This window comes from Coprobacillus cateniformis (assembly GCF_009767585.1).
GTDB lineage: Bacteria > Bacillota_I > Bacilli_A > Erysipelotrichales > Coprobacillaceae > Coprobacillus > Coprobacillus cateniformis.
This window is the reverse complement of the sequence record NZ_WSNW01000001.1, coordinates 2162531-2220201: the sequence shown is the minus strand read 5'-3', so window position 1 is coordinate 2220201 and position 57671 is coordinate 2162531. Positions and strand designations below refer to the sequence as shown.

Annotated in this window: 44 protein-coding genes (2 of these 44 running past the window's edge); 9 read left to right on the top strand and 35 right to left on the bottom strand. The window is 30.0% G+C overall.

The annotated features are described in order from the left end of the window. From GQF29_RS10995 to GQF29_RS10980, 4 genes are all read right to left on the bottom strand, one after another. Nucleotides 1–1460 carry the beginning of a beta-N-acetylglucosaminidase domain-containing protein gene (locus GQF29_RS10995; protein WP_008787372.1) on the bottom strand. The gene continues 4585 nt to the left of window position 1, outside the view, so the window shows 1460 of its 6045 coding nt (coding positions 1–1460); it begins with the start codon at nt 1458–1460; its stop codon lies off the left edge, out of view. 187 nt (nt 1461–1647) lie between these two features. Continuing rightward, nucleotides 1648–2472, bottom strand: a complete 825-nt coding sequence (locus tag GQF29_RS10990; protein WP_008787371.1) for a PRD domain-containing protein — start codon at nt 2470–2472, stop codon at nt 1648–1650. A gap of 10 nt (nt 2473–2482) precedes the next feature. Further along, nucleotides 2483–2614: a PTS sugar transporter subunit IIB gene (locus GQF29_RS18860; RefSeq protein WP_017143926.1), complete on the bottom strand. Its 132-nt coding sequence runs from the start codon at nt 2612–2614 to the stop codon at nt 2483–2485. Between the two features lie 64 nt (nt 2615–2678). Further along, nucleotides 2679–3944, bottom strand: coding sequence for a PTS transporter subunit EIIC (locus tag GQF29_RS10980; protein ID WP_008787370.1), 1266 nt, complete (start codon nt 3942–3944; stop codon nt 2679–2681). Between the two features lie 307 nt (nt 3945–4251). On the opposite strand from GQF29_RS10980, the gene GQF29_RS10975 reads away from it, so the two are divergent. Continuing rightward, nucleotides 4252–4734: a PTS sugar transporter subunit IIA gene (locus tag GQF29_RS10975; protein WP_008787369.1), complete on the top strand. Its 483-nt coding sequence runs from the start codon at nt 4252–4254 to the stop codon at nt 4732–4734. Between the two features lie 99 nt (nt 4735–4833). Here GQF29_RS10975 and GQF29_RS10970 read toward each other — a convergent pair whose 3' ends face one another. From GQF29_RS10970 to GQF29_RS10915, 12 genes are all read right to left on the bottom strand, one after another. Next, the gene (locus GQF29_RS10970) at nt 4834–7452 is read right to left on the bottom strand and encodes a family 16 glycosylhydrolase (RefSeq protein WP_008787368.1); all 2619 of its coding nucleotides are present in this window, start codon (nt 7450–7452) and stop codon (nt 4834–4836) included. A gap of 66 nt (nt 7453–7518) precedes the next feature. Beyond that, the gene (locus tag GQF29_RS10965; protein WP_117598751.1) at nt 7519–13224 is read right to left on the bottom strand and encodes a glycoside hydrolase family 84 protein; all 5706 of its coding nucleotides are present in this window, start codon (nt 13222–13224) and stop codon (nt 7519–7521) included. Nucleotides 13225–13550: 326 nt separating this feature from the next. Then, entirely contained in the window at nt 13551–15530 is a 1980-nt protein-coding gene (locus GQF29_RS10960) for an ABC transporter permease (protein WP_008787366.1), read from the bottom strand. Between the two features lies 1 nt (nt 15531). Beyond that, the gene (locus GQF29_RS10955) at nt 15532–16290 is read right to left on the bottom strand and encodes an ABC transporter ATP-binding protein (protein ID WP_008787365.1); all 759 of its coding nucleotides are present in this window, start codon (nt 16288–16290) and stop codon (nt 15532–15534) included. 103 nt (nt 16291–16393) lie between these two features. Continuing rightward, nucleotides 16394–17377 (bottom strand): sensor histidine kinase, encoded by a 984-nt coding sequence (locus tag GQF29_RS10950; RefSeq protein ID WP_008787364.1) that lies wholly within the window; start codon nt 17375–17377, stop codon nt 16394–16396. Then, nucleotides 17370–18047 (bottom strand): response regulator transcription factor, encoded by a 678-nt coding sequence (locus tag GQF29_RS10945; protein ID WP_008787363.1) that lies wholly within the window; start codon nt 18045–18047, stop codon nt 17370–17372. Before GQF29_RS10945 ends, GQF29_RS10950 begins: the two co-directional genes overlap by 8 nt. Before the next feature lie 265 nt (nt 18048–18312). After that, on the bottom strand, nt 18313–24489 hold the full coding sequence (locus GQF29_RS10940) for a discoidin domain-containing protein (protein WP_017143928.1): 6177 nt from the start codon (nt 24487–24489) through the stop codon (nt 18313–18315). A 790-nt stretch (nt 24490–25279) separates the two neighbouring features. Further along, nucleotides 25280–26752, bottom strand: a complete 1473-nt coding sequence (locus GQF29_RS10935) for a glycoside hydrolase family 1 protein (protein ID WP_008787361.1) — start codon at nt 26750–26752, stop codon at nt 25280–25282. Next, on the bottom strand, nt 26753–28183 hold the full coding sequence (locus GQF29_RS10930) for a glycoside hydrolase family 1 protein (RefSeq protein WP_054325412.1): 1431 nt from the start codon (nt 28181–28183) through the stop codon (nt 26753–26755). An 18-nt stretch (nt 28184–28201) separates the two neighbouring features. Next, nucleotides 28202–29488 carry a PTS sugar transporter subunit IIC gene (locus GQF29_RS10925; RefSeq protein WP_008787359.1) on the bottom strand — a complete coding sequence of 429 codons (1287 nt, stop codon included), beginning with the start codon at nt 29486–29488 and terminating at the stop codon, nt 28202–28204. 13 nt (nt 29489–29501) lie between these two features. Beyond that, complete coding sequence (locus GQF29_RS10920; RefSeq protein WP_008787358.1) at nt 29502–29801, bottom strand: PTS sugar transporter subunit IIB; 300 nt, start codon at nt 29799–29801, stop codon at nt 29502–29504. An 11-nt stretch (nt 29802–29812) separates the two neighbouring features. Further along, nucleotides 29813–30127 carry a PTS sugar transporter subunit IIA gene (locus GQF29_RS10915; protein ID WP_008787357.1) on the bottom strand — a complete coding sequence of 105 codons (315 nt, stop codon included), beginning with the start codon at nt 30125–30127 and terminating at the stop codon, nt 29813–29815. Nucleotides 30128–30429: 302 nt separating this feature from the next. On the opposite strand from GQF29_RS10915, the gene GQF29_RS10910 reads away from it, so the two are divergent. After that, a complete protein-coding gene (locus GQF29_RS10910; RefSeq protein WP_008787356.1) occupies nt 30430–30852 on the top strand; it encodes a DUF3284 domain-containing protein in 423 nt (140 codons plus the stop codon). Nucleotides 30853–30875: 23 nt separating this feature from the next. Here GQF29_RS10910 and GQF29_RS10905 read toward each other — a convergent pair whose 3' ends face one another. The 3 genes from GQF29_RS10905 to GQF29_RS10895 form a co-directional block, all read right to left on the bottom strand. Next, on the bottom strand, nt 30876–33494 hold the full coding sequence (locus GQF29_RS10905) for a PRD domain-containing protein (RefSeq protein WP_008787355.1): 2619 nt from the start codon (nt 33492–33494) through the stop codon (nt 30876–30878). 214 nt (nt 33495–33708) lie between these two features. Next, nucleotides 33709–34701 (bottom strand): helix-turn-helix transcriptional regulator, encoded by a 993-nt coding sequence (locus tag GQF29_RS10900; RefSeq protein ID WP_008787354.1) that lies wholly within the window; start codon nt 34699–34701, stop codon nt 33709–33711. 13 nt (nt 34702–34714) lie between these two features. Continuing rightward, entirely contained in the window at nt 34715–35320 is a 606-nt protein-coding gene (locus GQF29_RS10895) for a hypothetical protein (protein ID WP_008787353.1), read from the bottom strand. Nucleotides 35321–35753: 433 nt separating this feature from the next. Between GQF29_RS10895 and GQF29_RS10890 the strand changes: the two genes are divergently transcribed. The 3 genes from GQF29_RS10890 (at nt 35754) to GQF29_RS10880 (ending at nt 38188) form a co-directional block, all read left to right on the top strand. After that, nucleotides 35754–36659 (top strand): AraC family transcriptional regulator, encoded by a 906-nt coding sequence (locus GQF29_RS10890; RefSeq protein WP_008787352.1) that lies wholly within the window; start codon nt 35754–35756, stop codon nt 36657–36659. A gap of 90 nt (nt 36660–36749) precedes the next feature. Beyond that, nucleotides 36750–37565 (top strand): Cof-type HAD-IIB family hydrolase, encoded by an 816-nt coding sequence (locus tag GQF29_RS10885; protein WP_017143930.1) that lies wholly within the window; start codon nt 36750–36752, stop codon nt 37563–37565. 17 nt (nt 37566–37582) lie between these two features. Then, nucleotides 37583–38188 (top strand): HD domain-containing protein, encoded by a 606-nt coding sequence (locus GQF29_RS10880; protein ID WP_008787350.1) that lies wholly within the window; start codon nt 37583–37585, stop codon nt 38186–38188. Between the two features lie 155 nt (nt 38189–38343). On the opposite strand, the gene GQF29_RS10875 is transcribed toward GQF29_RS10880, so the two are convergent. Together GQF29_RS10875 and GQF29_RS10870 are read right to left on the bottom strand one after the other, a co-directional pair. Beyond that, entirely contained in the window at nt 38344–38619 is a 276-nt protein-coding gene (locus GQF29_RS10875) for a hypothetical protein (protein WP_008787349.1), read from the bottom strand. A 15-nt stretch (nt 38620–38634) separates the two neighbouring features. After that, nucleotides 38635–39498, bottom strand: a complete 864-nt coding sequence (locus tag GQF29_RS10870) for a DegV family protein (protein ID WP_017143931.1) — start codon at nt 39496–39498, stop codon at nt 38635–38637. A gap of 108 nt (nt 39499–39606) precedes the next feature. On the opposite strand from GQF29_RS10870, the gene GQF29_RS10865 reads away from it, so the two are divergent. The 4 genes from GQF29_RS10865 to GQF29_RS10850 all read left to right on the top strand — a co-directional run bounded on the left by GQF29_RS10865 (nt 39607) and on the right by GQF29_RS10850 (nt 43376). Continuing rightward, on the top strand, nt 39607–40203 hold the full coding sequence (locus tag GQF29_RS10865; protein ID WP_008787347.1) for a YigZ family protein: 597 nt from the start codon (nt 39607–39609) through the stop codon (nt 40201–40203). Nucleotides 40204–40377: 174 nt separating this feature from the next. Then, complete coding sequence (locus tag GQF29_RS10860; protein WP_008787346.1) at nt 40378–40944, top strand: manganese efflux pump MntP; 567 nt, start codon at nt 40378–40380, stop codon at nt 40942–40944. 51 nt (nt 40945–40995) lie between these two features. Continuing rightward, entirely contained in the window at nt 40996–41448 is a 453-nt protein-coding gene (locus GQF29_RS10855; RefSeq protein WP_008787345.1) for a dUTP diphosphatase, read from the top strand. A 563-nt stretch (nt 41449–42011) separates the two neighbouring features. Further along, nucleotides 42012–43376 carry a beta propeller repeat protein gene (locus GQF29_RS10850; RefSeq protein ID WP_017143932.1) on the top strand — a complete coding sequence of 455 codons (1365 nt, stop codon included), beginning with the start codon at nt 42012–42014 and terminating at the stop codon, nt 43374–43376. A 301-nt stretch (nt 43377–43677) separates the two neighbouring features. Here GQF29_RS10850 and GQF29_RS10845 read toward each other — a convergent pair whose 3' ends face one another. The 14 genes from GQF29_RS10845 to GQF29_RS10780 all read right to left on the bottom strand — a co-directional run. Then, nucleotides 43678–44508 (bottom strand): PD-(D/E)XK nuclease family transposase, encoded by an 831-nt coding sequence (locus tag GQF29_RS10845; protein ID WP_008787343.1) that lies wholly within the window; start codon nt 44506–44508, stop codon nt 43678–43680. A gap of 259 nt (nt 44509–44767) precedes the next feature. Beyond that, nucleotides 44768–45958: an alginate O-acetyltransferase AlgX-related protein gene (locus GQF29_RS10840; protein ID WP_008787342.1), complete on the bottom strand. Its 1191-nt coding sequence runs from the start codon at nt 45956–45958 to the stop codon at nt 44768–44770. Nucleotides 45959–45967: 9 nt separating this feature from the next. Beyond that, nucleotides 45968–47395, bottom strand: coding sequence for an MBOAT family O-acyltransferase (locus GQF29_RS10835; RefSeq protein ID WP_008787341.1), 1428 nt, complete (start codon nt 47393–47395; stop codon nt 45968–45970). Beyond that, nucleotides 47395–47871 carry a hypothetical protein gene (locus GQF29_RS10830; RefSeq protein WP_008787340.1) on the bottom strand — a complete coding sequence of 159 codons (477 nt, stop codon included), beginning with the start codon at nt 47869–47871 and terminating at the stop codon, nt 47395–47397. The genes GQF29_RS10835 and GQF29_RS10830 overlap by 1 nt, the downstream gene beginning before the upstream one ends. Before the next feature lie 8 nt (nt 47872–47879). Beyond that, nucleotides 47880–50048 (bottom strand): glycosyltransferase family 2 protein, encoded by a 2169-nt coding sequence (locus GQF29_RS10825; protein ID WP_236916421.1) that lies wholly within the window; start codon nt 50046–50048, stop codon nt 47880–47882. A 286-nt stretch (nt 50049–50334) separates the two neighbouring features. Further along, nucleotides 50335–51153: an HAD family hydrolase gene (locus tag GQF29_RS10820; protein WP_008787338.1), complete on the bottom strand. Its 819-nt coding sequence runs from the start codon at nt 51151–51153 to the stop codon at nt 50335–50337. 76 nt (nt 51154–51229) lie between these two features. Then, the gene (locus GQF29_RS10815) at nt 51230–51892 is read right to left on the bottom strand and encodes a hypothetical protein (RefSeq protein WP_008787337.1); all 663 of its coding nucleotides are present in this window, start codon (nt 51890–51892) and stop codon (nt 51230–51232) included. Next, on the bottom strand, nt 51893–52312 hold the full coding sequence (locus GQF29_RS10810; protein ID WP_008787336.1) for a hypothetical protein: 420 nt from the start codon (nt 52310–52312) through the stop codon (nt 51893–51895). Nucleotides 52313–52372: 60 nt separating this feature from the next. Then, entirely contained in the window at nt 52373–52930 is a 558-nt protein-coding gene (locus GQF29_RS10805) for a TetR/AcrR family transcriptional regulator (RefSeq protein WP_017143933.1), read from the bottom strand. Nucleotides 52931–53038: 108 nt separating this feature from the next. Beyond that, the gene (locus GQF29_RS10800) at nt 53039–53902 is read right to left on the bottom strand and encodes a MurR/RpiR family transcriptional regulator (protein WP_008787334.1); all 864 of its coding nucleotides are present in this window, start codon (nt 53900–53902) and stop codon (nt 53039–53041) included. A gap of 100 nt (nt 53903–54002) precedes the next feature. Continuing rightward, a complete protein-coding gene (locus tag GQF29_RS10795) occupies nt 54003–54899 on the bottom strand; it encodes an ROK family protein (protein WP_008787333.1) in 897 nt (298 codons plus the stop codon). Between the two features lie 36 nt (nt 54900–54935). After that, nucleotides 54936–56258, bottom strand: a complete 1323-nt coding sequence (locus GQF29_RS10790; protein WP_054325311.1) for an FAD-dependent oxidoreductase — start codon at nt 56256–56258, stop codon at nt 54936–54938. Between the two features lie 3 nt (nt 56259–56261). After that, the gene (locus GQF29_RS10785; protein WP_008787331.1) at nt 56262–56909 is read right to left on the bottom strand and encodes a hypothetical protein; all 648 of its coding nucleotides are present in this window, start codon (nt 56907–56909) and stop codon (nt 56262–56264) included. Between the two features lie 16 nt (nt 56910–56925). Next, nucleotides 56926–57671 carry the final stretch of a hydantoinase/oxoprolinase family protein gene (locus GQF29_RS10780; RefSeq protein ID WP_008787330.1) on the bottom strand. The gene runs 1399 nt beyond the window's last position, so only the last 746 of its 2145 coding nucleotides appear in the window; its start codon lies off the right edge, out of view; its stop codon occupies nt 56926–56928.

The following is a 57671-nucleotide window of genomic DNA, read 5'->3' as shown; positions in this document are numbered from 1 at the left end:
GATTTTGTATCTAATGCCGTATTATGATCTACATATTTAAAACTATCTGTCCAAGCCTGATCTGCTTCATTGGCTGATTGCCAAATATTCCATGAATAACAAGCATTACCAAATATTCCAACTTTACTTGGTTCAGAATGTTCCATTGGATTTAACATAATACCTTGAATTTTATCAGGACTTACACCTGGATTTAAAAATTCTTTATAGCCACCCATTATTAAACGATTTGTTGCATTATCTGAACATGGCCAGTTAATCCATAAGAATGGACCACGTCCAACATTATTTGTAAATGTGTTTGTGAAATTTGTATTCACTGTACCCCAAACTCCACCACCTGTCATAACCAGTTGAACATTATTAGGTGCTTTTTTTAGTTCTGTAAATTCTGCTCCAGAACCATTTCCCATATAATCATAAGGAATATATGGTAAAGTTGTTTTCATATCAGGATATTCTTTTTGAACATCATTCTTTAGCCAATCTGATATATCATTAATTAATTTTAAGCCATTGGCACCTCCAGGATTATGGAAATCGTCTGCTAAGATTGCAATCTGCCTAACACCACAATCAATAACCTGTTTAAACTTTGCTTTCAATTTCGCTAATTCTTCATCATAATTATCAAAATTAAATGTTCTTGCCCATCCAAATGGATGAAGTGCATAGGCAAAACTACATTTTGATTCATTACCCGCTTTTGCAAGTGGTTTAATTAAATTATTAATTTCATCTTGAGTATATAAAATATCCCACTTATCTTTATGTTTTGGATCATCCTTTGGTGCATAAAAATATGTATTCATTTTATAATATCCACCAAATTTCATTAATTCCGCTCTATCCTCTACTGACCAAGGATTTCCATAGTATCCTTCAATAAATCCACGACTCACAACATCAGCATAATCTTCAACCGTAAAATGACGAATTGTACGACTTTCTAGTTGATTAAAGACATGATAAAGAGTTGTTAATCCATAGAATGCTGCATTTGTATCTTTACCAAGAATAATAATTGTTCCATCATTGACTTCTAAATAGTAAGAATCATTCTTATCAAATAAGTCATGAGAAACAGATTTATTATTTTGAACATATTGATCAACATATCCTCCTGAACCTTTTATTCCAACTAAAATATTTGTAACTTTTTCTGTTACTGATTCATCAGAATTATCAATTAGTGCAGATGATGTTGAAATAGATAATTTCTTAATATCAGTAACCTCTTTAAGTCTTGATTTTGTATATTTATCAATGCCATCTTCATAGACAACATTTACTTTATCTCTTAAAATAAAGTCACTATTTTGATACGTTATTGTGTGTGGTGTTGGATAAATTTCATATTCTGGCATTGCAGCATATACCGAACCAACATGAGAAAATAAACTAATCACCATAGCCATACTTGCTATAACAGCAAATACTTTTTTCTTGAATTGTCCCATTTTTTTCCTCCCTTTCAATTCGTAGGACTGCTATTTTAGACAAAAAAAGACCTCAAAGGTCTACACTTAATCGTGTTTTCCTTTGAGGTCTTGCCTAATCGTATTAGTAACAATCCTTACGCCATTATGATAACCTTTCTAGCACTTCATTGTCAACAGTTTTTTCCATCTTTTGTAAATTGGAAAGTTATGTATTTTTACGAAGATGGATGCAAAGATATGTTTGTTCATCAGGCGACAAATTATAATCATATCTGTTTTTTATGAGTTTCACAATTCTATTAATACATAATGCTAAACGTGGATCTTCTTTTAGCATATCTCGAATATTAGCTGTTGTATCTTCAAATTGATTGTTTCGATTTCTAAATATTCTTTCTCCAAGATATTTTAAATGAATAGATATTCTTGAATAAGCTAATGAATCTTCCTGTAATTCTATTTTCATTGTTTTCTGAATTAATTCCAAAACTTCTTTTGTAAGTGTTAAAATTTTAATAGCATTATTCGATTTATTTGATAAAGAAAAATTAACAAGATGTAAAGCAATATAACCAGCTTCATCTTCATCTAACATCACACCAGTTTTTTTAGCAATCAGTCTTAAAGCCCATTGTCCAACTTGATACTCATTATTATAAAGAGTACGTGTTTCTGAAAGGATAATATTAGGTAAATAAACACCTTCTTGTTTGCGTTTAACAGCAAATGCTAAGTGATCACCAATTGCAATAAAAATTTCTCCACTAAAACTTGTATCCAAAACAGTTTCAGCCTTTTGAACAATTTCTTCAGTTATTTCAAAATATATAATAGGGATACTTTTCAAAGAATCCTCAATTCTTTTCTTTTGTTCATCTTGAAAAACATATATTTTTTCAATTTTCTTTTCATCAACAATATCCCCTACTTTTCTTTGAAAACCAACTCCTGATCCTGTTAATATAACATCTTGTCGATTTTCATTCAAAGCCACTACACTGTTATTATTAAAGACTTTTAATATGATCATGCTTTTCTCCTTACCCTAAAATATCATTCATAGAATCCACAATGAAATCAACTTGTGTTCCCACAATAAGCTGCAAATGAGTATTACCAATCTTCACAATCCCACTTACACCTGTAGATAGAATTTTTTCTTCATCAACCAAAGATATATCATTAAGTTGGACTCTTAACCTTGTAATACAGCTCTCAATTAAAACAATATTTTCTCTACCCCCCCAATGCTTCTACATAGATAATAGCAATATCATCATAATCATCAGTTTTTAAAACATCTTTATACTCATCTTTAGCAACCTGAAGTATTACCTCATCAGTTTCCCTACCCGGAGTCATTAGATTATATCGGATAATAATAAATCTAAAGAGTGAATAATAGATAATTCCACAAACAATACCTAAAGGAATTAACATAAAAATATTTTGTGAAAATGGGGCTTTGATACTTAATAAATAATCAATAAGTCCTGCTGAAAATCCGAAACCTGCTATCCAATGCATAGAAGCAGCAATAAAAACAAAAATACCAGTTAAAATAGCATGAATAACATATAAAACAGGTGCTACAAACATAAATGCAAATTCTAACGGTTCTGTAACACCAGTTAAGAATGATGCAAATGCTGCTGAGAATAAAATAGTTCCTACTTGTTTCTTTCGATCAGGTCGCGCGCATCTATACATTGCTAGTGCTGCACCCGGTAAACCGAACATCATAATTGGAAAAAAGCCTGCTTGATACATTCCTGTTATTCCCAATACTCCTCCTGATATAGTTCCCCAAAACTTACCAATATCGTTGATTCCTGCCATATCAAACCAAAAAACAGAATTTAATGCATGATGTAAGCCAGTTGGAATAAGCAAACGATTATAAAAACCATATAATCCAGCTCCAAATGGACCTAATCCTGATATTGTCTCACCAAATTGAATAAACAAATTAAAGCATGTTGGCCAAACAATCAATAACAAAAGACCTAAACCTAACATTGTTAAACTACAAATAATAGGAACAAATCTTTTACCTCCAAAAAAAGAGAGGGCTGTGGGTAATTTTATTTTAGAGAATTTGTTATAATGAAATGCACATATAAGTCCAACAAGAATACCTATAAAAGCATTTGAAGAATTCTCAAAAGCTATTGGAACTTGTTCTTCTGGGATATTCATAAATAATGAAACAGATTCAACTGAAAGCAAATGATTTAATAACACATATGATACAACAACACTAATAACAATCATTGGATCTTTTTCCTTAACCATCCCAATTCCAATTCCTACGGCAAATAAAATAGGAAGATTGTCTATAATGGCACTCCCTGATTCAATAAGAAATGCAGCAATAACATTATTTGAACCCCAGCCTATTGGATCAATCCAATAACCAATACCTTTTAAAATAGCTGCAATGGGCATCACTGAAACTGGTAACATTAATGATTTTCCTAATCGCTGCATATATCCCATCATTACTTATATCCATCCTTTACTTCATTTTAAAAATTCATAAATGTGTACGTTTTAAAACTTGCTAATAACTACTAAAAAATGTAAAATATTGTAGAGGGAATATTCTTTTTAGTTTAAATATGGAAGTTTTTTAAACTACACTTTAACGAACTTTTCATGTTTTCTTATAATAATGCTCATGTTTTAATTATTGACATATTTTTAAATTACAAGTAAAATAGAAGTAGTAATGTGACTATTCAATTAGGCATTAGTTGTTTTTTTAAGCAACTAATGCTTTTTTATATAAAAGAAAGGACTTTAAGAAATGAATTTTTTAGATAAACTCATACATAAAGATAATCATTCTATTTTAGCTGTAACTCATGGAAAAGTTCTGCATATTGAAAAAATACCTGATCATGCTTTCTCTAATCGTTTGATTGGAGATGGCTTAGCAATTGAAATTAACTCTCCCCATATTTATGCTCCTTGTACAGGAACCATTAATTCTATTGCTTCAACACGACATGCATTTACTATACTATTAGAAAATGGAGTTGAAATACTTGTTCATATTGGTCTCAACACATCAAAACCAAATGAACATGACTTTAATTATCATGTCAATGTAGGAGACCATATCACTCCTGACACACACATTCTGACACTGAGCCAACAATTTTTACATTCCCACCAATTTAAAGTTATCACACCTATTATCATATTAAATTCTCATGAGCATCCTATTAAAATAATGACAACATCTTCTTATACAAAGAAAGGAAAAACTCTTTTCACATATAAATAATTGAGAGTAAAAAGTTTCACTTTTTACTTTTTATTTTAAATATTATTGGAAAAAGGTTAGCGAAACTTGCCAACCTTAATCATATATAGTTATTACATATTATATTTTTTTATGTTTTTTACTCATAAAATAACCTAAAGCACCACTTATTATGAATAATCCAAACAAAGCTGTCACTTGTACTGAATCACCTGTTTGAGGTTGATTTGTTGATGGCTTATTTTGATTGTTTGATGTATCATTGATATTTGGTTTTGATGGATCGACTGGATTTGATGTTGATGCTTCAACTCCAAATTTGGCTGTTGCTTGTCCATCTGTAGATACAATTATTAATGTATGTTGTCCTTCTGATAATGTTTTTGTAAATTCAGGATGAAGAGTAATAATTGTACTTCCTTCTTTAACTGTATAATATTGACTGTCTAAAACCTTACCATCCAACAAGACTTCTTTAAACTTTTCGATAGATGCATTTGATCTAAAACTCACAGCTTCACCTGGTTGAACAGTTACTTCTTTACCGTCATTAATGATATATTTATCATCATTAGATTCTGGTGGTGTTACTGGTGGTTCAACATTTGGTTTCTTTTCTAATTGAGCAATAGCAGTATTTAAATTTTGAATAGCTGTTGCAACATCTTCTTTTGTAGCATCAGTTTTATTCATAATAGCTTGTGCTTTTTGAACTTCATTTTTTAGTAATGAAATACTGTCATCTGTATAAGTCTCTGATTGAATATAAGTTTCTGCTTTTTTCATAAGTTCTGATAAATTTGTTTTATCAGCTGAAACTAATTTTACACTTACAGTTGTAGAAGTGGTAAACCCATTTTGACTATAGTTAACTTTGAACTGATTTTGATATTGATTTAAAATTGTGTTTGGTTGTTCCCATGTCCAATTTTCTGGTAAACCAATTGTAGAAAGCGTTTCGCCATAAACACCAGTTAAAGTAAAGTCAGTTGGGAAGGTTCTTTCTTGAACAGTTAATTTCACTGTCTCTCTTGTATATTTACGAGGTGATACTGTTAAATCATCTGGTATAGCAGTATAGTATAATGTATATTCACCTGGATCAAGAATTGCTAATTTATCTTTATTAGCATCACTATTGATTACAAGATGAACACTTGAATTTCCTGCATCGTTATCAAAAAATGAATCATCATCAATAGAATAATCTACATGATATCCTTCAGATGCACTGACATTCGCTAATAAATCTGGAATATCACCCTGTTGCATTGTTATATTTTGAGTTCCATTTAATTTAGGAGCATTTGCATAATATTCTGCAGCATCTGCCTTTTGCTGATCAGTTTGTCCATAATAAACATAATCAACATCATAAGTTGTTCCTGCCAAATTTGTTCCTACTTCACCTGGCCAAGCACCACCCATTGCAAGGTTAAATTGAATATATTGTGGTTTGTCTAACGCATCAACAGCAGCTTGATCATCGCTATAATCTACAGTTCTGACGATTTGATCATCGACATACCATTCCATTTTGCCTTTTGTCCAATTCAATCCAAAAATGTGATAATCATCATTAAAGTTTCCAGAAGGAATAGTATATGCAGTTCCATTTCCAGCATATTTTCCATTATCGGCACTTCCACCTTCTACACTACTATAATGTAATGTTTGATAAACTGTTCTATTTCTAGCACTTCCATCTGATCCATCACCAATTAATTCCATAATATCAACTTCTCCACAACTAGGCCACCCATGTCCTTGTGCGTCATTAATGACACCATCCAATGTAAAATCAGATCCTAATGTCCAAAATGCTGGGAAAACACCTTTTCCTTTCGGTAATTTCGCTTTTGTTTCAAAACGTCCATACAAGTATTGTTTATTATCATGAGTACGAATACTTCCTGAATTGTAAATAACTTGTCTTCCACCAACATTATATTGAGACTCAACAGGTCTATCAGTTGCTTTAATTGTTAATTTTCCATCTTTGACATAAACATTTTCATCACTACGAACATAATGTTGCTGTTCTAAGCCACGGATATGACCTAATTCATAATCCCATTTTATTGTATCTAGAGATGTTCCATTGAAATCATCCCACCAAGTGATATCATAAGTTTCATCTGGTTCTTCTGCACCAACTTTTGTTAATGTAACATCATCTAGATATGCAGAAGAATTTTTCAAGGCTTCATTAGCATTTTCAGCCCATCTATCCATACCAACAATAAAGTTAGTCATATCACCACTATTAAACTCGATAATCGCTTCTTGCCATTCTGCAGTTGTTGAAACAATAGTATCTTGATCAACATTACTAGGATTATCTAATGTTCCACTTTTAATGACTAATGCTGCCGTTGAATCTTGGGCTGTACTGATAATTTTAATTTTTCCTTTAAGAATATAATCAGTATTTTTTTCAAGCGTTACAGCTTGCCAAATATGACCATTGGCATGACTATCAGTGTTTGGTTTGATTTTTCCAGAATAGTTTCCTTTAACATGACTATCACTACTAACCTCTGCACTGACCAAAGATGTCCAATTCGCTGTGCCCTTTTCAAAGTCTCCATTTTGAATTAAGCGATTACGCTGTAACTCAATAAGGTCATACTCTGGTCCCGTTAAAGCATGTACATCAGAGAGACTTGGAGTAGCTGTAACAACAGTTCCTGCAATTAATAATGATGTTAATATTAGTTTTGTTACTTTCCCTTTCATAATTTTCCTCCTCTTTAATTATGAATGGTATTGGCATTTTGTTTTTAAAATGCCAATACACAAACTTTATCCATTCTTTTCTTTTTTCTTTCTTAATAAATAAATCCCACATCCTGCAATAGTCATTGTCAACATCATAGGTAAAATATATGTTGAATCACCAGTTAAAGCAGATTGACTTGACTTTGTTAATCCTTGAATAGCTTGATATAAGTCTTTCGCATATTGATCAACAACACTCTGCTCAAGAATTGTTTTATTATAAACAATTCTTCCTAATACTTTATTTAAATTTGCAACTGAATCACTATTATATGAAGATAAATCTGATGGAATTTTAGAAATTAAATCTTTAATTTGACTATAGTCAGCATCTTTATATTTGAGTGAATCTGTATATTTCTCTAAATTTTGTTTTGCTTTCATAAAATCTTCTAAAGAGACATCTTTAGGTAATTTCATAAATTGGTCATATGCATTCTTATATGCTTGATAACTATTAACAGTATAGTCATGAGAATCTTTTAATTTTAAATCTTGAAGATATGCTACATATTCTTTTGAACCACTTACTTTTAAGGATTGAATAGCATTTGTTAAAGCATCATATGCATTTTTAACTGTTCTTGCATCTCCATCCTTCATTGCTTTCTTTGCATTTTCAATAGCCTTTTCTACTTCGACATAAGTTAAAGATGTATATTTATCTTTATCTAATCCCTCTGCTTCTTGAATACGTTCTTTTAAAGCAACAATAGACACTAAACTATTTTTAGCTTTTGTAATTTTTTCAATATATTCTTTTTGCTGTTGTAGAGTCGGATTAACAAGAGCCTGTGCTTCATCAACAACTGCTTTAAAATCATTGTATGATTTTTCAGTATAATTTTCTTGTTTGATTTTTAAAGCTTCTTTAATAACATCATTTAACTGATCAGATACAAGTACCAATTGATTCTTCTTTTCAATAATGAGATTGAGTTGTGTTGCTACAGTTTCTTTTGTCCCAGAAACCAATAATTGCTTCCCAACTTCAACTGCATCTTTATAAGCTCTATAAGAATCTTCTGTATACAATTGACTATCATAATTATTAAATTCATTAATCACTGCTTTTAACTCTGTAATGTCTGCTAAAGCTGTTTTTGCAGTTTGAAATGCTGTATTTAATGTTTTCATATCTGCTGGTGTTATACGATCAGCTTGAGATGTTGCCACTTTATCTTTTGTAATTGCATTATTTAATGCTGTTTTTGCAGTTATATAATTTTGGTATGAATCTTTAGCATAATTAGATTCAACTAGAGTTGTGTCATCTAATATTGCTAATTCTGCCTTTTCTCTCTCTATTGATGAATATTCTAATGAATTTTTAGCATTTTTAATATCTTGTACAAATTGATGAGCCTGTTCAACAGAAATATTATCTTTATCATTAAAAGCAGATTTTGCATCATTTATACTATTTTGATATTCCATAAATGAATTAACTGTGTAATCATTTTGTTGAATAGATGTTGCTTCATTAACTAATGACTCTAATTCACTTAAATCAGCTTTTTGTAATGCAGTATCAATTGCATTTTGTAAGACTGCCACTGCACTATCAATAATATCCTGTGATGCATAATCGCTATTCTTTAATTCTTCAGCAATCTTTTTTGCATTATTGAAAGCAGTCATACTATCTGTTGTCCAACCGCTCTTAGCAGTTTCTTTTAAAATATTATTTAATGCTGTTTTATCAACTGAAATATTTGTTCCTTGTCTTGTTAAGATTTCAGCAATTTCAGGAATTTTATCTTGCCATGAAATTTCTATAGAGAGTAATTTTTTCCCTGTTGGAATAATAAATTCATTGATAGCTTGATTTAATTTACCAACTTCAACCGTTTCTGTTGTTCCTCTTATGATATCACTATAGAATGTGGCTTTTACTGATGCACCTGTTGTTTCACCATTTTGAATAATTCTAAATGAAGTTAAACCATCAGGTCTAGATACATAATATGTCATTGAAGAATTTGCTAATGAAGATTTATAAGTTGTTGTTAAGTCTTCATCTCCCATATAACTTGGCTGATGCCCACGTTCTTCTAATGCACCAACATATTGTGGATTATTTTCAACTGGTATATATTCACCTCGATTAACCATAATCTCATTAATAACAATTGAACGTTGAGGATAATCAACAGTCATAAGGATACGTAAATAACGCCCTTTTATATTCAAATGATCACTGCCTGCATATACATAATTAGGATAGTTAGAATCATTATTTGTAAATGTTTCTCTAGCAGTAGAGTTAGGATCAGTATCTTGAATTCCATCACCAATTGTAAATAAATCATTCCAGTTGACCAAATCAGTAGAGAGTTGGACTTTTGCATCTCTAATATAATCATTTTGAGAATCAAGTGTATAAATTCTTAAAGAATTCATATCAATCTCTTGTCCTAAATCATAGATAATATATTGACCATTCATTGGTCTTCCACCTATTTTATTTGTTGTTCCCATATTTCCATCAAAAGCTGCACCATTATTTCTTGTATCTCCCCAATTGGCAATAGCTGCAATATCTGAAGAATGGAATTGCATTGGCAAAATTTCATGGTATGTAACTTTAAATTCATTGATTGTTATATTGAGAGCAGATGACCCTGTATTGATGAAACGAACAAAACAAGCATCCTCATTTTGTACTCCAGTTGTCACATCAGTCCAAATGATTCCATTTTTTGAAACCTGAAGTTTTAATGCTGAATTATTGCCAGTATAATTCAATACTATCTGATCTAAATTTTTTATATTTTTGAATTGTACACCAATATATTCTTGTGCATTTAATGTCATATTTCCTGATGTTAAGGCAACACCATGTTCCAAAGTATTTGATAAGAGTGTTGTTTCAGTATTTGTATAAACATAATCTTTAACACCTGCTTCAACAGATATTTCTTTAACCTGCCACCATGTTGTTAAATTTTCTGTTGAAACAATTTTAATGCCTTTTGCTTTCACTTGAGTACCAGTAATCTTAATCTCTTCACCTGCACCAGTAAAAGTGTTCCAATCATGCCAATTTCCATCAGTGTCCTGATACATGACTTTTCCATTTGAAACACGGTCTCCACTTCCTTGATTTAAAGTCACTGACATGACTTCAACTTCTTTATTAAATGAAACAACAACTGCATCATCTGTTTGAATATTTCCATTTTCTGCTTGAGTATCACTAGCTAACCACGCCATTGTTCCTAAATCGCCATCAACCATATATTCTATTTTATTATTTTTCGCTGCTGCATTAATGCTATTATGAGTCGCAACTCTTAGCCCATGTTCTAATGAAGCAGTCAGTTTAAGTTCATTTGTATTTTCTGTTCCTGAATTAACCAAATTCACTTGGAATTCTCCCAATCTCCACCAAATTGCCTTATATTCCAAATTACGAATACGAACATATCTTGCTGATAAAGAAGCAGGTATTGTTTGTTCTGTCTGTTCTGCCAAATCATCTAATTTTGTCCAATTGACCTTATCTTGACTATATTCGACTACCGCTTTACTTAAGATATCCCCTTGCTTCGTCATTCCCTGTGCAATATATACTGATTCAATATCTTGAACAGAACCGATATCTAATGTGACAGTTGCTCCAACTGGCATTGCATTGGCATTTATTGCTTTAAAATGTGTTTCTGTTTCCTTATTACCATCAAGAGCATCTGCTAATGAACCTTGTGCAACAACAATATCATTAGAAATTTCAAGACTTAAGTTCACTTCTCCTTTTTTATCAGGATTTGCAATCATTTCTACTTGTTGTGAAGTATATTCATCTAAAGCTTTTATAAATGGAACAATACGTTGAACTCCTACTTCAGCATATTGATAATGATCTCTATACCATAATGCATGAGTTCTAGAATTTGCAAATAACTTTTGACCATTTGAATATTGATTTAAAAGTGTTGTACTATCACCTTCTATATTAGCTTTTACTGCTTTTAAATAAGCGATTGCAGATCCTGCTGTATCATCCCAACAATCTAACCAATATACAATTTGTTCTTTAATCCTTTGATTTCCACTATTTCTATAGATTTGAGAAGCTTTTGCAAGAGTCTCAAACTCTTGAATAAGTTCATTAACCTGCTCAACTGTAGCTGTATGAGAATTTAATGCACTTTTTAATGCATCTAGTTTTGGTTTCAGTTCAACAGATTCATCTAGCGGTGTAACTGGATTATCTCCCCCAATCATATTCTGATTAATCATATGTTTAGATAATTCACGTAATGCTTTTGATGATTGTGTTGTCAATGATGAATTGTGATCTACATATTGGAATGAATCATTCCAAATTTCATCAGCCTCTGCTTTTGATTGCCAAATATTCCATGAATAACAAGCATTCCCAAAAATTGCAACCTTACTAGGTTCAGACTGTTGCATTGGATTTAAGACAATACCTTCTACTTTACTAGGATTGACACCTGGATGTAAAAAAGTATCATATCCTCCCATAATTAAATGATTTTTAGAATTATCTGTACATGGCCAGTTAATCCATAAGTAAGGACCTCTTCCTACTGTATTCATGAAAGAATTTGTAAAATTTTCAGATGCTTCACCAAAAACTTGACCACCAGTCATGATAATTTGTACATTATCAGGAAAATCTGAAAAATATGATTGTCCCCAACCCATATACTCTTGAACACAGAATGGTAAAGTCAACTTAAGATCAGGATAAGTTTTCTGTTTTTCCTTCAACCAATCAGTCATATCATTTAACATCTTTATATAATTACTACCCCCTACATTAGGAGCATCATCTGCTAAAATAGCAATTTGTCTCACACCAGCATCAATAACTTGTGCAAATTTATCTTGCATGACTTTTAAATCCGCTTCATAATTTGCATCATGACGAAGAGGATTAGGATGCGTAGCATCTTTCATATAGGGATGTAAAGCATAAACAAAACGACACTTTGATTCATTTCCAGCTTGAGCAAGTGGTTTAATCATTGTTTCAATTTCTTGATCTGTATATAAATCACGCCAGTTTGCATTATGTTTAGGATCATCTTTAGGTGCATAGAAATATGAGTTTAATTTATAATAACCACTCCATCTCATTAATTCTGATCTATCTTCAACTGACCATGGATTTCCATAATAACCTTCTATAAATCCACGACTGACAACATCAGCATAGTCTTCAACTTCAAAATTACGAATTGTACGCCCTTCTAACTGATTAAACACATGATATAAAGTTGTTAATCCATAAAAAGCAGCATCTGTATCTTTTCCTAAGATAATCACTGTGCCATTATCAACCTTTAAAAAATAAGAATCTGTCTTATCAAATAAATTATTTCCAACAGAATAATTATTCTTTACATAATTATCAACATATCCATTAGAGTCTTTAATTCCAATAAGTATATTTGTTACTTTTTGTTCACTCTTTTCATTATCTATTAACTCATCAGATGTTAAAATTGATAAGCCTTTGATATCAGTCACTTCTTTTAAACGTGACTTTGTATATGAATCAATATCATTTTCATATACAACATTGACTTTTTCTCTTAAAATAAAATCACTATTTTCATAAGTTATCTTATGTGGTTTAGGATATATTTCGTATTCTGGCATCGCTGCATAAACAGATCCCACTTGTGAAAATAAACCTATGACCATTGCCATACTTGCTATGACTGCAAAAAATTTCTTTCCAAACTGTTTCATTTTTTCGCCTCCCATTTTTTACAAAAAGAAAAGACCCCAAAAGAATATACCAAAAAGTATTTCTTTTGAGGTCTTGCCTAATTGAATAGTAACAATCCTTGTTATGCCTTTATTATATCATTAAGCATTTCATTGTCAATAATATTTTACTAATTTTATATTGCAGTTAAGTAAATTTATAATTACTTTTTTACTAAAACTAAAGTCTATTAGCATTATTTTATATCAATACATATGTACAGTTTTTCTCTACAGAAATAATCCTTTTAATAAGAACAATCACGCATTAAAAAAGACATAATCAAAATGACTATGCCTCTATATCATTAATGTCTTACTATTTTATAATAAGTTCTTGCTGTTAAAATATAAACTATACTATAAAGAATAGCTAATATGACAATCGAAATGATTGTACAAGTAATAAACAATCCTTCACCAGAAGCTATTAAGTAACCAAACATTTTCATAATCATCTTGAATGCAAATGACATATGAATGACTGCGACAACAAGTGGCAGGAAGAAGAAAATTAAGACTTGTGAACGAATTGTCTGTTTCACTTCTTTTTTACTCATACCAACATTCTGCATAATCTCAAATCGCCTTTGATCCTCATAACCTTCAGATAATTGTTTATAATACATAATTAATATTGCTGCCATCAAGAATAATAGTCCTAAGAATAATCCTAAGAAGAATAAACTTCCATAAGAATCATTAAACATATTTTCCATTTCATATTGTGAAGAGGTAAAAATTGTATAATCTTCAGTAGTCTTTTCACTTTGAACAATATCTTGAATAACTTCTTCAGCAACTTTTGCATCTGCTTTATTTTGATAATCAATTGACATATACTCTATCGGTTGAACTTGATCTTCTAAAGCAAATAAGATGTCCTTTAAAGTTTTTTCATCTTTTAAGACAATCCCAGTTAATTGAGCACTTTTTGAAAATTCTGTTTCTAAGAAATATTTATCTTGAACTTCAGATTTCACATGAACAGTTTTTTCATTAATCTTCATTTGGTTTGGTAATTTCTCAAAATTAGAATGAACAAGAACCTCATTTTCCTTTAAAGTTTCATTCTTATGATAAGCACGATTATATTCCTCTAAAGTCATTGCTGAAAAGCTTTTGAAATCTCTAGCATCACTACCTTCACCAGTTATATATTCACCATCTTTTTGATTGTAAGAAATTTCATAAATCGAACGCGTGACAAATGCTGTAGTCTTAATATCTTTTGCTTTTAAGTTATCTTGAATTTTAGCATAGAGTGTACTTAATTCTTGTTTTGAAGGTAATTTTCCTTCTGAATAAGGGTTAATTTTCATTACAAAGTCTTCATCCTGAAGAATTTGAACAGTGTCTTTGACACCTAAGTATAATGTCACAGTTGAAGAAATCATAACGAGGATACATGTACATAAAATACAGATACTTGCTAAACCAACTGCATTTTGTTTCATACGATAGACCATTTGTGAAACAGATGTAAAATGTCTTGTTTTATAATAAAAACGTTTGTTTTTCTTTAACATCTTTAAAATCACAATTGAACCTGCAGTAAATAGGCAGTATGTTCCAATAATAACCAATACCACAGCAACAAAGAATAACGTTAATGCATCCATTGGATCTTCAATTGTTTGTGCAAGATAATATCCTCCACCCAATGTTAAGATTCCTACTAAAGTCAATAACCATTTTGTTTTTGGTTCTTTTTCACCATGTTCTCCACCACGTAATAACTCTATCGGATTTGCCAATTTAATCTGAATAACATTAAATAGATACGCTATGAAGAAAATTGCACCATAAACTATGACAGTTAAGAAAATAGTTGATTGTGGAATTTCAAAAGTGATAGCAGTTTGAATATGAGATAAATTGACTAACAATAAGAACATCAGTTTACTAAACAATGCTCCAAACAAAACACCAAAAATAAGTGATGTTAATGTAGTAAGAATTGTTTCACAAGCCATCATAATCATGACATGTTTCTTTTCCATACCAAGAATATTATATAGTGCAATTTCTTTTTTTCTTCTTTTAATTAAGAAACTATTCACATAAAAGAGAAAGATAACTGAGAAAATCATAACAACCCAAGAACCAAGCATTAAAACAACAGGGGCTGTAGAACTGGTATCTCTTAAACTTTGATTGACTGCTAAACTATGAATAACATAGAACATCATAACAGTAAAAGTACTTGTTAATAAATAAGGAAGATAAATCTTAGCATTTTTCTTAATATTTGATAATGCTAAGCGAGAATAAAAGAATTTCTTCATTTTATTTTCCTCCTGTCGCAAGTAATGTTAATGTATCTGAAATACTTTGATACATTTGTTCGTTGGTTTGATTTCCTCTATAGATTTGATGAAAAACTTGTCCATCTCTAATAAATAAAACTCTTTTTGCATAACTTGCTGCTTTGGTACTATGTGTAACCATAACAATTGTTTGACCTTCTTCATTAATTTGATCAAAAATATCTAATAATTGATCTGTGGATTTAGAATCTAATGCACCTGTTGGTTCATCTGCTAAAACTATCTGTGGATGAGTAATTAAGGCTCTTGCAACAGCAACTCTTTGTTTTTGTCCTCCAGAAATTTCATAAGGATATTTTTCAAGTAACTCCTGAATACCGAGTTTTGGTGCTAAAACTTTAAGTTTTTGTTTCATAACTGGATATGATTCTTTTGATAACACTAATGGTAAAAAGATATTATCTTTAATTGAAAATGTATCTAATAAATTAAAATCCTGAAATACAAAACCTAAATTCTTTCTTCTAAATTGAGAAATTTCTTTTTCTTTAATACGTGTAATATCTTTACCATTTAATAAAACTTCCCCACTGGTTGGTTTATCAAGAGAGGCTAATATATTTAATAATGTTGTTTTCCCACTTCCTGATTCACCCATAATTGCAACATATTCTCCTTCTTCAACACTAAAAGAGACATTGGATAAAGCTTGGACCTGTTGATTAGAAAAACGTGTCGTATAAACTTTCTTTAAATTTTTAACTTCTAAAATTGACATATAAATCGTCCTCCTTTGTACATCTTTAGTTTATGAAAAAAAGGAAATCCGTACCATAGATTATCCTTACAATTTCTTATTTCATCCTTACATTGATGTAAGTTTACTCAACCTGCAATTTATCAACATGAAAATTAATAGCAACGACTGTTCCTTTACCCAAAGTTGACTCAATAGATATTTGATAACCCAGATTATGAATAATCTGTTGACATAAGTATAACCCTAATCCACTTGCCTTTTTATCTACTCTTCCATTATGACCAGTAAATCCTTTTTCAAACACACGTGGTAAATCCTCAGGTTTTATCCCTATACCTGTATCTTCTATATAAAGCACTTCATCTTTTTCATAAATGTGAATCATTCCTTCTTTGGTATATTTTAATGCATTAGATAGAATCTGTTCAATTACAAATGAAATCCATTTTTCATCTGTAAGTATTGTTCTTTGAATAGGCTCTTTATTTAATTTAATTTTCTTTTGAATAAAAAATGTTGCTTGTTTCTTAATGACTTCATTTAAAATAGGATCTAATGCATATTCTTTTATACTTAAATCTGATGACATATGATCAATCTTGATATAATGTAAAACCATATCAACATACTGTTCAATTTTAAATATCTGTAACAATAGATCATTTTGGGGTTCTTCTTGTAATTGAACTAATAAACGTAAAGCTGATATAGGTGTTTTGATTTGATGAACCCACAATGTAAAATAATCTAACATATCATGATAATGATCATCATTTTGATTTTGTAATTCTTTATGTAAATGATCAACTTTCGTTAATAATTCATGATAGTATTCTTCAATTGCAGTTCGTGGTAATGGCAAATCAGACATATAAATATTATCTAACGATAAGATATATTCAAGCTGTGTCCTCTGTTTATAAAACCTATAGAAATCTATCACAGTATAAATAACTAAGAGTGATAAACTTAAGATTGCAGCATAATTAATAGCATCTAACAATGCATTATATAGAAACAATATGAAATAAAAAATACCAATAATTAAGAAAGAATAGATATAAAACTGTTTACGATAACACAAATAATCCCATAGCTTATTCATAATAGAGCTTATATCCTAAACCTTTTTTCGTTTGAATCAAAGAATCAAAGCCAAAATCATCTAATTTCTTTCTTAATCTATTCATATTGACACTTAAAGTATTATCATCAACAAATTGATCACTTTGCCATAAAGCAATCATTAAATCATCTCTAGAAACAAATGTTTCTGATTTTTCAAATAACATTTGCATAATCTTCAGTTCATTTTTTGTAAGTTCAATGATTTGAATTTGATAAGATATTGTTGCTTCTAAAATATTCAACACCAAATCCTTATAAGTTAATATATGAAATTGTTTTGAAAAAGAATAAGTTCTTCTTAATATTGCTTGAATCTTAGCAGTTAAAACATTTAAATCAAACGGTTTATTAATAAAATCATCTGCTCCCATATTCATTGCCATAACAATATTCATATTTTCATTTGTTGAAGAAATAAAAATGATTGGCACTTCTGAAACTTTGCGAATCTCTTGACACCAATGATAACCATTATAATAAGGTAAAGAAATATCTAAGAGAACTAAGGCAGGTTGTTCTTTCATAAAAATATCCATAATATTTTCAAAATCTTCAATAACATAAACATCGTAATTCCATTTTTCTAAATGTTTTTTTAATGTTGATGAAATGATTTCATCATCTTCAACTATCATAATTTTTTGCATGGTTCTCACCTCATTGCTTAGTATACCATAATTTATCCAAATACTTTGTAATTTTTTTATTCTTCAAATATGTTTATGTATATTTAAGTTTTGGTGAATTTAATATTGATTTTATAGATGAAATTATAAAAAATTATTGTGAAATTATCTCTACCACCATAATCAAAGAAAAAAGAATCATTTTCGTTTTGCTTAGCATGATTAACGAATTGATTCTTTTATTCAATCATTTATAACAATCTCATATTAATCATAGTCAATATCATTATTTTGATGATGAGATATGTTCTCTTTTTTTCTTTAAATTTACTAATATGATTCCTATCACTGATAGACTTATCAATCCCATCCATCCTATTGTCTGTGTTGAATCACTTGTTGCTGGATTTTTTATATCTTCAGATGTTGTACCCTTATCTATATTAAATTCAGCAGTTGCCTTTCCATCTGTTGATACAATTATCAATGTATGTTTCCCTGCACTTAATGTCTTTGTAAATTCAGGATTCAATGTCACAATTGTACTTCCTGATTTCACTGTATAATATTGTCGAGCTAAAACATTACCATCTAATAACACTTCTTTAAACTTTTCAATTGGTGCTTTGGAAACAAACTTAACATCCTCACCTGGCTTAAATGTAAAATGATTTCCTTCAGTCATAACATATTCGTCTTGTTTTGGAGGAATGACTGGCTTTGTTTTTAATCCCTTAATAGCATGATTAAGATTAGCTATTGCTGTATCAACTTCTGCTTGTGTTGCATCTTTTTTATCTACAACAGCTTGTGCTTTTTTAATTTCTTTCATTAAATAATTTAATGTATCTTCAGTATATTTATCATCTTTTACATAAGTATTTGCTTTTACAATCAATTGTGATAGTTCCAATTTATCTACCACTTCAGGTGGTAAATCTGGTTTTTCTTTCAAACCATCAATTGCTTTCTTTAAATGAATTGCATATTCATCAACAATAGCTTGCTCAGTTATATTTTTTCCACGAACAATATTGTTAATTGCAGTATTCAACGCATCAACTGTTTCTTTTTCATAGTTTGATAAATCTTTAGGAACTGTTAATAATAAGTCATCTACCTTACTATAATCAGCAGGTTTATATTCTAATAATCCTAAATATTTTTCATAATTATCTTTTGCAATATTAAAGTCTTCCAAAGAAACATTCGCCGCATCTTGTAATAATAATCCTAAATTTGTATAAGCACCTTTATATAATGCATAACTTTCTTCAGTATAATTATCTGGTTGCTTGAGTGTTATCGTTTGCATATATTCTCTTAGTGCTTTTTCACCACTCATAACTAATTTTGAATATGCTTCACTTAATCGACTTATCATATTCTTTACTTCATCATATGTTTTATCATCTGCTAAATAATCATTTGCTTCTGATAATACTGGTGCAAATTGCATCCATGAAGAGCTTATATAATCCATCTGATTTAAGTCTTTATACTCATCAATCATATCTTGTAGTTGTTTTTTGACATCAACATGTACCAATTGGAATTGATTGGCTTCAGTTATTTTTGCTAATGCATCTGTCTGTGCTAAAATATCAGGTGCTTTTAATAACTCTTTAATTTCATTAATTAATGCCATATAACCATTCCATGATTCTTGAGTATAATCTTCAGCATTTAAAGATGCTGAATTATCTACAAAAGTTTGTAATGCTGCTATATTCTCAGCAGTCGCTCTCAATGCCAATCCTTTTTGAGCTTCTAATAAAGCAAGACGAGCCTCTGTTAATTCTTGAATTGTTGTTGTAGATAATTTTTCTTTTGCAGTTGTTAAAACAGGTGCAAATGTAGTCCAACTTGAAGATGTATACACATTCTCATGATCTAATGAAGTAATTAATGTTTGCAATGCTGTATTATCTGCTTGTAAATCATCAATAGCAATTGATAGTCGATATGTAGCAATATCAATTTGATTTTGAGTAGCAGAAGCATTTTCTACTAATGATTTTGCAGCATTGAGACGTAATATTAATTCATCTCCTGTTAATTGAGTTACATCAGTGATATCAACTTTTTCAGCTAAAACTATAGATTTTTTAAGTTCTACTAATGAAATGAGATTATCTGAAGCATCATTAAGGGCTTGAATTGCTGCGTGTTTCTCTTTTTCACCAACATCACCTTCTCTATCTAATAATGCTTTTGCTGAATTCAAAACATCAGTCAATTGCTGATAACTGTCTTGTGTATAATCATCATTAGCAATATCTTTCTTCTCATTATATAATGTTTCTAAGTCAGATAAGTTGTTTGTTGCAACATCTAGAGCATCTAATCCGTTTTGTAACTCTATACTCGCAACAGTCATTTGTTCCTCTGTAGGAGAATCTTGACCTAATAATGTTTCTGCTTCTTGCAAAGCATTCTTAAATTGTTCAGTTGAAGATATCATATAACCTGATAAATCAATTTTCTTAGCATCATCAACAATTTTCTCTAAATCAGTTTTTAAAATGGCATCTGTTTGATAAATATTAATCTCACGAGCTGATGCAAAACCACCTTTACCTTCTATAGCAGTTAAACGAATATAACGGGCTGCTCGTGGAGCAAAATTAACTGTTTTGAGGTCTGCATTCAATTCCCATTTTCCAGCAGCTACCTGTTCATAATGAGTACCATCAAGACTTATTTCAAGTTTATACTGACTAATTGTACCATTACCAGCATCTGGTCTTGGTAAATAAGTATAATTTCCAATGAGTTTGATATCATGTAAATCAATTGTAATGCTTTGAGGTAATGGAACAACATTTGACCAGTTTGTATGCCACCATGTATTAAGATTATCATCAATAGCCATTGAAGCTAATCCTTCTGAGCCAACATTGGGATGCTCACTCGTTGCTGTGGCAGTCATTGTTGAATGGGGTATTAATGTTTGATTACGTTCAGTTGTATCTTCTGTAGGTACATCAGGATCAATCGTTTCAGCAGCTTTTGTTCCATATAACTCAACTTCAGCAATATTGACCAAATCATCTGCTCCAGCAGCCTTAGGAGTTAAGTATATCTTAATAGCTTTTCCTTTCACTACTTGAGATAATTCAAAGACTTCATCAACAGTGTCTCTCATAATTGTCGTTGATTCAGGATAAACTGTTTCATTGTAACAAACTGTCTCCTTATCAGCATCATCTATAATAGCTATTTTTATTTTAGAAATTCTGTTTGCACCCCATTCATATTGCGAGATAATGACTTTATTCACATCCTCATCACTATTTAAAGGTATTGTTATATAGTTTTCTGCTGGATTATTAATATCAAATTCCCAACGGCTTACTTTGCTTCCATCAACAGCATTTTTTCCACTACGATCAGCTTCTTGTGAAGCTGAATGATAGTTCCCAACAGTCACTTCTTTATTTAAAGCAACATTAGCACGTTCATAATCATCCTCACCAGCTACTTTATCACCATAGACTTCCATTTCATAGAATGAATAACCATACTCTGTAGCTCTTTGTACACCTTGGAATTTTACATACTGAATATCTGATTTCATTTCAAAATCAATATCAGATATTCCACCATTACCATTTTCTTCATTATAAACTTCTGTCCAATTTATATTGTCTGAACTGACTAATAATTTATATTTTACTGCATATGAAGCTTCCCAAAAGATTTTTATCTTATTGACATTTTGCTTTGAACCTAGATCCACCATAAAGCATGCATCATCATTATAATTAGATGCCCATCTGCTTGTACCAGATGTCACTCCATCTACTGCTTTAGTAGGGTTTAATGAATCTGTCTCATTAGCAGATGCTGTTGCTGTTTGATTTAATGCTAAATTTTCATAAATAATACTACCTGCTAATTTTTTAATAGCATTTTCATCTAATATTGTATTATAAACTTGAAAATCATCAACAATTGCTTTCACAGCATTTTCTTTACCACCTATTGTGTTTAATGGTAACATCAAAGTTTCATAATAACGTTGTGTTCTCTGTCCAAGATCATTCGTTGGATATGATCCATTCCATGAATTACATCCAGAGTTATTATTCCAATTTGGAAATGGTTTATTGATCAATGAATCAAATAAAGTTCCATTGATATATAATTTTACACCTTCATATGATCCTATCAATGTAATATGTGTCCATTCTCCTTCTTTAATATCACAATTAAATGTATGAGTATATCCCTCTACATCATATCTGATTTTACCATTATCTAAATAAAGTTTTCCTGTTTGTCCTTCCATTAAGGTTCCACTTGCTGTATCAACTGGTTGAATCCACATAGCTGTTGTCCAGCCAAAACCAGCTGATTCAATATCAGTTTTAAAATAACTTGACCCACCATTAAATTGAATCGCTTTTCCATCTTTTCCTTTGACATCTTCAGTTATGTTAGTAGCCTCTAAAATATTAACCCCTTCAACTAAATTATTCGTTTTATCATCAAGTTTAATTAACTCATTATCTTTAATGTTCTTATCAATTTCATATAAGAAATCCGTATTTGGTGCATCTCCTAATACACTCGCAAGTTTTTTCTCACTTGCATAATTATAACCCTCATTTTTCTTTTGATGACCAGCCCAGCATTTTTCTGCCACAGTATATAAATTATGTTGAATACGATAACTCACATCATTAACTGAGATACCGTTTCCACTAAAATCATTCCATACTGCAAATTGCCCACCAGAAACACCTGGATGTCCAACTGGTGCTGGGTGGTTTGCCCATCCATAATTATTATTAGGCAACCATGAATTATATAAATATTCTGCACGTCCAAATTGATTAGAATAATATCCGCCACCTGGAACAATATAAGTTTCTGAATCTTCCATAGAAATAATTTTATATCCTGCATCTAATGACTGCTTAGCATCAGCATATCCTTGGAACCATGCAAACATTGTTGCATCAGTCGTGACTGGTGTAGATCCTGAATTTTCTTTTAAAGAGCCCCAGAAAACAGCTTCTTTACCAGTCGAATTTATATACTCTAATAAATCATTACAATATTTTCTAAATGATTCTTTAGCAGAACCTGTCCCAGCTTTGTATTCATCAGTTCCTATGTTGACATAATCACCAACAAATGTAGCCTCTCCACCATTATATCCATTAATATATTCATCAAAAAGAGCCGTCACTCTTTTTAATGTCTCAGGATTTCCTGCATCTAAATACTTTACATTCCCAGGAAATTTCAATTCTGGCCAAAGATTCGTATACGCTAAAGCATGGCCTGGTGTATCTAATTCGGGAATCACATCAATGCCTAACTCCATACAGTCATATTGATAATCTCTAAATTGCTTTTTTGTATAGTGGTCAGTTGATGTTAATCCTGGATAAAGTTCACTCTCTAATCTGAACCATCCTTCAGGTTGTCCACCTAATCCATTTTCAGTTGATAATCCATTCCAGATATCATTATCACTTAAATGCAATGATAACATATTTAATTTATACCAACTCATTTGCTTTGATAAATCCTCTAAATATTCCATTGGAAACCATTTACGTGCAACATCAAGCATCATTCCTCTTTGTTCAAATAGAGGATAATCTTTTACAAGTCCACGTGGCAATTCATTTCTTCCATTATCCTGTTTTAAAATTTGTAGAAGAGAGATAGTTCCATACAAAGCTCCCGTATTATGAGTAGCCTTAACCGTTACATAATTCTGATCTGCTTCTTCTCCTCCGATATATAAATAATACCCTTCATCACCAAGCATTGTTTCACTTATATCTTCTTGTAAAAAAATATCACCTGCTTTTACATCCGATTCATTACCTGTTACTAGGGTAATGTTTCTACCAGTTAATTCTCGATAATCTTCTTGAAAAGTTCTCGCTGCTTTAGAAAATGCCTGACTTCCTAAAACAATTCTCGCATCTGTCAAATCAACTTTTCCATTACCTGCTACCCATTCACGTAATCCTGGTATAACTTGAGGTTTTTTATTTTTTCCAGAAATATTTGTTTCTTTTGCTGGAACCTTGATTGTTGCATTTGTTTCTGTTGTTGTAACCTCATTGTTTTCTTTATTGGTAAGTTTATATAATAACTTTACTGTTTGTGTTTCTAAAGGTCTTGTGACTTCACCTTTTAAAGAAATTGTTGCTTTATTATCACTCCCAAAAATTTCAACTTTATAACCTTCTAATCGTGGTAATAAAAGTTCATTGTTTTCAACATCATATAATGGTGATTCAGCAAATTCCTTTAAGTTACCCACATCTTTGATATCGATATTAAGTTTGTCAATGTTATTTTGCTCAGTTGTATCTGAATAATCATCGTTGTCTTTTTCTAAAGCATATGTTGATGTTGTTCCAAGAATTAATTGTCCAATCAACATTGTGAATACCAAACCTATCGATAAAAATCTTTTCCATCCTTTCATCACTTCATATTCTCCCTTCTCATCAATTGTTATTGAAAATAAGAAAAGACCAACCAGTATGAATATACTGATTGGTCTTGCCTACTTAAAGTAACAATCCTTTATTTTTACAAGAACATTCTATCACATATTATTTTATTTGCCAATATGATTTATAATCAAAATCTTACATTATTAATAAGAAATTCTTTTTTATCTTCCTACGTAGAGAAGTAGGAGAGTTAATTCTTAAAAAGAAAAGTTTTGATTTTATGATATTCCAATATGTGATTTTCTCAACATACTCGCTTTTACAGAATATCTCTATTTGTTAAACTGTAAAATAAATCCTTTCATTTTTAATACATTCTTTTTTAGGAATATAACATACCCTATAGATAACATACATTTTTATTTCATATTTATTCCTTGAAAGATTTCTAAAATTTGAGAAGTTTCACTAATAGAAAATTCATTATAAAAACGTAAAATACAAACACATACGAGTGGTGTATATAAATTATTAATAACATGTTTTCATATAAATTAAAATTATTATCAAGAATTTGTAAAGGACTCATTAACTGTTCAAGTACACTGTAGTCCTCTATTGTTATATCTTTATTATCACAATATGCCAGTAATTTCTTTCGACGAATTTGCTTAGGTTATTTTATGAATCCGCATAGAAAAGCATGATAGGTATTAATATATATTTATAAAAATAGCATATTTATCAAAAGATGTGATTGTTATTCCTATGAAAAAACACAAGTTTATACTCGTGTTTTTAAGGGAGAAAAATAATTTGTTATCTCAAATCTTCACCATCACTAGCAATAACTTTTTGATACCAATAGAATGAATCCTTACGACTACGTTTTCCAACACCTGTTCCATCATCCTGATAATCAACATAAATGAACCCATAGCGTTTTTCCATTTCACCTGTAGATGCACTCACTAAATCAATACATCCCCATGGTGTATAACCAATCAAATTAACATCATCTTCATTAATAGCTTTATCCATCTGTTCAATGTGAGCACGTAAATAATCAATACGATATGAATCATGAATAGATCCATCAGCTTCAACTTTATCTACTGCACCTAATCCATTTTCAACAATCATTAATGGTAATTGATATTTGCTATAAAAATCATTTAAAGCAATACGCAATCCTACAGGATCAATCTGCCAGCCCCAGTCACTTGCCTTTAAATATGGATTCTTAACACCAAACATCATGTTTCCACCTTGATTCTTTTCAACTTCAGGATCAGCACTCACACAAGATGACATATAATAAGAGAATGTAATAAAATCAATTGTTCCTTCTTTTAATGTTTGTTTATCCTGGTCTGTTAATTCTAGCACTATTCCTTCTCTTTCATACTTCTTTAACTGACTTGATGGGTAATACCCCCTTGCCTGAACATCAGTATAGAAATCAACACCTTGCTGCATTTTTCTTTGTTTCATAGAATCATCAGGGTGACATGTATAAGGATAAGCAGTCCCATATCCAATCATATTTCCTACCATCATATTTTCATCAATTGTATGAGCAGCCTTTACTGCCAAAGCACTTGCTAATAACTGATTACGTGTTGCATTAGCAATAATTTGAGGATCACAAGTTGGTAGCCCAGCTGCCATCCATCCACCAAAACCAATACAATTAATTTCATTAAATGTTAACCAATATTTTACCTTACCTTTATATCGTTTGAAACATGTTGTGGCATACTTGACAAAACAATCAATAGTTCGTCTATCTGCCCAACTCCCCCATTTATTTGTTAAACCAACAGGTGTTTCATAATGTGATAAAGTGACTAATGGTTCAATCCCATACTTATATAATTCATCAAAGACATGATCATAAAATTCTAATCCCTTTTCATTGGGTTCATCATCATATCCATTAGGAAAAATTCTTGTCCAGTTAATTGACATTCTAAACATCTTGAATCCCATTTCAGCAAATAAAGCAATATCCTCTGCATAATGATGATAAAAATCAGTTGCTGTATATGAAGGATAATCATAACCTTCAAAAGAACCAAAGATTGCACCTTTAGGAGCATTTAAATCAAACATCATCTGTGATTCAATTTTTCCCTCTTTTGTTTTATAAGTGACCTCTCTAGGTTTTGTTCGTGAACCTCTCGTACAACAATCTGAAGTACTGATACCTTTGCCATCTTCATTCCAGCCACCTTCATATTGATTGGCTGCGGTTGCTCCACCCCATAAAAAATCTTTAGGAAATGCCATTTAATCCAACTCCTTTCCATTACTTTCAATAACCTTTTTATACCAATAGAAACTATCTTTACGATATCTTTTCATTGATGCAGTTTTGGCTTTTTCATCATCTTCATCACGATCTACATAAATAAAGCCATAACGTTTTGTAATACCTTCTCTTGTTGAGACTAAATCTACTGCACTCCATGGACAATAACCGAAAATATTTGCGCCTTCTTCAATACCAATTTCCATTTGTCTGATTGTTTCTCTTAAATGCTCAATACGATAAGAGTCATGAATTGTTCCATCTTCTTCCAATATATCTGGTCTCCCATAACCATTCTCAGTAATAATTAATGGTAAGTGATAACGATCTGTTAAACGTCTCGCTGTTACACGAATACAATAAGGATCATATGCATGACCATCTTCACCTTTAGATAAATATTCATTCTGTGATGCTCTACCAACTCCAGGTTTATCCATCAATTTCATTAAATAACTCATTTCACGATTATCAGCATTCACCATATCACTCATATCTAAAGGATAGTATTCTAAGTATTCTGTAGTATCATTCCCATAACAATTAAAACCAATAAAATCAGGATGTCCCTCTTTTAATATTTCAAAATCACCATCATGAATATCCAAAATAATTTGATTATCCTTAAAATATTTCCATACACTCATTGGATAAGTTCCAAAAACTAAAGCATCTAAATAAAAATTATTTCTTAAGTCATCCATATTTAATGAAGCAATATAATCCATTGGTGAACATGTTTTTGGATAAGATGTTGTTATATTTGGTGCTGGACCAATTTTAGTATTCGGACACATTTCATGACACAATTTCATAGCCTTAGCTTGTGCAATCAACTGAATATGAGCTTGATTATATAAATCTGTTCCTGTTTGCAACTGATTTGTTCCACCAATCATATCTACTGCTCCAAAGAAAATGAGCATATTCTGTTCATTATAAGTTAACCAATAATGAACATCATCTTTATATTCTTTAAATAAGATTTGACAGTAATTCACATAGGTATCAATCATTTGTCTATTATTCCATCCACCATATTTCTGTTGTAAAGCTAATGGTAAATCAAAATGAAAGATTGTTACAATCGGTTCAATACCATACTTATGACATTCATGAAAAACATCTCTATAAAAATCAATTCCTCTTTGATTAATTTTACCTTCACCATCAGGCAAAATACGACTCCATGATATTGACATACGATAAGCTTTAAATCCCATTTCTGCCATTAAAGCAATATCTTCCTTAAAATGATGATAAAAATCACTAGCATAATGAAATGAACAAGTTCCTGGATTTAATTTCTTGACATCCCAAATAGATAAACCTCTGCCATCCCTATCATAACCACCTTCAATTTGGGCACTAGAAGAACTTGCACCCCATAAAAAATCATTAGGAAACATTTCGTTTTCTCCCTTCTATTATGCTTCATTTTGGGCTGCAGCAGCTTCTTTAGCAACCAATTGTTTTTCATAAATCTTAAAGAATGGATACCATACTAATCCTGTAGGAATTAACATAATATAATCCCAAATTGCATTTGTCCAATTTAACGTACCTAAGTATTGAGCAAAACCCATTGGCATTAATGACATAATTGGAATCCATGCTGGAATAATAAATCCTGTCTGATATCCAATGTAATAACATAACATGACAAGAGGTATATTTAAAACATAAGGAATACAAAGAATAGGATTGAACATAATAGGCATACCAAATGTCATTGGTTCATTAATTCCAAACCATCCTGGAACTGCTGAAACTTTAGCAACCGCCTGAATTTGTTTAGATTTAGAACGCAAACCAAATAAAGCTAATGGAAGTGTATTCCCTGTTCCACCGCAGCATTGAAGTGCTGTAAACAAAGCAACTGGATAGAAGACTAAAGGCTCTCCTGCTGCTGCATGTGCAGCATTTTCTGCTAATGCAGTCATCATCATTGGCATTAAAACAGGATAAACAATCATTGTTCCATGAATACCAAAACACCATAGCAAAGATGCAAAGATACCAATAATAAACATACCTGGAACAGAAACTAAGACACTTAATGGAGCAGCTAAAACTGCCATAATACCACTTGCTAAATTTAAAGCACCACCACTCACACTAGAAATACCAAAAGAGATAATCATAAAGATAACAACATTAAATAACAATGGTAAAATAGATGAGAAGCCATCTACTAAAAATGGTGGACAAACATCAGGCATTCTAATGCGGATATTCTTATCAGCACAGAATTTTTCTACATGTATAACAACAAAGACAACCAAGAACCCTGTAAACATACCAGATGCTCCTAAAAAAGACATATTCAATGCAGTTGTTCCATTTTCTAAAGCCATAAATGCACCAGTTGCTACTAAGAAACAGACTGTTGAGTCAACCGCAGTTATTAATGGAGACTTCATTTTTAAATTTTTAGCATATGTATATGCCATCACAACAACAATCCATACAGATAAACAATTCATTGTATAATTATATGGCATATATAAAAAGTTATAAATTGTATCTCCATTTTCAAAAACTCCTAACATTGGACCTATCGCGCAGATAATCTGAAATACAGCTCCAACCATCAATACACCCATCATAGACATCATTGCACCTTGCAAGGCACTAAGAAATTTGTTTGTTCCAAGTTTTTGCCCAAAATCCTGGAGCTTCACCATAAATCTACTATTAAATAATCCTTCCATAATTTTCTCCTCCCTATTTTTCACTATATAATTTCTTTGCTAACTTCATAATATTAGGACAATTAGCCACTGCATAATCAAATGACTCAATAGCAGCACAAGGCAATCCTGTGTTTTCTTTAATTTCATTTAAACGATACGATACCTGTGGACCAACCATCACAATATCATAACCTGAACAAATATCTTGATATTCTGCAAGTCCTACTGCTTTAATCTCAAGCTCCTCTCCATTTTCTTTCCAGTATGCTTCCATTTTCTTCATTAAAATACTTGTTGACATACCACCAGCACAAACTAATAAAATTTTCATCTTCCTTCCTCCTATCTGTTTTTATAAAGTAATATAATTTCTTTGATTAATTCATTAGCTAACATACTCGTCATTAAATGATCTTGAGAATGAATAAGTAATATATTAATATCTTGCTTTTCTCCACTCGCTTCTTTGACCAATAAATCAGTCTGAGCTTTATGAGCTAAATTAACTGCAACATCAGATTTTTTTAATAATTCCTCTGCCTCCTCTAACTTTCCTGCTTTAACTGATTCTAATGCCTGAAATGCAAATGAACGTGCGTCCCCAGAATTGGCAATAATTGTCATTGACATTAAATCAGTTGCATTATTCTCATCCATGTGATGACCTCCTTTTTGTTTTCTTACACCTATTCTAGGAGCATTCCTATTTTTTGTAAAGGCTACCAAAATCTATTCAATTTACTTTTATATACAGTTATTGAAAAGTGTATAAGCGACAAAAAAGTCTCAAAGAAATATCATTCCTGATTTCTTGAGACAATACATGTTTGTGTATAGTATTCTGTATATCAACAGAAATAGTGTATAATTACTATAGTGAAATGTATACAAAAAGAAGCATTTTTTATAACCATTCCCAAGCTATGTTTTCATTATTTCACTTATGCTATAATAAAAACATGAAAATAATACGAACAATAAAAATCACAAATGAACAATTTTATGACTATTTAGAACAACAGCTTATCGAAGACATTAAAAACTCTCAACACAAAAAAATTTCAGCAAGTGATATTCAAAAAGGACTCAAATACAAAAAGGAGGATGCCCAATCTAAACTTGTTACTGAAATTTATATTCAACAATATGTAAGAGATGAATGTTATCGTTTTAAAGTGATATATATGTCTGATAGTACATCAATTGAGTATCGCACAAAACCTGTCGATGAAGGTCTTCAAATAACAATGACTCAACACATTCAAAGTTTTGAAGAAAAAAGACATCATAAACTTTCACGTCATTTTCATGAAGCCATCTATTTAAGTCGTATGACTCAGGCTATTTATGATATTGAAAATACAATCTTAAATATTAAATAACACCCTGTAAAGGATGTTATTTTTTATATTCTTTTGATAATCATTAATATTGTTGTCATTTCATTATCATCTATAATAATATGAAAAGCTTTTTCTAATGGTTTGAAAATTTTACTGAGAGATTGATATTCATCATGAAATACAGATAATATTTTTTGTTTCTCTATATTAGGTACAGATTGTTTTCCATCTAATAATCGTTCAACTAGACAAGCCATATGCATAAATAATCCTACTCTTTGATCTTCATTAAAATGATAGATTGTATTTAACTCATCAATAATTCCTGGTAAGATACTTTTTAATTTAGAAATAGAAACATATTTAAATTGTTCACTTAAATATTGATAAACATCTTCATAATTAAATGTTGAGGATGATATAGGTTCGAACATTAAGATACGATCTATTTCTTCTTGAGAATTTTCAAATATTTTAGAAATAGGAATAAATGGAATACCAAATATCTTTGGATCATATGTTCCAACAAAACAATGAATATCATATGTTTTTCTTAATTCAGAAACTTCATGAATTAATTCATCTTTAGCTGAAATAGCAAGTGGTATAGTTTTCATATTAAGCTTTGAGTATTGATCAATATAACGTTTTAACTGAATAGCTCCACCTTCACCAGTATGACATAATGTCACAATTACTTGATTTAATTTTTCTTCATAATTACGCATTTTATTCATTTCTAAATGTGTCAAATGATAAATATAATCAATATCGGATTCCATCGAACATCTTCTTGCAATATCTATACCAATAAGAGTTATAGGCATATTAATAAGTCTTATTTTAATATTTGTTTCTTCTTCAATTGTTTCTAGCATTGTTTTAATAGACCCCATATCATAAATAACAATAACACCTTGACCTTTATCTATTTTCATAATTAAATCTTTGATTTCTTCCATTGCTTTATGTGTATCAATATTTAATGCCAAATCATAACTATATGCATTGTAACATTGTGTTAAGCTATTGGTTGTATCACGTAACGAAGAGGCAGTTGTTTCACCATGTAAAATATAAAGCAAAACAGGATTGTTCTTTGTTTGATCCTCAGTTTCAATTAAAAACATTGCTATTAATGCCACTTCATGTACTGGCAAATCTAAATCAAATTCATCTTTAATAATACTTGCCAATTGAACACTAGCAGCATATTCAGAAGGATGATCTTGAATAATCTGAACAACTTGGTCATTGGTAATTCTTTGTTGTGATTCTTTTAAAGATATAATTGAATTAATATGTAAGCATAATCCATAAAAGACATTTGTTCGATAATTTTTACCTAATTCTTTCTTTGATGTTTGAAAAAAATGACTGACTATTTCAATAACTCTACTATCAACAATCTTAGATAACTGTTTTAAATTTAATGAACTATCATAACTCTTTAAATAATTATACTTTTTAAACAGGTTTTGAATATGGGTTGTAATCACATCACTGATTCCATGATCATTAATTCCTAATTCTAATAATTCATTATATTGTTTACTAATCTCTAAGTACATATCATTCCCATGTTTTGTTGTATCTATTGTTTGATATCCATCATTTTGATCATATATTAGAACATTACGAGAATCTAATAGAGCTTCTATTTCGATATGATTATTTTTTAATTTGATTAAACTTTTACGTACCTGATTTTTAAAATCATTGACAACCACCTGAATATTCTGATGAATATCTCTAACAACCCTTACATAGGCATTTGCACAAGCTGCTTTAATTTCAAACTTTAATTCTTTAACATTATAATCAAAATCACTTAATAAAAGAGCTCTGATTGTTTCAGAGGTAACTTCAATAGACCGCATAGAATGAGATGCCTCATTAGAAAAGAAATGATTTATCAATCCAAAACGTTCTTTAATAGATCTATCTTTTAATTCAGGTAATTCTATAATTACTGGTATAATTCTTTCAAACTGCATATTACTTTGAGGTGATTGTGAAATAATTACAAAAATATCTTTGCATTCTTTAGATTTTGTTCCATCTTCAGAATAAATTATATTTGTTTCTAAAAAAGTATAGAGTTGACTTTGTTGTTTTGCATCTAATAAATCAACATTATCTAAAAATAAGACTCCTCCTTTGGCCTTCATAAAACAACTTTTATTTAAATCATGACCTATTCCAAATAATTCATTATCTAAAACCGAAATATTTTTAGAAAAATGGCGACAATTGATTTTAACATATGGAGCTTCTTTTTTTATAACTCCATTTTCTCTTGCAAAACAATACATTGCATAGGCAAAAGATGTTGTTCCACAACCAACCTTACATGATATTAAGACATTTAAACTTTGATTAGGATAAAGAATTGCTGCTTTTGCTAATTGGATAGCTTTTCTTAAACTGCCATCATAGCCAATCAATGTTTGAAAACTCATCTCTTCATTATCTCTTATATTATCCAATACTCGATAATACACTGGTCTTGTTGATGTCTTGATTAATTTTCCTTCTTTTACAAGTTCATTTAATAATGCACTTGCATTTGTTCGTAACATCCCTAATTCATTAGCTATTGCTAAAGTATCAATTCCCTTTTCATTCCGATATGCATTCTGCTGTACAAAATCATAAACAAGTTGTTTTGCTGTTTTCATTATACACTCGCCTCTTCCCATTATTTATACAGAATATACTCCTATTATATAGAAGTTGACAAAAAAGGTAAATTATTTTTATATCATACTTAATTTTTATGATACTTCCTATGGTATATTTAAAGAAAAATAAGTGAATTTCTTTCTATTTGAAAAAAACTTAATATTATTAAAATAATTATTCCAAATACTCTTTTTTGATTTTGATAGTTTATTATATATTTTGATAAATATTTACCATTTTCTCTATTCTATTTTTAATTTCTTTTTGTAATGATTCTGGCTTTAAGACTTTGAGCTGATCTTGCATCATCATAATCCAACCAATCAATCCATCTGAGATAGGAATATTTTCAACAGTAATTAAATAATGATCTTGATAAAGTTTTTTCGCTTTTAAATTTTCACCGAAACGTGATGTAACTTCTCTGAGTAGCTTTTTATTGCATTCTATCTGTAATGTATCACGAGGACTTGCTATGTACATATTTGTTGTTTTTTCAATTTCATCTCGCATATCAAATTGCTCTCTGATTTCTACAAATGGTTGGCGAATCGTTCTAATAGTACGCATACGGTCAATACGATATGTTGTTAATTGATCTTTATATTTTTCATTATAACCAATTAAATAATAATGATTATTTGTAGAAACAATCTGATATGGTGAAATAATATAGTCTGTTTTATGGTTTCCATTTTGGGATGGTATTTCTACTAAATGATTATATTTGACTTCATAGTTTATATATTGGAATGAGAGAATGGTTTTGTTTTCAATGGCTTTCATTATTGTTGAAAGATTTAAAAACAAAGAAAAAGAAAGTTCTTTTTGAATTGGTTTAAAGTCTATGAGACGGCTTTGCTGATGAACAGATGACAATAATAATAAACGATCTCTTAATATGTTTTTATCCTCAAATTGTAAGTCCTGATGAAAGGCAATACTATCTAATAGAAATTGTAATTCTCCATCAGTAAAGAATTCATGTTCAATCATGAAGCCACTTTTCCGTTGACTCGCTATCATATTATGTCCTAGCCAGTCTTGAAAGAAATCATTAATATTTCTAATACATGAATAAACCGTTTTAATATCCACATATATATCATATTTTTCTAAACACTTCAGTATTTCTTTACCTGTAATAGATTTTCCTTGAGCTTCTTGAATGATTTTGAAAACATAATACATTCTCTTTCCCATATACTATTCCCTCCTAATGCGTTGGTGCCAATTGATAACCTCTTTTGTTTTTTGCATAATGTCTCATAAGTGATGCGTAATCATAAAAACTAAAACTACATAACAAATCTAATAAGTATTCATCTTGACAATCTTCTAATTTCTTTAAATAAAGATATGCTAAATGATAATGATCTTCTAATAAGCAGATTCTTGCACATTCTTCATATTCTACTTCATAGTAGTTATGGAGCTTAGAAATTAAATCTTCAAATGATATTGCCTGATAATCTATCAATTGTCTTAAAACACAATATTCATTAATTGTTATAGCTTTTTTACATATTTTTTCAAGCAATTGTTTCTTTAAATCAATATAACTTTGATATTTAAACAATGAATTCATCATAATTAAATGATATTCTAATGAATCATAATCTGTTGCTTTATATAGTGCTTTTAATGCATCAATATAAAATAATTTATTTATTTTTTCATCACTCAATAATAATTCAAATTGTTTGTTTGTTAAACAATCAAAAATTAATTCTTTTAATTCTTTACGTCTACTTATCTTTAATAAATAATCTTTCTTTTCTCCCAATTGAATATCATTTACAGTTTTATAGTCTTTTCTCATAATCCCATCTCCTTCGCTTTCATTATACTAAGTATACGAACTTAATGAGTTATATATACCTATATTAACACCGTTTTTTAGGTTTTAAAATAAAAAAAGTTAAAACCATAAAAATTATAGTCTTAAACTTCTCTTTATTCTTTCTTATTTTGACACAATGATTTCTTAATATTATCAGTTTTTGAAATAGAAAATATTGCTGTTCATACAACTGATTTATTGTACTCTTCTCTATCACTATTTCTATATCTTTTGACAAAGTAACGAGTTATTCTCATAATATTGATATACTTTATCCCCCTATGCTCTTTTTTAGATCATCATTATTTACTCTTGAAACTACATCGCTTAAATATTATCTATAATTATGATTTAAGTTCATTACGTTTTGATTTATATATGATAGAATAGACATAAAGTTGGTGAAAATAATATGAAGAATATTCAAAAAATCGAATTTCATTGTGGTACTAAAGAAGAATTATTTTCAAGTATAACAGATTCTTTCCCTTATATGAGTTCATGTGCAGAATTAGATAAATTTCCAAATCGTTGTGTCCCTTGGCATTGGCATAAAGAAGTAGAAGTTTTTATAGTTGAGAGTGGTTCTCTTATATATTATACATCTGATGGTGAATATATATTTCCAAAGGGTTCAGGAGGATTTATCAATAGTAATGCACTTCATATGACCAAAGTCATTGATAATAAAAATGCTACTATTCAATTCTTGCATTTATTTGATAGTTCTGTTATTAGTGATAAAAAAGGTGGTAAAATTGAAACAGAATATGTCAACCCACTTATAAACTTTAAACAGATTAAAATAATACCTTTATATCCAGATAATGATAATCATAAAGATCTATTAAATCTGATTTCAAAATCTTTCGATATCCATGAAAGTGATTTTGCATATGAATTAAAATTACGAAATAGCCTTTCAGAAATATGGTATCATTTATTTGAAATATCCAAACCTATAAGAAATATACAGATAGATAATAACAGTGATAAAATGAGATTAATGATGATATATATTCATGAACATTATCATGAAAAAATAAAAACAATAAATATTGCTAGTTCTGCCTTTGTAAGCGAAAGGGTATGCTTTCGTGTGTTTAAAGAATGTATTCATATGAGTCCATTGGAGTATCTAAATAGCTATCGGTTACAAAGAGCATGTGCAATGCTCATGAATACTTCTAAACCAGTGACTATGATTGGCTATGAATGTGGCTTAGGGACTAGCAGCCACTTTTCAGATTTATTCAAAAAAGAATTTGGATGTACTCCCTTGCAGTATCGTTATAAATGGCAGAAATATAACTTTTAATGGCAGAAATATGATGTTATAGAAAGGAAATTTTTATTATAATAATGACAATCAATATTGTGAAGTTATCAAAAAAAGGAGAATTTGAGAATGAATAAAATCAAGTCAGAAAAATCACTTATAAACATGGATAATATAAAAATCATTTTTTTTGATATTGATGGTACTCTCATCGATATGAATAGAAAATGCATATCTGAAAACACACTTAAAACTTTAATACGCTTAAAACAAAAAAAGATTATTCTTTGTATTGCGACTGGAAGAAGTCCTTTGGGTTTACCACACTTTGATGAAATAGAATTTGATGCTTTTCTCACATTTAATGGTTCATATTGTTTTAATAAAAGAGAATCTATCTTTAGCAATCCAATTTTAACCACAGATGTAAAACAGATTATAAAAAATGCATCATCTATCAATAGACCAGTATCAATTGCTACAAAAGAAAGATTAATTTCAAACGGAAAAGATAATGATTTAGTGCAATATCACTCTTTTGCAAATCTTGAAGTCAATATTGCTGATGATTTTGAATATGTCCTCAATAATCAAGAAATTTATCAAGTATTAGTAGGATGCTGCAAAAAAGATTATTCAGAATTAATGAAGAATGTGTCCCATGCAAAAATAACTGCCTGGTGGGATAGAGCTGTCGATATTATTCCAGCAAATGGTGGCAAAGGGGTTGGAATCAACAAAATTCTTGAGTATTATCATTTAGATAAATCAGAAGCACTTGCATTCGGAGATGGGAATAATGATATTGAAATGCTTCAATCAGTTGGTTTAGGTGTTGCGATGGAAAATGCTTCAGACGACTTAAAAGCAATAGCAGATGATACATGTGGTCATGTTGCAGAAGAAGGTATCTATCATTATTGTATTCGACATAAATTAATATAAGGAGGTTCAAAAGACAGATGATTGATAATATTGATATAGCTGTAGCGAAGCGAGAAATTGAAATGGCAAGTATCCTCAATCCTGGTCCCTGGGTTGCTCATTCATATAATGTAGGCTTAGCAGCAAAATATATTGCTGAGGCATGTGGAATGCTAAATGCAGATAAAGCTTACATATATGGACTCTTGCATGATATAGGTCGTAGAAATGGTATATCTGCATTAAAACATACAATTGATGGATATGATTATGCTATGTCAAAAGGCTGGAAAGAAGTTGCAAAAGTATGTCTCACTCATTCATTTCCCATAAAAGATATTGAAGCTGATATCGCAAAAAAAGATATTACCGAAGAACAGTATCAATTTATGAAACATTATTTAGAAAACATAGATTATGATGATTATGATAAACTGATTATACTTTGTGATGCTTTAGCTGACAAACAGGGTTTTTGCATCCTTGAAAAAAGATTTATCGACACAACTCGTCGTTATGGTATTTATCCTTTTACAGTAGAGCGTTGGAATCAAACATATAATTATAAAGCATATTTTGAAGAAATGATAGGTACATCCATATATACCCTTCTCCCAAATATAGAATCATGTATTTTCAAGTAAGTAGCATTGACTTTGGAATCTGATGAAATAAGTATATTTTAGTTTTCACCTAAAATATACTTACTTCATTTTTTAATTACACTATATGTATTTAACAAATAATGATAAATAATAAACCAAATAAAAAGAGAACCGAGTTCTCTTAAAATTATATTCTATTCTTCATCAATTTCTTTTTTTAATTCATTGATTTCAGCATCAAAATTATATATCCGACTTCTCATTTCAGAAACTTCAGCATCAATAGAATTTTGATCTTCTAAAAGTTGAAAATAATATTTACCAAGTTCCCTATAAACATCATCACGATCAGATTCAAGATTTTTAATCTTTAATTTAATCTTTGCAGTTCCTGCAAATTCTTGTGTTTTATCAATTGCCTCTTCAGTAAATTTAGCAGCTTTTTTTGTTAAATCATCAAACAAAGCCATAATAAGACCTCCTTATTATCCTACGTATTTTTTGATATATTGAACACCTATTCCGCCTACACCCATATGAGCACCAACAACTGCAGGAAGTTCTCTAACTTCTAATTCAATATCACCAATTTTATCTAAAATCATTTGTTTCACTTCTAATGCAGACTCTTCACATAGAACATGTTCTATTGTCACTTTATATTGCTTTGCAGTAACACCTAAATCAATCATGCGATTGACAACAGTTGCTTTGGCTTTTGATAAAGTCCTCACTTTTGCTAGAGTATCAATTTTACCACCTAAATCATAATTTAATTCCATAACTGGAACTATCTTTAACATTCCTGCTAACATAGCAACTGCTGGTGTTATTCTTCCACCTTTTTTTAAATGATCAAGATTTGGTGCAACAATAATTGTTCCTGAATCTTCAACCATGCTCTCCATAATCTTTTGTATTTCTTGGGCATTTTTTCCTTCTTGTACTAATTTTGCTGCTGTGAAAGTCAAATACTTATGATTTCCTGCAGTTCCTTTAGTATCAATTAAGGTAATAGGTATTTCAACCATATCTGCAGCAACTTTCATTCCATTCAATGTTGAAGAAAGACCAGTAGCTATTGGTAATCCAATAACTTCATCATAACCTGCATCTTTAATTTTTTGAAGGATCTTAACCATCTCACCTGTTGGTGGCTGAGAAGTCATCACCATAATATTTTCTCTATCCATTGTTTCAAAAACCTCAATACTAGAAATATCTTTTTGATCCAAATATGTTTCATTTTCCATTGTAATACATAATGGTACAATAAAAATTCCTTGGTTTTCATACTGACCTAATTCAATTTGACAACCACTATCCGATAAAATAGCTATCTTACTCACTATTATCCCCCATTTCTTTACTTTTAACTTAGCCTTATTATAAAACATTAATTCATTTTTGACAATCAAATGAATTCATATATAATAAAGAAAAAGAAGGTGAACGAAATGATTTCTGTAAAAGAAGTAACAACTCATACAATTGTCATCAAAAAGTCGGAATTTGTCTGTCACTTAATTCCATGTAGTGATATTGAGCAAGCAAAAAGTCTTATAGCACAATATAGTGATTTAGAAGCAACACATAATTGTGTAGCTTATATCATTGGCTCTCATGAACGTGCAAATGATGATGGTGAACCTTCCCAAACAGCGGGAATGCCTATGCTTAATGTTTTAAAAATGCAAAACCTTACAAATATTATTGCGATTGTTACAAGATATTTTGGAGGTATTAAACTAGGTGCTGGTGGATTAACTAGAGCTTATACTCAAAGTGTTGCTGAAGCTTTAAAACATGCTGAGATTGTTGAAAAAGAGTTGGTTGATTTGTATAAAATATTTATTGATTACTCACATACACGTAAGTTTGAACATTTATTAAAACAACAAAACATAAAATGCCTATCTCAAGAATATAATGAACAAGTCTCATACCTTTGTTATTTAAGGAATACATCTTTTTTAGACCAAATCCAAGAAATAACAAGTAATCAATTTTCCTATGAAAAAATCGGTAGTGATTACATAGAAAAAGAAAATTGACAAAATACTGCATACTTGTTATAATTCTTGCATGATGAGGGAGTAGTTAGCACATATAATGTGTAATCATGTCAACACATCGATAACTATTTATCTGGCACGATTTTAAATGATGAGACTTGTCTGTGGATACCACAGCCATGTCTTTTTTTATGTATGCGAGGAGGGCAACTTATGGGATTTATTGAGATCGTCATTATTGGCGTAGGACTAGCAATGGATGCATTTGCAGTGAGTGTTTGTAAAGGATTATCAACAAGAAAATTAGAATGGAAACATGCTTTGATTTGTGGTGGATATTTTGGTGCTTTCCAAGGTCTCATGCCATTAATTGGTTATATTTTAGGAGTCCAATTTAAAAATAAGATTGAAAATATTGATCACTGGATAGCATTTATTTTATTAGGTTTAATAGGTATTAATATGATAAAAGAAGCTTTTAGTGAGGAAGAGGAAAACTGTGTTCCTGATTTTTCATTCAAGGCTATGTTGCCTTTAGCAGTTGCAACCTCAATAGATGCTTTAGCTATTGGAGTGACATTTGCATTTTTAAATGTCAATATTGTTTATGCAGTCATAGTTATTGCTGTGACAACGTTAATTATATCTATGACTGGAGTCAAGATTGGTCATGTATTTGGTTCTAAATATAAATCTAAAGCTGAAATCACTGGTGGTGTTATTCTTATCTTAATGGGTCTTAAAATTTTATTGGAACATTTAGGATTATTGATTCTTTAATTCAAATTGAATTCATATTCGTGGGTATAATTATAGATAGAGGTGAATATTATGCATGATGTTGCAAAATTGTATGAAGTCTATATAAATCGTGAACTTCAAACAACAAAAAACGAAATTTTAAATGTACAAAGATTAAACCAAAAGATTTTATCCTTCTTACATGATTTAGCAGAGGTTTCTCAAGATTCAAGATGTTATTTATTTTGGGAAAAAGAAGAACCTATTATTCATCAACAATTGTTAGAGGACTATCTAAGCGGTTTAACAATGTTGATGTCGATAGGTTATGAATTGAGAATAGATAGTATAAAAAATTATAATGAGTTACCTATAGCTACTGATATTTATTCTTTATTTTTTAAGATTTACCATTCTATCTTAAAAGTTCAAAGTCATTATTCTAGTGAAGATTATCAAAATACAATTGACGATTATTTCACATTAGGATTTGCTCTAGGAATTCAAATAGATGAAATACTTGATAATTATCAAAACGATTAATCCTCTTTATGAGGATTTTTTCTATAACACATCCTATGTAGAACATGATATCTTGTATATTCAGTATTTATAAGGTTTCATCTCAATGTAGTTGTAACGACAACAGCACCACACAGCCTGTGCCCTAGCCTCTCTTTATTTCCGTTTTCAACTTTGATAATATTAAACCAAAAGATGTAAGCCTTATACTCATTTTATTAAAAATATATTGTTTACAATCCACATATTCTTTCAAATTATTTGATTCTTGACTTTCGATTAAGACTATTTTTATAATTATTAAATTCCTGAAATGTTAAATTGAGATCAACACTATAGAGTTCAGTCACAGGTCTAGCAATACCTCCACTTAAATTCACATAAAATTGATTAATTGCTTGAATAGCACTTTACATTTTAGCAGGGATATTTAATCGCACTAATCACTTTTATGAAAGTGTAAAAACTAGACATTTTATGATTCATTTATCATATATTTTTATTTTAATCAATTGATTTTTAAGTGTTATTTTATATGTTTTATATTTAAGATATGTTAAAATAAGTCCAAGGATGTGACAGACATGAAAATATTTATTAAAAATTTACTCAATCCCTTTTTTATATTTATATATATGATATTTGTTTATATCCTATATCAACTTTGTAAATATGGTAGAGGATTCTTTTCAGGTGAAATAATAATCTTAACTGTTTGTGGTTTTGCACTCTTTATATGGTTTATCATAAGTATTATTTTTGCTTACCAGAAAAAAGAGATAATGACTATCTCTTATAAATATTACCTTAAAATTGCTATTGTTGTTATGCTTGTTGTAACATCATGGAGTGGATATAAGATTTTTCATATGGCGACTCGCTATGAAGGTGAATTAGGATTTTATCTTAATGATTTCTTTAATAAAAAGCAATTAACTATAACAAATGATAATTTATTTGATGGCGGTTTTCTTATATTTATGGATGATCTCATTAAAGAATTTGATATTTCAAATAAAATTTATTTAAATGATTCTTTTGAATTAAAATATAATAATGATGGTATTATTCAATCTTTTCACTTTATGATATATGACAATAATAAAAATACATATCTTGTCTCTTATCAAAAAAATAATGAAAATAAAGTTGTTGTTCATTTAAATAATTATTTAGATATGGACTTTGATGATAAATATGATTTTCAACCTCTATTAGATGCTTTAAAGGTTATTCCTTATAAAGAAAGTTTTATTAAAAATCAAGAACTCTATCATATACTTTATTTTGGACAAAGAGATTGGGGATACAACAATACTGGAATCCGTTATATTGATAAAACTGGACACATGATTACACCATTACAAACACGTCAAATCATTGGTTATACGATTTCAATTGAACCTATCATGAGTGGAACAACCAATCCTTACCGTTACATTTACGTCAATGATATAGAAAAAATTCCAGAAACATCTCCTCAACAGAATACACCACCTCTATCAGAAGTACCTCAAGATTCGGGTTCACTTTCGAGTAAGATCATGAATATAACATACGAATTATATGTAAGTGATGCTGCAGCAGGTAGTCGTTTCTATAGTTTGAAGAAAATAGATGAAAATGGAACAACAGTTATTAATAAAAATCCATTTTTAGATAATATTGGTGTTGCTAATGGTATTCATTTCTTTAATCAAAAACTTGGTTTTATAAGTATAACAAATGCCAGTAATGATCATTGTGAAGTCTATAGAACTCAAGATGGTGGTTTAACATTTAAACAAATTAAATTAAAGAATACTGGAGATTATGATTATCTACAAATTCCTTATGAAGACAATGGTCACTATATTATGAAAGTATCAAAAGGTTCACAAAGTGATAGTGATACAGATTACATTATTTATCGTTCTAAAGATTTAGGACAAACATGGACAAAACAATAATTATTGGAAAAGAGAGCAAAACTATAGTTAGTCTAATAGTTCTGCTCTCTTTGTATCTAAGAGGATATTTTATTGTATAGTCAAGCAATATTGACATATAATTATTTTCATCTATTCTATAAACACGATAGATAAGTAGTCTACATTATAAAGCATTATATTCTGTTATAAAAAATAATAGTATTTTAAATTGAAATCATTATATTCTCTTCATGTTTCTATATTTATATCGTAATAAATAAATTAAACATAAAAGGACAAAATAAATTTATTCAAATGATTAATCCTCTTTGAACAATAACTATGAAATGATTCTTTGTATATATACTGAGCGTTCTTCTTCTGGTATATCAAAAAAGTTAAACGCTTCTTCCAATGTATATCCTTTTTTACTCATTAACTTTTGTATTGATTTTACCATTCCTTTCATTTCTCCTCTTGCCTCGCCTTCAATAATACCCTCTTGAATACCCTCTTGCTTACCCTTTCTTTTGATCTCTTCCCAGATTTCACACATCTCTTTTCTCCCTCCTTCTGTCTCTTTAAAATAACTCACTCTTTTCCTTAAAAACTCATAATGCATATCACTTGTCTCACTACATAGAAAATCATGCATCAATCTCCCTAAGGCATTATCTTCCTGAATACTTGCATTGATATAGATGATTTCACTTCCATCATCAAATATCTGGTTATTCTCATCTATTGTCCTATGAACATGATAGATCGGTAGCTCATATCCTAGGACATCCTCTTCTGTTATGAAGATGATAATCATATGAGGCAAGTCCTTCCATTCTTCTTTAGGATATGATGTACTGGCATCAATCAGACTTCCATGAAATCTTGCCCGTCTTGGATTGGCTCCGGTATAATCTCTTTGCACTTCAATATTGATATAATGATTTTCAGTTTTGACAAAGACATCAATACTGATAGACCTTCCAAGAATATTATTGATATCATACTGCACATGCCATTCAATGATTTCAATAGGCCTTTCTAAGATAATCTCAAGAAACTGAGTCAGGCACTCCTTATCCTTGAAGACAATCCTCATGAAATCATCATCAATCACCTTGAGTCTGGAAATAGCATCCAGATATTCAGTATTCCTTTCACATACGAACACATTATCAACCTCCCCTATTAAGATATAGAGAATCTTAAGCAGAGATATTATCTATAAACAATATACCACAATAATTGCTTAAAGTAAACACTCAAAAAGATTCCCCTACTTATATATTCATCATTTCTTTGCTATTTTTCTTCTATTATTTATAAAAAAGTGAATTTTATTTAATTGAGATGTGATCTTGACAAAGGCCAAACAAAAAGAAACTATTGTTGCCAATAGTTTCAAGAAATAACTTTTTCTGGATTTATAATTATTCTTGATAAAACAGAAATGAATCTTCATAAATAAGATCGGGAGATATAGATACAAAAACGTAATCAAACGCATTTTCATGAAAATATTTATCTATATTTCCATCATAATAACGTGGATCAATAATCTCAATCTCACTACATACTTGACTAAAGAATGTGATTAATGGTAATGAGTAAGAATCTTTATAAAATGCTACCTTCAATCCAGTAGGATTATTATTATTCACAATTTTTGCATAGCTACAATTATAATCCAAATAAGCGGCATAAAAATCATATTGTGGGCTTAGATAATCTTTTCTAATGTTTACAAAATAAGATGGGTTAATTAAGGTATCATCCATTCTTCCCTCTCGATGAGTCGTTTGACCATAATGATTCATATCATACACAAATGAAGTTTCATATTTTGGATATATGAGTGTAAAGTCCTCAACACCACTATATAGTTTACCCGTCTTTCGCCCTAATGAACCTATATAACTCTTCTTATATGTCATTTGATTGTAGTTGTTTATATCACGATAATAATACTCTGGATCTAAATTTAATGAATCCTTTTCATTTAAGTAATTAATGAGTTCATGAGTCGCTAAGAATGCAGACTCTATTTTCCAATGATGGTCTGTTTGATAAAAAATATCTTGAATAGATAAAGAACTTTTTTGAAAATATTCTCTATAATCTAAGACTTCAATCCCTTTATCTTTTAAACCTTGTACATATCTATCAGCTGTCTCATTATTAAATGAAGATGGATATCCATCTAAAGAAGCTGACTTCCCTTCTAAATATTTATCTGGAGGTACTAAAGTCACAAGTTGTCCATTATTATTCTCAACAGCATCTTGTAGACGTTTCATTCTTTCCACAATGATGGAGGTATCCCGTGGCTTAGTCTGCTGACTTGTTAAATATAACATGTTATCAGTACCTTTTATCACTTCAAAATTATTAAATTCTCTTTTTCCTAATACGGATTGTATAAATCCATAACTCTCTATGTATGAATTTTTTTGATAAAGATCATTATTCATTTTTGTTTCAATATCTTGGGTTGATATTGTTGATGTCAATTCTTCTTTTAAAAAAGGCCATGAATAGATACAATTTATAACTGAAAAAGTAACAAGACTAATGATAAAAATAACTGCAGTTATTTCTTTTTTTATAAAAAACTGTTTCATAGGGACCTCCTAAAAATGAAAATAAATAAAGGGATTGTATGTTCCCTTAATAATATAAGTGACTGAAACATAAAAGAGAAGCATAATAACAAGAGGATACATAATACTAAATAATTTTTCTAAATGATACCATTTCTTATAAACCAAAAAGTAATTTATTCTTTTAGCAATAGGAGTACTGAATATTATACCTGCAACAATAAAAATCCAAAACTCTTGAATAATCATTATTGTAGAAGAACATATCAAACCGATAGTTCGAAAGCCAAACATTTGTGATATATAAACACCTGCATCATATATATCTGGTGCTCTAAAAATAACCAATCCAATCGTAATAATAAATAAAGCATAGAAATGTTTCAATAAAGGATACTTTTTTCTTTTTTCAAAATGAATAAGTTTTTCAGCAAAGATAAATATGAAATTATATAACCCCCAAATAATAAAAGTCCAATTAGCTCCATGCCATAAACCTGTTAAACTCCAAACAACCAAAAGATTACGCACCATTATACTGCTATTGGCTACTCTAGAACCTCCCAATGGGAAATAAACATAATCTTTAAACCATGTTGATAATGAAATATGCCAGCGTCTCCAAAACTCTGATATAGATTTTGATATAAAGGGATAATTGAAATTCTCTTCAAACTCAAAGCCAAACATTAACCCTAATCCAATCGCCATGTCTGAATATCCACTAAAGTCATAGTAGAGTTGTAAACAATAGCAGATTGCTCCTATCCAAGCCAAAGTCACTGATATATCTAAATTTGCAGATGCTTTGAAACAATAATCCACAACAATGGCTAATGAATTAGATAATAAAACTTTTTTAGCTAACCCAACAATAAAACGACAGACTCCAACAGCAAACTTTCGCATATTGATTTTTCGATTTTCGATTTGATCTGCAATGCTTGTATATCTCACAATTGGTCCAGCAATAAGCTGAGCAAAGAATGCTATATACAATCCAACATATATAATATTTTTTTGTGCCTTTGCTTGTTGACGATAGATATCTATCACATATGATAGTGCTTGAAATGTAAAAAATGATATTCCAATCGGTAATATTATTGGCTGTAATGAATAAGAAAAACCAAAAAGATGACTCATTGTTGAAATAGTGAAATATAAATATTTAAAAACAAACAATAATCCAGTATTCAAAAGACATGCAATCATTAAATAAAACTTTTTTCTTTTAACTCGTTCATGATTTCTTTGAATAAGTAATCCTAAAATATAATTAAAAACAATTGAACATAATAACAAAAGAACATAATAAGGCTCTCCCCATGCATAGAAAAAGATACTAACAATAAATAAGAATATATTCTGTAATTTTCTTGAAAAAGATAATAAATAATTTATACAGAAAACAAAAGGAAGAAAATAAAACAAAAAGATTGTACTAGAAAATAACATTAATCTTTCTTCCTCCTTTTCATGAGATATGCGATAAAAACAAATGCACTTATCCCTAAAATCAAATATCTAACACTTTGAATAAAAAATGTATTGGTTAATAATTGAGGTAACGTTATTGGTTCAATCGAAGATTTCATTTGATACTTTTTAAAATCAGCATTTTGTCTAGACCATGAATAGCGAAGATGAATTTCTTTTTGATATTTTTTCTCTTGATAAGTTGAAGAAATTATTAAGGTCTGTTCAGTTGCTTCACTTGTGATAGTTAATAAACCATTATCATCTAATTGGATTCCTGGTAATGTGAATGTTTCAAATATATATCCCTCTAAAGTTTTGTATTGAGATATACTTTCTCCAGCATTAGGAATAAGAACCTCATCTGCACCTTGAATAGCTTCTTGAGCATGTAGATATGAAAATGTAAAGAGAATTGTTATGATGAGAGTGACTGATATAACTATTTTTTTCATTATTCCACCTAATAATATAACCTTTCATCGAATTCTTTTTCATCTTGTTTGATTTTATCTTTTTGCTTCTTGATCTGCATAAAATGTTCCTGTGACCAGTCATTTATTATTGTTTGAAACTCTGGATTTTTAACTAATGATAAATAATTAATCACTTTATACAATGTACCTTGTTCATATTCTTTCTTCCTTTCACACTGAAGAAAAAGATTATCATTCATTCTTATTTCTAAATAATTCTCTAAATGCTTACCTTCAATCAATAAATATTCATAGTTAAAGTTCTTACATATAACTTTCTGGAATGTGCTTGTTTCCAATATTTTATTTAACTCAAGTCTGGCGAGTTTTCTATTATATGTTATGCCTTTTTGAGTACGTCGAATAATATTATGGGATAACTCGTCAAAGAAACTATGGTTTTTGGATATCCTCGAAGGTAATGTTGGTTCTCTATCATATAGAAGATGAATATACTCCTGCTTCATTCCTGGCAAAAAGGAAGTTATTTCAACTCCATATTTCCATTGAGAATGACAACAAGATACATGTTTAATTTGACCTTTAAAAATAATATTATTGATTTGAAACTGTATTATTTGATCTGGAGATAAATAGTGTGGATAATCACAGACAAAAGATAATCCCATATCTGATAAATCTTTTGTAATGCACTGATTTTGAATACCTTCAACTTGAATTGGCAATTCTATTGAAAAACGTTCTGAATCTCTTAGATACTTTCTCCCTAACATAAAAAATATAGCCATTAACAAAGAATACATATTAACAACTGTCCAAAAGAAAACAATAATATAAGCATTCTCATTCCCTAAGAATATCTCTCTTATACAATTGATTAAAGAGATAAGACTTAATATAAATAAAAGGATATGTACAAGAGAATGTTTCAACTGATAGCTACTATCACTATCAACTTTCTCTTTACTTGTGACAGAGAATTTCCTTTGAGATATCCCAAATGTTTCAAGGAATACAGCCGGTAACAATGAGGGAAAAAGAATCGTATCATAGATATTACTTAATCGATTTGTTCTAATATTTTTAGAAAATTGTTTAATAGCATATTGATATACCAAATATTGTGGTAACCACCATAAAAGCAAGTCCAAAAACGAGCATTTCACAACCTGAATACCAAAAACAGCAAATAAAATTGGAGACAATATATACATAGCCCTTCTTAAAGGGGTATACCAATAGAGCAGAGATGAAAGATAACTGATTTTTTGTCCAATTGATAAACCTTTCCTTGTTAAGACATTGACTTTTCTTAATGTTTGTATACAACCACGAGCCCATCTTTCTCTTTGTTTAATCAAACTTTTCAAATCAGTCGGAGACAACCCTACTGCCAGAACATCTCTAATAGCATAACAAGTATATCCTTTCGCCTGAATTGAGATACCTGTGGCAAAATCTTCTGTAATAACACCCGTAAAAAAGCCTCCTATTTCATCTAATGCAGCTCTTGAAATGACAGTATTTGATCCACCATAAATTGCTGAGTTTGTTTTATTTCTAGCAAGTTGAACATCGCGATAAAAATAATCTTGTTCATTCGGAACATTCTGTTCTGAAAAAAGATTATATTGAAATAAATCAGGATTATAAAAGCATTGTGGAGATTGGATAAATCCAATTTTAATACTCTTTTTCTTTTCACGTCTTTGCCATTGATTATTAATATATTCATAGTCTGGTAAAAGAAAATAAGGAACAGTTTTCAAAAGAAAATCAGATAAAGGAATCATATCAGCATCAAAAGTTGCAACAAGTGGAGAATGCGTATGTTGTAAAGCATTATTCAAATTACCTGCCTTTGCATGTAAATGCTCTTCACGTGTGATATATCCTACTCCCATTCTTTGTGCCAATTCTTGAACTTCTTGACGATTGCCATCATCTAACAGATAAATATGAACCTTACTTTTATCTGGATACTCCATATATAGACACCCATTCACTGTTTTATATAATAATTCACAAGGTTCATTATAAGTAGCAATAAAGACATCAATATCTGGATAGTCTTCATCTTTTATTTTTGGCAACTCAGGAACAAGTTCCTCGCCCATTCCATAACAATGCTGAATGGTTTCAATAGCTCCAAGGGTTTCTGAAAAAAACAGCAGTAACCCAAATATACAATTCAAAATACCTAGCTCTAATGGTATAGTGAAAAGCGCTCGCCATATAATATATGTGAGCGTCGTTACAACAACCGCTATATATAAAAGTGTTGTTCGATTCATCTTTTTTTGAGTTTGTATATTTACCCACTCCTTCTATAAACGATATATGTCCTACTACGTACAAGGTTTATATTACCATATATTGGTATAAAAATTCAACCTATGATTCATAACTAACATATAAAGTATTGCCATGCTTTTCTATACAATACATGTATTTTTTTATGTAAAATAAAAAAGAAAGCATTTATCTGCCCTCTTCTACTGGTATTTCAAAATATTTCTCAAATGTCTTTGCAATACCATCATGATCTACAGTATCTGTAATCTCCGATGCTACTTTTTTGAGTTCATCAATAGCGTTTCCCATTGCTATACCATGCTGAACAAGTTGTAACATCTCAACATCATTAATACCATCGCCAAAAGCATAAGTATTTTCATATTCAATACCTAATTTCTTATAAAGATATTCACATGCTGTTCCTTTGGTAAATCCTTTGCAATAGACATCCATACGAATCAAACCTGTTTCATAAGGAACCATAGTGAACTCATTTTCTAATTCATGATAAGCTGACCACATGTCTTCTGCATTATCAAACAATACGCAGCAACTCACAGCCTCAATATCCTTTGCATCAAATTTTTCATAAACATTTTGAGGTCTTTCACTTGTTCCTTGGAACATTTCACGATGTTTAACGACAAGTTCATCGTCTAAACATGAACACCACTCTCCATTATGTCCATAAAACATACTGCGTCCATTATACTTTTGATAGATATCTAATTGTTTTTGAACTTGTTGATTATTAAAAAGTTCATCAATCAATATTTCTCCTTCAAAACGAATATAATGTCCATCACTACAAATATATCCATCAAATTCAATATCCTGTACACTCTGAGGAACCTCTCCTCTTGCCGTTGCAATCACTATCTTATGTCCTTGATTTTTAAATTCATTTAATGCATGTATTGTCTGATTTGTTGGATGCATCAATCCATTAGGAACATTGACTAATGTTCCATCAATATCAAAGAAAGCTATTTTTGTATCCATAATAAAAACCTCCTATGCCTATTATAAACAAAATTTTGATAATTTCTAAAAAATATCAAAATATGAAAAAAGGCAATTACTCATTACTTTTCATAGCACTATAGCCAATCCATACAGTCCATACATATGCACAGGTTTTTGGAATCATTAACATGCCTACTGCTGGAATTGTATCTGCAAACAAGACAACTGGAATATAAAATGCAAAACTCAAAACAATAGTTAACCACATATAACGAAAAGAATGATCATTCTTCTGTTGACTACTTTGAAAAAATAAAACGATAACTAACAATCCCAACAAGGCAAACGGAATATTTCGATAAATCCCCCAAGATAATGGTGCATGAGCACTTAGCCATTCATTTTGTGGGAACATACATAAAACAATACGAATGATTGCAAATATATATACTGCAAATGTTAATCCTTTATGTTCTGTCACCTGATAGCGAATTCTCCATACATAATATAAAATGACATAGAAAACAGTCATTGTAATAGAAGTTATCCATTTTCCAATTCCTAATGCCACTGTATAATCTTGTAAACCTGTTGTACATAGTGCTATAGCACGTGGAACCAAATGGAACGAATCACCTAACCCTAATAGTACTGCCATAATCCCAAATAAGAAATATTGTTTATTACCACGATTTCCTTTCATCATTAAAATTCCTAATGTGATAACAGTTGTTAAATAAACAATATCAAATAATGTTTCTACTATTGCCTGCATCTATTTTTCCTCCTTTATATTTAGATAAAATTGAACTAAAAATAATATTCCTGCACACAGCAAAGATACACCTAACCCTGTATAAAATACAGCGATAAATATATCTGGGACAAGATGAAAAGCTCTCAAACTTATACCCATTGTCATCATAAATGCCATAATACAAAATGCCTGAATATCAAAAAATCTGATAAATAATTGTAATTCTTCTTCATAGGATATAATTCTATTGGTATGTTTTTGTACCATTTTATAGAATACAAACTTCATAAAAATCCCAAATACCAATAAAGATAATATAAAATTAATAACACTTATGTATGGAGGATAAGCTTCAAGCCCTAATTTTAGGATATTAAAACCAGCAACTGCCCACACAAAACCAGCTATTAATAATAAATATTTCTTTTGAACTTTCATAATTCAACTCCAATCTGAACAATGTTCATTTTAAATCGTTTATAAACCCACTCATGTGGGCTAATAAATAACTTTTTTGATGATTTCAATTAAGACCTGACAAGATGCTTGGCGATGTGACAAAGCAGTTATCATATTTGAAAAAACAAATTCAATAAAATCTTCTTCTTTTAAAGAATCATCAAATATATGTCTTTTAACCAGATGATCTTGTCTTAATACAGTATGTAAGTTTTGATACATATGTTCAAAATATTTCAGCATTTCCTGTTTTCCTAATTCTTTATTTTCTTTCTCAAAAGCATCAGAATGAATAAAGAAAAAATCAGGATACTCCTTTGTTCCTCTTAACATTTGTTGATATAACCATTCTATACACTCTATGAAGTTCTTAAAACGCAAACAGTCATGTGTATTATGGAATATAATTAACCAAATAGATTCAACAGTAGCTGTTATAAGTTCTCCTTTAGAAGGAAAATAATTATAAATTGAACCAACTGCAACATTGCATTCTTTAGCAACATTACGCATATTTATTGCTTTTAACCCTTGGGTTGCAGCTATATTACGACTCACATCTAAGATTGCTTCTTTAGAGGTCACCACTTTATTCATCTTATCACCACCAAACTGAACAATGTTCATATTACAACTTTTTTATCTCATTGTCAAATTATAAATAGAAAAAGTTGACTTTCTAAAGTCAACTCTAAGAAATGATTATTACATATTAAAATAATAACTATTAGAAATCTGATCAATTTCAAATACTGCATCACTATTCTTTTTCTCATTCATAAAATCTTCATCTTGTAATAAATAAGAAAATAATAAATCAATAATAAATACAAAAGCCATCTGGTCAGTAAAAGCATCTTTATTTTTAATATATAATTTATCAGCACTTACAATTTTAACATCTGATACTTCTGCCATCTTTTGAGAATCATAACTTGTTATGACAATATTTCTCCCTGATTTTTGATTAATATTAGATAATGCATCTATCATGGCAGTTGAACACATTGTATTAAAGAAAGTTATAAAGACATCTTGACTTTGACATTTTGAACAATATAATTTCATTGAAGTCCAATCATTAATAATGATTGCATCAACCCCTATTGTTTTTAATTTTTGCTGTAAACATTTTCCAATATTTAAAGGGCTATGATTGTCAAAGATATAAATTTGACGACTTTCTTTTATATATTTAACAATTTGTATAAAACTCTCTTCTTTCATCATGGCAAATGTATTATCTAGAACTTTTTTATAATCAGAAAGCATTGATACAAATAAAGATTGTGGGGCATCAGTATGATCAGATTGGATATCTCGATAAAGACTTCCCTGCACCATAGCAATTTTAAAATCTTGAAACCCTTTATAACCTATCTTCTTACAGAATCTATTAATACTTGTTTCAGAAACACCCACTTCATTTGCAATATTAGTAATTGTATTATTGACAATAAATTCTGGATTCTTTAAAACAAAATTTGCAATCTCGTTTTCTCTTAATGTCATATCATTTCGTCTTGATGCAATATATGAAAAGACTGCTGGAATTTTATTATCATTCATTACATACCACTCCCCTTATTTTCTTTCTATATGCATACATTTGTATACATTATACAATACTTTCCTACTATTAATCTATAAAAATTAGAAATATTTAACATTATACACTTGTTGACTTTGTAAGATAATGAAATAAAGCACCTATTAAATTAGCATCATTATGATACTGACAAGTAAGAATAATTGGTCTCACATGCGCATGTGTAAAAGTTTTGAATATAACATCTAATCGTTGATTGATTTCATCAATCAGATCATCTCGCATACTAATTCCACCGCCAATGACAATTTTTTCAGGATCATATGCATACTGTAAATTATATATTCCATTAGCCATACTCCAATAATATTCATTTATATATTTTTCATAAATAGGATCATTATGATAATGATCAAAAATATCTTTAGCATCTAATAAATGAAAATCTATATTTTTTTCTTTAGCTATATCTTTTAAAATATTCACTGTTGATGCATCAGACCATGTTTTTATTGGTCTTTCATGTGCATCTAACTTAGAAATCATATAACCAAATTCACCACCATGGAGGTGAACACCTTTATGAATTTTTTTATTCTTCACAATTGCTCCACCAATGCCTGTTCCACTGACAATAAAACAACAATCATTCACATCACTAGCCGCACCTTTCCAGACTTCTGCCAAAGCTGCACAATTTGCATCATTCTCTATTTCAACTGGAATCTTAAACTTTTCTTCTAAATCTTTTTTTATGTTTGGACCGTGAATATAATCATAGGCACTTGAACCTCCAATCACTCCTGATTCACTATCAACTGCCCCTGGCATACTTAATGCAATTCCTTGAAGATGAAAGTCCTGATATTGATAATAAGCATTTGCAAAGACTTCATACATTTCCAGCAATGATAAAGGTGCTTTCACAGATTGTGTTTGAATAATATGTCCTTCTTCATCTAATAATCCGTATTTGATTGATGTTCCACCAACATCTATACATAAATAATGTTTCATTACTCTCTCCTTACCAAAAAGAGGTGTTGATAACACCTACTTCTTTCTTAAAATCCAAGCTCCTTGACTTATTAATAAATCTTGAAGTTGTTGAATATCAATACTTCTATAACCAACATTTTTTAAAGCAGCTAAATAAGCTGCAACACCTGCTGCCTGCCCCATTGTAAAACAATTAGGCATCACACGCAAAGCACTATTTATAAGACGATCAGAGCCAATAGTTCGACCTGCTACAATTAGATTTTCCATTCCCTGAGGCAATAAACTGCGATAAGAAATCCCATGAGATTCACCCTCTGGTAAATATTCCATCACCATTGTACTCTCCTTATTAGGTAAATGAACATCAATAAAGTAACAATTTCTAGCAATTTCATCTTCAAAACTTCTTCTCTTTTTAAAATCTTCAACACTCATCATATAGTCAGCAACAATCCTACGACTTTCTCTAATCCCCACCTGATCACCTGTTGAAATCAACTGTGCATTTTCAAATCCAGGTACATATTTTCTCAAAAAATCTGTATATACTTTAGCCAATTGACGACCTTTAATATTTCCTTTCGTTAATGAAATTGCATCTGTTCCATCAACGCCAAAGACATGACCAAAATTAAATGATGCAGTCGTATCTGTTAACCAAGAGAAAGATGAGACACGTTTTCTTCCTTCAGGAATATCGCCTTTCTCTTGTGCCAATGTAACAAGTTGAGAAAATTGATCATCATCTTGAGAAGCTATATAACTTAACGTTTTATCTTTATCAATACCTGATACAACAAAACACATTGTTCCAGGCTGAACTGTAGGATCATCTTGATCACCTTTTAGAGTAGGAACTCCAGCCATATATGCAATATCGGCATCTCCAGTTGCATCAATATAAGCCTTTGCTTTAATAATACTGCGTCCATTTTTATTAGCAATAACCAACCCTTTCATAAAACCATCTTCACATAAAACTTGTGTACACAATGTATGAAATAAAATCTCAACTCCACTTGATGTTAACATTTCATCACAAACACGTTTATACACTTCAGTATCAATTGTAACCCAGTCTAATTTATCCTTATTCATTCGTTGGCACTCAGCATTGCTTTGTTTCTTAACCTTATCTAATATCTCATAAGCAATTCCTTGGCTTACAATATGAACACCATCTGTATATGGACAAAAAGCAGGAATAGGCATAAATGCACCTGTTCCACCAGCAAAACCACGTTGTTCTATAAGCAATGTTTGTGCACCATTTCTACTGGCTGCAATTGCAGCACTTATCCCTGCTGCACCACCACCGATAACAACAACATCTACATCATAAATAACCTTGAGTTCTTCTTGAGGTATTAACATTTTTTATTCTCCTATTTCTCGACGCCATTGTTCTTGTAATGTTTGGAAACCATCTATAGTCATTTCTTTTTGATGAATGAGTAGTATATAATCATAAACGTTTGGGAGGTCATTTAAATGAAGCAGTTCTTTTGCAAAAGCATGTGCTGCTATTTCACAACTACTCATAACAGTAGAATGTAACTTTATTGGTCCTAAATGAAAACGAACAATGCGATCTAATCTTTCATTTGTGGGTTGTTGATCAATATATTCATAGAAATGAAAGAGCTCATGTGCTAAATGAATTTGAACAATATCTTCAAATGTTATTTGCTCATCAATATATTTTTGACTTGCCTCTAACATCTCGCATAGCGAATCCGTATACAAGATTATTTTTCTATAATCTTTTTTTAATTCAATTTGAGCTCGAAATTGAACTCCATAAAATTTTCCACTTTGCTTATTATAGGATATTTCAATATGATTTTTTTGACAGAGTTCTTCAACACTCAAATATTTATATGTTTTCGCTTTTTGTTTTCCTAATTTTAATGATTCATTAATATAATAGAGATAATTTTCTTTAGGTATTTTATGAAACAATAAATCATTCTTAAGGGTTCCATAAGCTAACAGTTGATCATCCACATGAGTCCATTCAATCACTTTTCATTTCTCCTTTCTATTGATATGCAACAGCTATAATCTGGTCATCTTCTAAAACAAATTCTAACTCTACTTCCATAATTGATAAAATTTGTTGAAGAGATTGTATCCCAGTTAAATCTAACATTTTTTCTTTATAAAACAAGAATAATTTAGGTATTGTATCATTCGCATCTGAATAAACTGTATAATCATTCATAAAATCTATAAAATCACTCTGAATTGCTGATTTAGGAAAAACGAGATAATAAGCACCTTCTTTTCGTAAACGTGCAACACCTTCTCTATCTAAGACACAGAGACGATTCATATTTTTTTTCATCAAGCCAAATAAACTCTTTTTTTCTATTGGTGCATTAAAGAGATTCCATCTAGCTACATTCTGAATAAATTGCATAGAATCTGTATCAATATTCATAGCTTCACTAGCTTTTTTGGTCATTTGTTCTATGGTTAAAGCTGCTTGATTTAAGTCTTTAGAACGCATTTCTGTTGAACCAGTTGCTATGGCAGAAAGAATATTCTTTTGTGCATCAATTTCAATCATAACATCAACTGTATCTTCATTTGCACCTGATTTAACAATTTTTTCAATAACTTCTGCTCTTATTTTTTTTATATCTTCATCAGTTGGGTTGACAACAGTTTTTTCTATCTGTTCTCTAACCATTGCTAAAGCTACTCCTATAGTTGAAATATAAGGAGCATTTTTAGCAATCTGTACTTTATGCCCAGATATTTTTCCTAATGCATATGTTAAAA

What these genes read in the sequence shown, in the direction of transcription:
- GQF29_RS10990 (WP_008787371.1), bottom strand. Translation starts at nt 2,472, where the DNA reads ATGATCATATTAAAAGTCTTTAATAATAACAGTGTAGTGGCTTTGAAT.
- GQF29_RS10980 (WP_008787370.1), bottom strand. Translation starts at nt 3,944, where the DNA reads ATGATGGGATATATGCAGCGATTAGGAAAATCATTAATGTTACCAGTT.
- GQF29_RS10975 (WP_008787369.1), top strand. Translation starts at nt 4,252, where the DNA reads ATGAATTTTTTAGATAAACTCATACATAAAGATAATCATTCTATTTTA.
- GQF29_RS10970 (WP_008787368.1), bottom strand. Translation starts at nt 7,452, where the DNA reads ATGAAAGGGAAAGTAACAAAACTAATATTAACATCATTATTAATTGCA.
- GQF29_RS10965 (WP_117598751.1), bottom strand. Translation starts at nt 13,224, where the DNA reads ATGAAACAGTTTGGAAAGAAATTTTTTGCAGTCATAGCAAGTATGGCA.
- GQF29_RS10960 (WP_008787366.1), bottom strand. Translation starts at nt 15,530, where the DNA reads ATGAAGAAATTCTTTTATTCTCGCTTAGCATTATCAAATATTAAGAAA.
- GQF29_RS10955 (WP_008787365.1), bottom strand. Translation starts at nt 16,290, where the DNA reads ATGTCAATTTTAGAAGTTAAAAATTTAAAGAAAGTTTATACGACACGT.
- GQF29_RS10950 (WP_008787364.1), bottom strand. Translation starts at nt 17,377, where the DNA reads ATGAATAAGCTATGGGATTATTTGTGTTATCGTAAACAGTTTTATATC.
- GQF29_RS10945 (WP_008787363.1), bottom strand. Translation starts at nt 18,047, where the DNA reads ATGCAAAAAATTATGATAGTTGAAGATGATGAAATCATTTCATCAACA.
- GQF29_RS10940 (WP_017143928.1), bottom strand. Translation starts at nt 24,489, where the DNA reads ATGAAAGGATGGAAAAGATTTTTATCGATAGGTTTGGTATTCACAATG.
- GQF29_RS10935 (WP_008787361.1), bottom strand. Translation starts at nt 26,752, where the DNA reads ATGGCATTTCCTAAAGATTTTTTATGGGGTGGAGCAACCGCAGCCAAT.
- GQF29_RS10930 (WP_054325412.1), bottom strand. Translation starts at nt 28,183, where the DNA reads ATGTTTCCTAATGATTTTTTATGGGGTGCAAGTTCTTCTAGTGCCCAA.
- GQF29_RS10925 (WP_008787359.1), bottom strand. Translation starts at nt 29,488, where the DNA reads ATGGAAGGATTATTTAATAGTAGATTTATGGTGAAGCTCCAGGATTTT.
- GQF29_RS10920 (WP_008787358.1), bottom strand. Translation starts at nt 29,801, where the DNA reads ATGAAAATTTTATTAGTTTGTGCTGGTGGTATGTCAACAAGTATTTTA.
- GQF29_RS10915 (WP_008787357.1), bottom strand. Translation starts at nt 30,127, where the DNA reads ATGGATGAGAATAATGCAACTGATTTAATGTCAATGACAATTATTGCC.
- GQF29_RS10910 (WP_008787356.1), top strand. Translation starts at nt 30,430, where the DNA reads ATGAAAATAATACGAACAATAAAAATCACAAATGAACAATTTTATGAC.
- GQF29_RS10905 (WP_008787355.1), bottom strand. Translation starts at nt 33,494, where the DNA reads ATGAAAACAGCAAAACAACTTGTTTATGATTTTGTACAGCAGAATGCA.
- GQF29_RS10900 (WP_008787354.1), bottom strand. Translation starts at nt 34,701, where the DNA reads ATGGGAAAGAGAATGTATTATGTTTTCAAAATCATTCAAGAAGCTCAA.
- GQF29_RS10895 (WP_008787353.1), bottom strand. Translation starts at nt 35,320, where the DNA reads ATGAGAAAAGACTATAAAACTGTAAATGATATTCAATTGGGAGAAAAG.
- GQF29_RS10890 (WP_008787352.1), top strand. Translation starts at nt 35,754, where the DNA reads ATGAAGAATATTCAAAAAATCGAATTTCATTGTGGTACTAAAGAAGAA.
- GQF29_RS10885 (WP_017143930.1), top strand. Translation starts at nt 36,750, where the DNA reads ATGAATAAAATCAAGTCAGAAAAATCACTTATAAACATGGATAATATA.
- GQF29_RS10880 (WP_008787350.1), top strand. Translation starts at nt 37,583, where the DNA reads ATGATTGATAATATTGATATAGCTGTAGCGAAGCGAGAAATTGAAATG.
- GQF29_RS10875 (WP_008787349.1), bottom strand. Translation starts at nt 38,619, where the DNA reads ATGGCTTTGTTTGATGATTTAACAAAAAAAGCTGCTAAATTTACTGAA.
- GQF29_RS10865 (WP_008787347.1), top strand. Translation starts at nt 39,607, where the DNA reads ATGATTTCTGTAAAAGAAGTAACAACTCATACAATTGTCATCAAAAAG.
- GQF29_RS10860 (WP_008787346.1), top strand. Translation starts at nt 40,378, where the DNA reads ATGGGATTTATTGAGATCGTCATTATTGGCGTAGGACTAGCAATGGAT.
- GQF29_RS10855 (WP_008787345.1), top strand. Translation starts at nt 40,996, where the DNA reads ATGCATGATGTTGCAAAATTGTATGAAGTCTATATAAATCGTGAACTT.
- GQF29_RS10850 (WP_017143932.1), top strand. Translation starts at nt 42,012, where the DNA reads ATGAAAATATTTATTAAAAATTTACTCAATCCCTTTTTTATATTTATA.
- GQF29_RS10840 (WP_008787342.1), bottom strand. Translation starts at nt 45,958, where the DNA reads ATGAAACAGTTTTTTATAAAAAAAGAAATAACTGCAGTTATTTTTATC.
- GQF29_RS10835 (WP_008787341.1), bottom strand. Translation starts at nt 47,395, where the DNA reads ATGTTATTTTCTAGTACAATCTTTTTGTTTTATTTTCTTCCTTTTGTT.
- GQF29_RS10830 (WP_008787340.1), bottom strand. Translation starts at nt 47,871, where the DNA reads ATGAAAAAAATAGTTATATCAGTCACTCTCATCATAACAATTCTCTTT.
- GQF29_RS10820 (WP_008787338.1), bottom strand. Translation starts at nt 51,153, where the DNA reads ATGGATACAAAAATAGCTTTCTTTGATATTGATGGAACATTAGTCAAT.
- GQF29_RS10815 (WP_008787337.1), bottom strand. Translation starts at nt 51,892, where the DNA reads ATGCAGGCAATAGTAGAAACATTATTTGATATTGTTTATTTAACAACT.
- GQF29_RS10810 (WP_008787336.1), bottom strand. Translation starts at nt 52,312, where the DNA reads ATGAAAGTTCAAAAGAAATATTTATTATTAATAGCTGGTTTTGTGTGG.
- GQF29_RS10805 (WP_017143933.1), bottom strand. Translation starts at nt 52,930, where the DNA reads ATGAATAAAGTGGTGACCTCTAAAGAAGCAATCTTAGATGTGAGTCGT.
- GQF29_RS10800 (WP_008787334.1), bottom strand. Translation starts at nt 53,902, where the DNA reads ATGAATGATAATAAAATTCCAGCAGTCTTTTCATATATTGCATCAAGA.
- GQF29_RS10795 (WP_008787333.1), bottom strand. Translation starts at nt 54,899, where the DNA reads ATGAAACATTATTTATGTATAGATGTTGGTGGAACATCAATCAAATAC.
- GQF29_RS10790 (WP_054325311.1), bottom strand. Translation starts at nt 56,258, where the DNA reads ATGTTAATACCTCAAGAAGAACTCAAGGTTATTTATGATGTAGATGTT.